Consider the following 57671-nt stretch of genomic DNA (forward strand, 5'->3'; position numbering starts at 1 on the left):
TGGATGACCCTAACCTGACCGATAAAAAATTTCCCGGCAATCCGACGAAATCCTACCGCTCCCGTGATCCGTTGCTCATCCTGGGGGAGCTCGCTGAATGGCAGGGTCATACACCGGAACAATTGAAGGCAATGCACGATGGGCTTGCTCGCCTGAGGGCGGAGGGCCGGGATATGATTGAGGATTGAGCGTCCTTGCCAGGTGATGGTCGATTCCGGCGCGGTGGACGTGATCACGCGGACTTTCGCGCTTTGCGCGTTCATGTAGCATAGGGGTCTGGGGCGCAAGGGGCAGACCCGATGGCTGGACGTGGCCGGGGCACGAAGGAAGGCGAAGGCGCCGAGGCAAGCGTCAGCGAACGCTCGCTGTTTGCCGATAGTCCCTATGCCGAGCCGCTGCCCCTCGCGCTGCCTGAGCCGCATCCCGGCGTCGCGCCTGCGCTGCCCGGTCACGCGTTGCCGGCGCAAGTCACAGCGCCCGGATCTATCGCCCGTCTGCGCAGACGGCTTCGCCTTCCGTCATGGCCCGCGCTCCGCCGCAGCCTTGCCGTGGCCGCCAACACGGAGCTCGACCGGGGCGTCGCCTTCCTGCTGGTGCCGGTTTTCCTGGCGGCCGGCGTCATCATTTATTTCTCGCTGGCCGGCGAGCCCGGCTTTGCGCAGCCAATCGCCATTGTGGTGCTGGCGACATGTTGCGCCCTCGCCACGCGATCGCGGCCGAGGACGCATCTGTTCTGCATGGCCGCGATGCTGTGCGCGCTCGGCGTCGTCGCCGCCAAAGTCGAGACTTGGCGCGCCGGAACGCAGATGCTCGGCTCCGAGATTCAGACACGGCTGACCGGCCGCGTCGTCAGTCTCGAACAGATGGAAAGCGGCCGCATCAGGCTGACGCTCGATGTGGTTTCGACCGCTTACCCCGAGCTGCGCTACGCCCCGGAGCGGGTCAGGCTCTCGGCGCGGACCGTTCCCGCCGATATGACCGCCGGCTCCCTGATCACCGGCTATGCCAGGCTGTTGCCGCCGACCGGTCCGGTGCGGCCGGAGAGCTACGATTTCTCCTTCGACAGCTATTTCACCGGTATCGGCGGCAGCGGCTTCTTTCTCGGCAATCCGAAAACCATTGCTACGCAGGGACCGCCGCCGCTGACCGCGCGGCTCTCCTCGGCAATCGAGAACGCGCGCGAAAACATTGCCGACCATATCAGGGGCAAAATCGGCGGCGCCGAAGGCGAGATTGCCGCGGCGTTGATTGTCGGGGTGCGCGCCGGCATCCCGGACGAGGTCAACGAAGCGATGCGGCGCACCGGCATCTACCACATCATCTCCATCTCCGGCCTGCACATGGCGCTGGTTGCCGGCACCATCATGGCGTTGCTGCGTGGCGCCTTTGCGCTGTTTCCCGATTTCTCTTCGCGCCGCCCAGTCAAGAAATATGCAGCAGTGGCAGCACTCGTCTCCATCGCCGCCTATCTCGTCATTTCAGGCGTCGTGGTTGCCGCCGAGCGCAGCTTCATCATGCTGGCGGTCATGCTTGTCGCCGTGCTGTTTGATCGCGCCGCACTCACCATGCGCAATCTGGCGATCTCCGCCATTGCCGTCATCCTGATGTCGCCGCACGAGGTGGTCGGTCCCAGCTTCCAGATGTCGTTTGCTGCCACCGCCGCCCTTGTCGGCGCCTATGCCGGCTGGGCCGATTACCGCGCCGACAAGGTGAGAACGCCGCCGGCAAAGCGCTCCTTCGTCGGCTTCCTGTCGCGAAAATTCGCGCTGGCCATGGGCGGCCTCGCCATGACCTCGATCATCGCCGGCAGTGCAACCTTGCTGTTCGCCATCTGGCATTTTCAGCGTGTGTCGCCGCTCAGCCTGATCGCCAATCTGGCCGTGATGCCGATTGTTTCGTTGATCGTCATGCCTTTTGCCGTGCTCAGCGCACTGGCGATGCCGTTCGGCGCCGACGGGCCGTTCCTCTATGTGATGGGCAAGGGTCTGATGGCGATGATCGCTATATCGGCCTGGATTTCCGAGCGCTCGCCGGTCGACGCCGTCGGGCTGATCTCCATCCGCTCGGTGCTGTTGGTGGCGGTCGCCCTCGTCATCGCCACCATGGCCACCACCTGGCTCAGGTTGGCGGCCGTGCCTTTCGCGCTGGCCGGCCTGTTGACGGTGCCGCAGGTGCTTACGCCCGACGTGCTCATATCCGAGGATGCGCATCTGGTGGCCATGCCGATCGGTGGCGGCGAACTCGCCCTCAACCGCGAACGCTCCAACGAATTCACCACGGACAATTGGAAACGGGCGCTGCGGGCCGAAACCATTATCCCACCTGAGATTTTCGAGTCAACAGATACGCGGTTCGATCTCGATCCGCTCGATCTGCCGCCCGGCTCGCCCTTCTATTGCACCGGCGATCTCTGTATCGCCCGGCACCCTTCCGGAGCCATTGTAGCGCTTGCGAAAGACCGCAAGACGGCGCGGCCGGCCTGTGCCTTCGCGAGCCTGATCGTCATCGATGACGCCACCGCCTACAATCCGTGCCGCGACCCGCTGGTGCTGGTCGTGACGAAGAAACAGCTGGCCCGCGACGGCAGCGCCGCCGTCTTCTTCGATCCGCAATCGGCAGCTGCAGCGCCAACCATCCGCTTCGCCGTCGACAAGCCGTATCGCCCCTGGCACGAGCAACGCCGCTTCTCCCGCGAAGCGCGCGGCCTGCCGCCTTACAACCAGCGTGAAAAGTACAAACCCAAGCCGGCTCAGTAGCGCCGGATCAATCCGACAAGCTTGCCCTGCACCTTCACCCTGTCCGGTCCAAAAATGCGGGTCTCGTAGGCCGGGTTGGCGGCTTCCAGGGCGATCGAGGCGCCCTTGCGGCGGAAGCGTTTCAGGGTCGCTTCCTCATCGTCGACCAACGCCACCACGATCTCGCCGGGGCTGGCTGTGTCGGCATTGCGGATGATGACCGTGTCGCCATCGAAAATGCCGGCCTCGATCATCGAATCGCCCTTGACCTCGAGCGCGTAGTGTTCGCCGCCCATGATCATATCGGGCGGCACCGAGATCGAATGGGTCTGATGCTGGATGGCGTCGATCGGCACGCCGGCGGCGATGCGTCCCATAACCGGGATTGAAATCGCGGAAACGGCATCGTCATTGCCGGCCGACATCGAACGCGACGGCGAGCCCGGCTTGATCTGGCGGCCGAGACCGCCTTGGCCCAACGCGCCTTGTCCTTGGCCGCCTTGCCCTTGGCCGGTTTGACCAAGACTGCCCTGAATGACGCTCGGCGAAAACTTCCTCGCCGCATTGAGGCCTGGTGCGATCGAGTCGGGCAGCCGCAGCACTTCCAGCGCGCGCGCCCGGTTCGGCAGCCGGCGAATGAAACCGCGCTCCTCAAGCGCCGTGATCAGGCGGTGGATGCCGGACTTGGAGGCGAGGTCGAGCGCTTCCTTCATCTCGTCGAAGGACGGCGGGATTCCGCTCTCCTTCAGGCGTTCATGGATGAACATCAGAAGCTCATGTTGTTTGCGCGTCAGCATCGCGGCCCCCAAGGGTTCTGAAACCAGAATCAGAAAAAACAAACCCAGAACAAACACTATCTGTTCCAGTTGTGTTCCGCAACCTTTTAAAGTTTAATGAATGTGTTGACGTTTTGTTCAGCGTAACGTTCGGCGCTGCGAGCGCCGCCTGCGCCCAGTTGCCAGCAACGGGGTGAAACGAAGACAAAGTGCCCTGCGTCGTCGGCTACGATCGCCGCTTCCTTTTCGGACGGGGCTGCGCAGCATCCGCGCGGGGTTCTCTCTGGGCATAGACCCGCAGCGTGTAGCCGATGTGAGCGGTCATCAGAGTTTTCGCACGTTCGACGTCGCGATCGAGGGCCGCTTCCATCAGGGCGGTATGGTGTTCGATCGCCACGGCGTCGCGCAGGGCCGCCACGGCCTTCCGGTGTCCGTCCGTGCGGCCGGCGGCGGCGCGCAGCGTCGGGGCCAGACCCAGAAAGCGGTGATGGCGATGCAATTGGTCGGAAATCGTTGCATTGAAGCGCAGCAGCCAGCTGGATGTCGCGGCACTGAGCAGCGCCGCATGGAAGGCATCGTGTTTTTCGTACCACGCGTCGACCGCATCATCCGATGGATCGTCGAGAACAGACCCGCACCGTGAGAGACGATAGTGGGCGGCAACGACCGCGTCTTCCCACTCACGGTCGCCCTTCTCGATCGATTCCACCAGCAGGGGCAGTTCGACCACCAGCCGCGCACGTGCCAAATCCTCGAGCTCCGCCCGAGAGACGGGAGCGACCGCAAACCCGCGGTTGCTGATGGCGGTCACAAGCCGTTCCGCCTCCAGCCGCGACAGCGCCTCGCGCAACGGCGTCCAGCCGATGCCGTAGGTGTTGCGCAGCGTGCTCAGCTTCAACGGCGCGGCAGGCGCCAGCCGGGTCGCAAGAATATCGCGCCTGAGCAGGCGATAGGCCACTTCCGTCTTCGAGGTCTGCTCGTCATCCAGCATCGTGATCCATCAGACATAAACGCTCGGGCGGATCATTATATATCAAAGCCTTTCAATGGGTGAATTATATATAATGTTTGACAGTTCAAGGGCGACCACTCAAGATCGCCGGCATGTTTGGGCGGCAGGCTCCGCCGCGCGCGTTTGTCCATGGAGGGGCGCCGGATCATGAGCACGACACCCGATCTCGCTACAATCGAAGCAATGGATGCCGCCGATCCGCTGCGCTCCATGCGTGAACGCTTTGTCTTGCCGCAAGGCGTGATTTATCTCGACGGCAATTCCCTGGGCGCCGCGTCAGCGGTCGTCTTCAGCGAACTGCAGCAGGCCGCCACGCAGGAATGGGCGCACGATCTCATTCGCGCCTGGAACACCGCCGGCTGGTTCAACATGCCGGTGGAACTCGGAGATCAGCTCGGGCGACTGATCGGCGCGGCTGATGGGCAGACGGTGGTCTGCGACACAACCTCGATCAACATCTACAAGCTGCTGCACGCAGCGCTCGGCATGCGGCCGGATCGGTCGGTCATCGTTGCCGAGGGCGACAGTTTCCCGACCGACCTCTACATGGCCGAAGGCGTCGCCTCGACCCGGCCGGGAACGCGGCTGCGGCTGGAGGGCGTCGACGCGGCCGCAATCGAGGAGCTGATCGACGACAGCGTTGCCGTCATCCTGGTCAACCACGTCAACTACAAATCCGGCCAGTTGCGCGACATGGCGGCGCTGACGCGCAAGGCACATGACGCCGGCGCGCTGATCATCTGGGATCTCTGCCACACGGCCGGCGCCTTGCCGGTCGAACTTGACCGTGCCAATGCCGATTTCGCCGTCGGCTGCACCTACAAATACCTCAATGGCGGCCCGGGCTCGCCAGCCTTCATCTACGCGGCCGAGCGCCACCATGACGATGCCCACCAGCCGCTCAGCGGCTGGTGGGGCCATGCGCGGCCCTTTGCCTTCGAGCAGGGCTTTGCCGTCGGCAGCGGCATTCGCCGCTTCCTGTGCGGAACGCAGCCGGTGCTGTCGATGCGGGCGCTCAAGGGCGCGCTCGATATCTGGAACGACGTCGATATGGCGGCGGTGCGCAGAAAAAGCATCGCGCTGACCGACCTGTTTATCCAGCTCGTCGAAGCCAGATGCGGCGCCTACGGGCTTGAACTGGAAAGTCCTCGCGACGGCAGCCAGCGCGGCAGCCAGGTGTCGTTCCTCCATCCGCATGGCTATCAGGTGATGCGCGCGCTGATCGAGCGCGGCGTGATCGGCGATTTCCGGGCGCCGTCGACCATCCGTTTCGGCTTCACGCCGCTCTATGTCGGATATGGCGATGTCTGGCAGGCGGTCGAAGTCCTGGAGGATATTCTGCGCACCGGCGCCTGGCAGGACGCCCGCTTCGCGGTGAAGACCGCGGTCACCTGAGGAACTAGAGCAATTTCAGGAAAAGTGTGAAGCGGTTTTCCGTCCGCAATTGCGTCAAATCAAAGAGCTAGAGCATTTCGCCGTTTACGTTAAACGGTGAAATGCTCTAGAGCCGGGTGCGGACCGTCCAGAGCTCCGGAAACAGCACAACCTCCAGCATCTTCTTCAGATAGGAGGCGCCTGAGGTGCCGCCCGTGCCGCGCTTCAAGCCGATGATGCGCTCGACCGTGGTGACGTGGTTGAAGCGCCAGCGGCGGAAGTAATCCTCGAAGTCGACCAGCTTCTCGGCCAGTTCGTAGAGCATCCAGTAGCGCTGCGGGTCGCGGTAGACGGTTTGCCAGGCAGCCAGCACGTCTTCGTTCTCGACGCGCGTCTCGCGCCAGTCCGTGCGCCCGGCATCGGCGCCGATGTCGAAGCCATTGCGCGCCAAAAGCAGAAGCGCCTCGTCGTACAGCGACGGCGTGGCCAGGATCGCTTCCAGCCTGTCCGTAAGATCGGGCCGGTGCTTGTGCGGCCCGAGCATGGCTAGGTTGCGGTTGCCGGCCATGAACTCGATAGCGCGGTACTGCCACGACTGGAAGCCCGAGGATTGGCCGAGCGCGTCGCGAAACTCGGTGTATTCGCTTGGCGTCATCGTGCGCAGCACGTCCCAGGCATTGTTGAGCTGCTCGAAGATGCGCGCGACGCGAGACAGCATCTTGAAGCTCGGTTCGAGGCGGTCGGCGCGGATAGAGCGGATCGCGGCGCCGATCTCGTGCAAAGCGAGCTTCATCCACAATTCCGATGTCTGATGCTGGATGATGAACAGCATCTCGTCATGGGCCGAAGACAGCGGCGCCTGCGCATCGAGCACCTTGTCCAGCTGCAGATAGTCGCTGTAGGACATCCGCTCCTTGAACGACATCTGCGCGCCATCGGACGCCGGATCGTGCGGCTTAATCAATTGCTCTTCTCCGCGCGCAACCGGAAGCGCTGGATCTTGCCGGTCTGGGTTTTGGGCAAGGCGTCGATGAACTTCACCGAACGCGGATATTTGTAGGGCGCGATCGTTGCCTTGACGTGGTCCTGCAGGCGTTTGACGGTCAATGCGTCCGGCGAAACACCTTGCACAAGCACGATATGCGCCTCGACGATCTGGCCGCGTTCACCGTCCTCGGCGCCGGTCACCGCGCATTCGGCGACGTCGGGATGCGAGAGCAGCGCCGCTTCGACCTCGGGGCCGGCGATGTTGTAGCCGGCGCTGACGATCATGTCGTCGGAACGCGCGGCGAAGTGGAAGAAGCCATCCTCGTCCTGCGTGAACGTATCGCCGGTGAGATTCCAGCCGTCGCGGACATAGTCCTTTTGCCTGGCATCGGCCATGTAGCGGCAGCCGGTCGGGCCGCGCACCGCCAGCCGGCCAGTAGAGCCGCGCGGCAACTCCCGCATCTCGTCATCGACGATGCGTGCCTGATAGCCGCCGACGGGTTTGCCGGTGGAGGCCGGCTTCATGTCGTCGAAGCGGTTGGAGATGAAGATATGCAGCATCTCGGTGGCGCCGATCCCATCGAGGATCGGCTTGCCGGTCTTCTCAGTCCATTCCTCGAAGACAGGCGCCGGCAGCGTCTCGCCCGCCGAAACCGCGACGCGCAGCGAGGACAAGTCAGCGCCTTGATCCATGGCCTTGAGCATGGCCCGATAGGCGGTTGGAGCGGTGAAGGAAATAGTCGCTTTGTAGGTCTCGATGATGTGGATCATGTTGGGTGGCGTCGCCTGTTCCAGCAGCGTCGCCGCGGCGCCGAAGCGCAGCGGGAAGATGGCGAGCCCGCCAAGACCGAAGGTAAAGGCAAGGGGCGGTGAGCCGACGAAGATGTCGTCGGGCGTCACCTCCAGGATTTCGCGGGCATAGGCGTCGGCGATGATCAGCAGGTCGCGGTGGAAATGCATCGTCGCCTTCGGCACGCCGGTGGTGCCGGAGGTGAAGCCGAGCAGGGCGACATCGTCGCGGCCGGTGTTGACGGCAGTGAAGGTGACCGGCTTGTCGAGGGCGGCGCGGTCGAGTTCCGCGTCATGGTTGGCCGTGCCGTCGAAGCCAATGACCTGCTTGAGATACGCACTGCCCTTGGCGCAGGCGGTCATCTCGTCCATCAGCCTTGTATCGCAAAGCGCAACCGTGATTTCCGCCTTGTCGACGATCTTGGTGAGTTCGCCGGCGCGCAGCATCGGCATGGTGTTGACGACCACCGCGCCAACCTTGGTGGCGGCCAGCCAGCAGGCCACCATGGCCGGGTTGTTGGCCGAGCGGATCAGCACCCGGTTGCCCGGCTTGACGCCATAATTCTCGACCAGGGCATGGGCGAGCCTGTTGGTCCAGTCGGACAGTTCCTTGTAGGTGCGGCGGCGGCCATTGCCGATCAGCGCGGTGTGGTCGCCGAACCCTTTTTCGACCAGCCTGTCGGTCAATTCGACGCCGGCATTTATGTGGTCGGGATAGTCGAAGCCGTCGAGCAAAAACTCCGGCCATTGCTCCGGCGGCGGCAGGTTGTCACGCGTGAATGTGTCGATATGCGCTGATGGCCCAAGCATTTTCGGCTGCCCCTGTCTGCCTCGCGCCCATGGCTGAACAAGGCGCAGGATCGCACCAGTCGAAATTTGTTTCAAGCCTAAAATGTTTTAGGTCGCAGCATTGACGCCGCCCTGTTCGGCGGCCATTCCTGTCGACTGAACTGAAGCCATCCGGGAGGGATGCAGATGCTCCAACATCGTGTTGCCGATTGGGACAATGCCTACGCCAACGGCGACAACATTGCCGGCAGCAATCGCTGGCCGGCCGCGTGGGACAGACCGGCACAGGCTTTTCGCGACACAATGTCGGCGTCCGGTCGGGCCAAGCTCGACATCGCCTATGGCGACAGCCCGCGCAACAGGCTCGATCTGTTCCTTCCCGATGTCATGCCCAAAGGACTCGTCGTCTTCATCCATGGCGGTTACTGGAAGGCGTTCGACAACAAGCCATGGTCGCATCTGGCCAACGGCGCGGTTGCCAATGGCTTTGCCGTGGCAATGCCGACTTACACGCTTTGTCCCGACATACGCATTTCCGGCATCGTTAGGGAAATCGCGGCGGCGATCGGCAAGGCGGCGACGATGGTCGGCGGGCCGGTGATCCTGACCGGGCATTCCGCCGGCGGCCATCTCGCCTCCAGGATGGTGACGACAACGACACCCCTGGCCGCCGATGTGGCGGGCCGCGTGCGCAATGTCGTCTCGATCTCCGGCGTCCATGACCTGCGGCCAATCATGCGGACGGGGATGAACGCGACACTGGCCATCGATGAAGCGGAAGCACTGGCCGAAAGCCCGGTTCTGCTGCGCCCCATGCAGGGCGCGCGCATCACCTGCTGGGCCGGCGGCGGCGAGCGGGCGGAGTTCCTGCGCCAGAATGCGCTGCTTGCCAACATCTGGATCGGCCTCGGCGCCACGACCAGCACAGTGGTCGAGCCGGACCGGCATCATTTCAGCATCGTCGACGGGCTTGCCGATCCGACACATCCGCTGACGCGGACATTGCTGGCGGAGTAACAACCAGTCTTATCTCTTGGAATTAACGGCTTGGATCCGCGACCTTCAGCGCAACATCAGAACGCTGCAAGCAGCGCCTGCTTCTGCCGCCGGAGCGAAGGGCTCGCGCACGATCAGGCCGTTGGCGTCGGCCAGCATTCTCAGCATCGAGGAATCCTGGATGCCGAATGGTGTCGCCACCAATGCGCCGGCTTCTTCCCGGACCACGGCGCGCACATAGTCTTGCCTTAGATCATTGGCCGGCATCGCGGCGCCAAGCTGAGCCTGGCGGATGTCCTGCCGGTGGGGACGGCCGCCGAGCTGCGCCAATAGCGGCTTCAGGAACAATTGCGAGCAGACCAGGCTCGCCACCGGATTGCCGGGCAGGCCGATGCACCTGATATCGCCCAGCCGCCCGAACATCAGCGGCTTGCCCGGGCGCATGGCGAGCTTCCAGAAGTCGAGGTTCATGCCTTCGCCGGTCAGCACGTCATGAACGAGATCATGGTCGCCGACCGAGGCGCCGCCGAGCGTGACGATGACGTCGGCTTTCGCATCGACCGCCTTTTTCACCAGCGCCGCGATCGCTTCCTTGCGATCGGCCGCTATACCGAGATCGAGCGCGCGAGCGCCGACCGACTGCGCCACAGCAGCGACGCCATAGGCGTTGGACGAGATGATCTGGGCGGGGCCAGGTTCGCTGCCCGGTGGCAGCAATTCGTCGCCGGTGGCGATGATGGCGACCAGCGGCCGTTGCACCACGTTCAACCGGGGATGATTGGCCGACGCCGCCAGCGACAATGCAGCCGGATCGAGCACGCGGCCTTTCTCCAGCAGCACGTCGCCTTGGGCAAAATCCAGTCCAAGGCGGCGGATGTTGCGGTTCTTCGCCGTCGGTTCGGTGACCTCGATCCGGCCACCGCCGAGATCGCGAACATTTTCCTGGATGACGATCGTGTCTGCGCCTTCAGGCAGCGGCGCGCCGGTGAAGACGCGCACGGCCTCGGATTTACCCACTGTGCCGTCAAAGCCTCGCCCTGCGGGCGCCATTCCGATCACCGAAAGCCGCGCCGGGGCCGACGCCACATCCTGCGCCCGTGCGGCATAGCCGTCCATGGCAGATGCATTGAAAGGCGGCTGGGTACGCAGCGCCACGACCGGCTCCGCCAGCACCCGGCCGGCCGCATCCGCCAGCGCGACCCTTTCACCGGGCAACGCCACAGCGCCGTCGAGTAGGCGTTGAAGCGCCTCGGCGACCGGAACCAGCGCCATTTACGAACCCGCCTTGTAGTCGCCGGACTTGCCGCCGGTCTTTTCCACCAGCTGTATACCGGAAATCACCATGGCGCGGTCGACCGCCTTGGCCATGTCGTAAATGGTCAGGCACGCGACAGATGCCGCGGTCAGCGCCTCCATCTCGACCCCGGTCTTGCCGGTGACGCGGGCGAGCGCGGTGACCCTAAGGCCGGGCAGCGTGGTGTCCGGTTCGATGTCGACCGACACCTTGGTCAAAAGCAGCGGATGGCAGAGCGGAATCAGCTCATGCGTCTTCTTGGCCGCCATGATGCCGGCAATGCGCGCGGTACCCAGCACATCGCCCTTCTTGGCGTCGCCGTCGAGGATCATCTTCAGGGTTTCGGCCCGCATCGAGACAAAGCCCTCGGCGACCGCCGTGCGCGTCGTCTCCGCCTTCTCGCCGACATCGACCATGTTGGCCTCGCCCTTGGCGCCGAGATGGGTGAGGGCGGCTGCCATCCTCAGATGGCCTCTGCTTTCGCCTTGCCTGTCAAAAGCAGCCGCGTTGCCGCAGCGACATCCTCTTGCCGCATCAGGCTCTCGCCGACGAGGAAGGTGCTGATGCCGGTCTTTTGCATCCTGAAGCAATCGTCGTGGGTGAAAATTCCGCTCTCGCTGACCAGCAATCGGCCGCCCGGCACCATCGATGCCAGCCGTTCCGAGGTCTCGAGGCTGGTCTCGAATGTTCTGAGATTGCGGTTGTTGATGCCGATCAGCTGCGACGAGAGTTTTACCGCGCGCTGCGTCTCGGCCTCGTCATGCACCTCGATCAGCGCGTCCATGCCGAGTTCGAACGCGGTCGCTTCCAATTCGCTCGCCAAGGCATCGTCGACGCTGGCCATGATGATCAGGATGGCATCGGCGCCCCATGCGCGAGCCTCGTAGACTTGATAAGGGTCGAACAGGAAATCCTTGCGCAGCGCGGGCAGGGACACTGCCTTCCGTGCACTGATGAGAAATTCCGGCGCGCCCTGGAAGGATGGCGCATCGGTCAGCACCGAAAGACAGGCGGCACCGCCTTTCTCATAGGCCTGCGCCAGTGCGGGCGGGTCGAAATCGGCGCGGATCAAGCCTTTGGATGGGCTTGCCTTTTTGATCTCGGCGATCAGGCCGAAGCTGCCCGATCTGCGCTTCGCCTCAAGCGCCCTCAGAAAGCCACGCGGTGCGTCGGCATCCTTGGCTCGCGCCTTGATCTCGGCCAACGGTATACGCGCCTTCGCCGCCGCGATCTCGTCCCGCTTGTAGGCCTCGATCTTGCGCAGAATGTCAGCCACGGCTCATCCGTTCGAAATCTCGACCAGCCTGTCGAGCACGCCCAGCGCCCGGCCGCTGTCAATGGCCTGTGTGGCCGCGGCCATGCCGTCGGCAAGCGTCGTCGCCTTGCCGGCCACCACCATGCCGGCGCCGCCGTTCATCAGCACCGTATCGCGATAGGCCCCGGCAGCACCTCTCAGCATGTCGCGCAACGCCGTGGCATTGTAGGCGGCGTCGCCGCCGCGCAACTCGTCCTTGGTGTGGCGCTGCAGGCCGACGGCTTCCGGGGTGAGCGTGAAATGGCGGATCTCGCCGCCGGCCAATTCCGCCACCTGCGTTTCGCCGGTGGTGGTGATTTCGTCATAGCCATCCCCATGGACCACCCAGGCATGCTCGGTGCCCAACGCCTTCAATGTCTCGGCCACCGGCACGATCCATTCCGGCAGGAACACGCCGACCATCTGCCTGCTGACGCCGGCCGGATTGGACAGCGGTCCGAGCAGGTTGAAGATGGTGCGCGTGCCGAGCTCGACGCGGGTCGGGCCGACATGCTTCATCGCCGGGTGGTGCGCCGGCGCGAACATGAAGCCGACGCCGGCCTCCTGGATGCAGCGGCCGATCACCTCTGGCGGGATATCGATCTTGACGCCGAGCGCGACCAGCACATCGGCGGCGCCCGTCAGCGACGACAGGCCGCGATTGCCGTGCTTGGCGACCGGCACGCCGCAGCCGGCAATGACGAAGGCCGAAGCGGTCGAGATGTTGACTGAATGCGAATTGTCGCCGCCCGTGCCGACAATGTCGATGGCGCCCTCAGGAGCTTCGACGCGCAGCATCTTGGCACGCATGGTAGCGACGGCGCCGGAAATCTCGCTCACGGTCTCCCCGCGCACGCGCAACGCCATCAGGAAGCCGCCGATCTGGCCCGGCGTCGCGTCGCCAGACATGATGATGTCGAAAGCTTCGCGCGCTTCCTCGAAGGTAAGCCCGGTTCCCGTGGCGACCTTGGCGATATGGGTCTTCAGGGCGCTCATTGGGCCAAGACGTTCATTGGGCTAAGGCCATTCATTGGGCGAGGGCTTGGGCAACGGCGGCCTGGTCGACGCTGACCGCGTACTGCGTCTGCAACTGCGCCACCAGCTGGTCGAGCAGATCGTCGGACATGCCTTGCGTGAAGGATTTTTGCGCATCGTCGGGTACCGAGCTGGCGTCGGCTCCGGCCGGCTCGAACACTTCGGCGACCTTGAACAGGATCTGGCCGTCGCCGGTGGGCGAGGGGATCAGCCCGGTGCCGCCTTCGCCGACGCCGAACATCGCAGCAGCACCCTCCTTGCCGAAATCGACATCGTCGGCCTCGCGCTTCACGCCGCGCTTGGTCTGCTTTTCAAGCTTCAGTTCGCCGGCGATGACGTCGAGTGTGGTGCCAGCCTTGAGGCGCTTGTCGAGTTCGTCTGCTTTCGCGGTCAGCCGCTTGGTCGTTTCCTCTGTCGTCCAGTCCGCCACCACGCGCTGGCGGACTTCGTCCAGCGTGCGGTCGCGAGCCGGCGTGATCGATGTCAGTTCATAGAACACGAAGCCGTTGTTAGGCGTGGTCAGGGCTTGATTCTCGGTGTTGGGCTCGGCTTCGAACACCGCCTTGATGAGGTCCGGCGATGCCGGCAGGTCCTTGATGATGGTGCCGTCCGGCTTGAGGCCGGTGCGGTCTATGGCCTCGACGGTGACGTCCTTGAGCTTGAGTTTGGCGGCGGCTTCGGCCAGCGTGCTGCCGGCGGCGCGGGTGTCTTCGTAATTGTCGTGCACGTCGAGCAGGATGCGGCTTGCTTCGCCAAGCGCCAGATCCTTGCGGATCTGGTCTGACACTTCCGCCAGCGGCTTCACCGTTTCCGGTTTGATCTCGGTAACGCGCAAAAGCACCGGACCGAACGCGCCCTGGACGACCGGGCTGACTTCGTTGACGGCAAGCGCGAATGCGGCATCGGCGACCGCCTTGTCGGTGATCTTATCCTTGGAGAGCGTGCCGAGCAGCGTGTCGGCCGGGGTCTTGCCCTGCGCGGTGACGATCTTGTCGAAAGTGGCGCCCGTCTTCAGCGAATCGGATGCCGCCTTGGCGGCGTCCGCGGAAGGAAACACCAGCTGTTCGATGGTGCGCATTTCCGGCGTGGTGTAGCGCCCCTTGTTCTTGTTGTAGTCGTCGCTGACCTGCTGGTCGGTCACGGCGCTGACATCCATGATGTCTTCGGGCTCGAGCCGAACATAGGAGAATTTGCGGTATTCTGGCGCCGCGTAGGTTTTCTTGTTGGCCTCGAAATAGGCCTGAAGCACGCTGTCGGATGGCGCCTCGATCGGCTCCACCAACGCCTTTGGCAAGATCAGATAGTCGATGGTGCGGTCTTCGCCGCGATAGAGCGCAACTGCCTTGAAGAAGGTGTCCGGAGCCTTGAGGCCGTCCGAAACCGCTTCGACGATCTGCTGGCGCACCGCCACCTGAGCCCGGTTCTTGAGATAATCCTCCGGCCGCATGCCCAGTTCGCGCAGCCGGGATTCGAACAGCCGGCGGTCGAACTGGCCATTCGGGCCCTGGAAGGCGGGTTCCTGCCGCGTTAGTTCGGCCAGCCTGTCCTTGGAGAAGCCAAGCCCGAGCTTGCGCGCCTGTTCGTCGAGGACGGCGCCGGACACCAACTGAGCCAGCACCTGGTTGTCGATGCCATAGGCCTTGGCCTGGTCGCGGCTGATGCGCTGGCCGATCTGCTGTTGCAGCATGGCGATCTGGCGATCGTAGGCGAGGCGGTACTCGGTGATCGACACGGTGGTGCTGCCGGCGGTGATCACCGCATGATGGCCGGCCAGGAAGCCGCCCGTCATCCGCGTGGTGACGCCCCAGGCAAGGAAACTCAACACCAGCAGCGACAGCAGGGCTTTCGCGACCCAGGTCCCTGCCGCGCTTCTCAATATACCAAGCATTGTTACTTCCGAGTTTTGCGCAGTTTTGCGTGCGCCCGAGTCTGAAACAAGCGCAATAGCGCCCTTCCGGCTCACTGTCGATTGCTTTGTGGCCTGATTTTGATAGGGAGGGCGAGACCCCAATGTCGCCCGGAGAACCAGATCCCCATGACGCCAGGAATTCGACCGCTCGTTGCCGGCAACTGGAAAATGAACGGCACCAGCGCTTCGCTGAACGAGCTCAGGATGATCGGCAACGGCTTCATGAGCGGGCTCGACGCAGAGACCGAAGCATTGGTCTGCGTGCCGGCGACCTTGCTGTCGCGCGCCGTCGAAATCCTGTCGCGCACGCCGGTGCGGGCCGGTGGCGAGGACTGCCACATCAAGGAAAGCGGCGCCTTCACCGGCTGTGTCTCAGCCGAGATGCTGAAGGATGCGGGCGCCAGCCACGTCATTGTCGGCCATTCCGAGTGCCGCGAACAGCGCAGCGAGGACGATGCCATCGTCCTCGCCAAGGCCTCGGCGGCGTGGCGGGCAGGGCTCGTCGCCATCATCTGCATCGGCGAGACCAAGGCCGAGCGCGAAGCGGGCACAGCACTCGACGTATTATCGCGGCAGGTCGCCGGCTCGGTGCCACCGAGCGCAACGCCCGCCAACACCGTTATCGCCTACGAGCCGGTATGGGCTATCGGCACCGGCCTGACGCCGACCGCCGAAGACGTGGCGGAGGCGCATGCACATATCCGCCAAAAACTGGCGGAAGCGCTCGGCGCAGCCGTGGCCGGCAAGATGCGCATCCTCTATGGCGGCTCGGTCAAGGCGTCCAACGCGGTCGAACTGCTGGGCGTCAAAAACGTCGATGGCGCGCTGGTTGGCGGCGCCAGCTTGAAGGCGTCCGACTTTCTCGCCATCGCCGAGGCATACCAGAATATCGCGTAGGCCCCGGAATCCCGTTGCCGACCAGTTCCGTCATCGACTTATGAACGCAGCAGTTCGGCGGAAATCGTTGCAAAGGGCGCATTGCTTCCCATATTCCGGCCACGGGCTTGGAAATGCCGTTAAAGCATTGTATGGAGCCGCCTCCAAATCACCGGCCCTGATCGCCAGGGAGCGGCAGGGCTTGCCAGGATAAAATATGGAAACCGTACTGATCGTCATCCACCTCATGGTCGTGCTCGCCCTTGTCGGCGTGGTGCTGCTGCAACGCTCCGAAGGCGGTGGTCTCGGCATTGGCGGCGGTTCCGGTTTCATGACCGCGCGTGGCGCCGCCAATGCGCTGACGCGGGCGACGGCGATCCTGGCCGCGGCCTTCTTCGTGACGTCGCTGACACTCTCGATCGTTGCCCGCTATGGCGAAAAACCGATCGACATTCTCGACCGCGTGCCGGCCGACAGCGGCAACGGCGTGCTCAATCAGTTGCCCGGCACGACGGCGCCGACGCCGCCTTCGGGCAACACCGCACCGGCCGCGCCCGCGGCCAACGGCGCCGCCACGACGCCGCCCGCGACGGCTCCCGCCACCACAGCCCCGGCGACGGCTCCATCTCCGGCGACGCCACCTGCAACCGACGATTCGGCTGCGCCGCCGGCTACCAATGGCGTTACCTTGCCGGTCACGCCGCAGGTTCCGAACCAGTAGTCGGTACGGTCAGATGCCGCGATCTGTTGTTGTTTCAACACAGTCGCGGCAAATGGCACACGATCACGAAGATTCGACCGCACCCCGTGCTTGAGGCCCGTACGCCACTTCCATTATAGATTGCCGGCGGCACTTTCTGCGCCCTTGGGGGGCGCCGGGCGACGCCGTGGGCAACAAGCATTGAACGATCGGATCTTCGCCATGCAGCTTCGCAGCTTCATTCTCATGGGGTTTTGTGCCGTATTCGGCATGAGCTCCACGGCCTTCGCCGGCACTCCGGCAATGACCTCACCGCAGGCGGTTGGCAAAACCGCTGTCATCAACGTCGCCGCCAAGAGCGATGCGACGCAGCTGAAGCTTCTCAAGAAGAAGAAAAACCCGAGCCCGGATGATCTGGCTCAGATCAGCAAGCTCGAAGACAAGATCGCCGCCGACAGGGATCTCGCCCGCGTCAAGGCGCTCGAGGCCCGCAAGGTGGCGATGCGCGATGCGGCGAAAGCCAGGGCCGACGCCCAGCGCCAGGCGTTCCTGGCCAGCAAGGGCAAGCCGGTGGTGATCGCTGACGCCAAGCCAGGCAAGAAGATCACCAAGATCATCGCTCCGGTTGACCCGATCGCGCCGGTCGAGCCGATCGAATCGGCCGAACCGCTTCCGGCCGAAGCGATGAATATCGCGCTGACCGGCAACAATGGCGAATTGCGCAGCGAGGCCCCGGGCCAGAAGCCGACGAGTGGCGGACTGTTCGCCGGCCTGTTCGGCGGCACGTCCTCTGCCTCGTCCATTGCCTATCTCCCCGAGACGCGCGCTCTCGACCAGGCTCTCGCCAAGCGGCAAGCCAAGAAGCAGTTCAAGGTGAAGCCGGAATTCGTGCCGCAGGACGTCGAATTCAGCGGCTATGAGCCGGGTACGATCGTCATCGATACCAGCGCGCGCCGCCTCTACCTCGTCGAATCGGCTTTCACCGCCCGCCGCTATGCGATCGCGGTCGGCCGCGAAGGCCTGCAGTTCAAGGGCAAGGTTGCCGTTGGCGACAAGCAGGAATGGCCGCGCTGGATCCCGACGCTCGACATGCAGAAGCGCGAACCCAAGCATTATGGCCAGTACAAGGACGGCATGCCCGGCGGCGGCCAGAACCCGCTCGGCGCCCGCGCCATCTATCTCTACGACGGCAAGAAGGACACGCATCTGCGCATCCACGGCACCATCGCGCCGCAGTCGATCGGAACCAGCGCTTCCAATGGCTGCTTCCGCATGATCAACGAGCACGTCATGGACCTCTACAGCCGCGTCAGGGTCGGCACCAAGGTCGTCATCATCTGACGCTTTCACAAACCTGCCGAAAGGGCCGGCTTTTGCCGGCCCTTTTGTTTTGACCAAAACACCAGTCTCGAACCTCGGGACTATCGCGCCTTCTCTGGAAAAAGCCTCAGCGGCGGTTTTTTCTCTGGCGGAATCAATTCGGCCGCGTTAAGCGATGACTCCCATGGCGCGATATGTATTCATCACAGGCGGCGTGGTTTCCTCACTTGGAAAAGGCATCGCTGCAGCGGCCCTTGGGGCTCTCTTGCAGGCGCGAGGCTATCGCGCACGCATCAAAAAGCTCGATCCCTATCTCAATGTCGATCCCGGAACGATGTCGCCTTACCAGCATGGCGAGGTTTTCGTCACCGATGACGGCGCCGAGACCGATCTCGATCTTGGCCATTACGAGCGCTTCACCGGCCGCTCGGCCAACCAGCAAGACAACATCACCACCGGCCGCATCTACAAGAACATCATCGAGCGCGAACGGCGCGGCGACTATCTCGGCGCCACCGTGCAGGTCATTCCGCATGTCACCGATGAGATCAAGAATTTCGTGCTCGACGGCAATGACGACTATGATTTCGTGCTGTGCGAGATCGGCGGTACGGTTGGCGATATCGAGGCGATGCCGTTTCTCGAGGCTATCCGCCAGCTCGGCAACGATCTGCCGCGCAACAACGCCGTCTATGTCCACCTGACCTTGATGCCTTACATCCCCACGGCCGGCGAGTTGAAGACCAAGCCGACCCAGCATTCGGTCAAGGAACTGCGCGGCATCGGCATCGCGCCCGATATCCTGCTGGTCCGCGCCGACCGCGCCATCCCCAAGGAAGAGCGCAGAAAACTGTCGCTGTTCTGCAATGTGCGCGAGAGCGCCGTCATCCAGGCGCTCGACGTGCCCCACATCTATGACGTGCCGATGGCTTACCACAAGGAAGGGCTCGATTCGGAAGTGCTGGCCGCCTTCGGTATCGATCCGGCGCCGAAGCCGCGCATGGAGCCCTGGCAGGCCGTGTCCAACCGCATCCACAATCCGGAAGGCGAGGTAACGATCGCCATTGTCGGCAAATACACCGGCCTCAAGGATGCCTACAAATCGCTGATCGAGGCTTTGTCGCATGGCGGCATGGCCAACCGCGTCAAGGTCAAGCTCGACTGGATCGAGAGCGAGATTTTCGAGAAGGAAGACCCGACGCCGTGGCTGGAAAAGGTGCATGGCATCCTGGTGCCCGGCGGCTTCGGCGAGCGCGGCTCGGAAGGCAAGATCCTGGCGGCGAAATTCGCCCGCGAGCGCAAGGTGCCGTATTTCGGCATCTGCTTCGGCATGCAGATGGCCTGCATCGAGGCAGCGCGCTCGCTGGCCGGCGTCGAACACGCCTCGTCGACCGAATTCGGTCCGACCGACGAGCCGGTCGTCGGCCTGATGACCGAATGGCTGAAAGGCAACATGCTGGAGAAGCGCCGCGAAACGGGCGATCTCGGCGGCACCATGCGGCTTGGCGCCTATCAGGCTGAACTCGCCAAGGGTTCGAAGATCGCCGACATCTATGGCGACACCCAGATTTCCGAGCGCCATCGCCACCGCTACGAGGTCAATATCGACTACAAGGAGCGGCTAGAAGATTGCGGCCTGGTGTTTGCCGGCATGTCGCCCGACGGTGTGCTGCCGGAAACCGTCGAATATCCCGACCATCCCTGGTTTATCGGCGTCCAGTACCATCCGGAGCTGAAGAGCCGGCCGCTTGAGCCGCATCCCCTGTTCGCCAGCTTCATCTCGGCCGCGGTGGACCAGTCGCGACTGGTCTAGGGCCACGGTGAGGTTTCGCAGCTGATGCAGACCTATGTTGCGCTGCTCTACAGCATTATCCTCGGCGAAGGCCGCCGGGTCGTCATGGCCGACCTCAAGGCGATGGCTGAACAGCTTGGGCTGAAGAACCCGCGCACCCTGGTGGCGACCGGCAATCTGGTCTTCGAGACACGGGCGACCGGCATCGCCAAGCTGGAACAGCGGCTGGAAACGGCCTTCGAAAAAACCTTCGGCCGCAACGTCGTCATCATCGTGCGCACTGCCGAGGATTGGCTGAAACTTGCCGCCGGCAACCCATTCCCGGCCGACTCTGCCGAGGCAGGCGATCAGGTGGCTGTGCGGGTGATGCGCAAGCCAGCGCCAGCGGATGGTGTGGCCGCGCTCCAGGCCTATGCCGCCGAGGACGAGAAGGTGGCTTCGGTCGATGGCGACATCTGGGTCGTCTTTTCGCGCGAGCGGCCAAGCTCGCGGCTGCTCGCTGCCATGAACCACAAGCGCATGGGCATCGGCACCGCACGCAACTGGAACACGGTGCGGAGATTGGCTGAGATGGTGGAGTAGGGAGTAGGGAGTAGGGAGTAGGGAGTAGGGAGTAGGGGTATTATTCCCTACTGACTACTGACTACTGACTACTGACTACTCCCTATCCCTCAATTTCACGCCTTCGCCGTCCTGGCCCCTGCGCCAAGGGCGGCGGTGCGAAGGACGTAGTAGATGACCCCTGCAATGCCGACGCCGAAAAACCAGCCATAAACGCCCCACCATGCCGGCAGCAAATTGGTGAAGTTCGGCAGGACCGAGGAGAAGATGGCGCCGATGCCGGCGGCTATGAAGGCGTTGATGTGCCAGCCGCCCTGGAAGCGGAACTCGCCATCTTCGCGGTACAGTGCCTCGACGTCGACCTCGCCCTTCCGGATCAGATAGTAGTCGACCATCATCACCCCGAAGATCGGCCCCATCGTCGCGCCGATGACGTTGACGAAAGACGCCGCACTGCCTTCCCACGGCGCGAAGGGATAGAGCACCAGCGCGATTACGGCCGCGATATAGCCGCCCTTCTTGAAGTCGATCTGCCGCGGAAAGACGTTGGAGAAGTCGAAGGCCGGCGAGACGAAGTTTGCCACCACATTGATGCCGAGCGTTGCCACGGCAAAAGTCAGGGCTGCAAGCGCTGCCAGGAACCAGCTGTCGAATTTCGCCGAGATCTGGTCGGGATGCAGAAGCACTTCGCCATAGACGTCGAAGGCAGCGATGGTGGTCACGCCGGCGACCAGCGAGAACAGGATGAGATTGATCGGCAGGCCCCAGATGTTGCCCTTGCGCAGCGATGCCTTGTCTGGGGCATAGCGGGCGAAATCGCAGAAATTGAGATAGAGCGCCGAGAAATAGGTGACCCAGATCGCGGCCACCGCAAACAGCGACGTCCAGGAGCCAGGGGTTCCGGGTACGCCGGCATCCTTTGTCTTGTCGAGCAGCACATCCATCGGGATGTCGCTGGTAAAGGCAAATCTCCCGGATTTTACACAGAGATAGATCGCCAGGATCAACATCATCACCCACACCGCCGGTCCGGCCCAATCCTGGAAGCGGCGCACCGTTTCCATGCCGTTCTGGATGATCAGCAATTGCAGTGCCCAGATGACCACAAAACAGATCACTTCCAGACCCGTATGGCCGAGGAAATGCGTGTTGGCGTTGAAATCGGCGAACCATTGCGAGCGGATCAGCAACGCCACGATCGCGCCCGATGCCGCTGCCGTCTGCGCGCCGTACCAGAAGCAGGCGACGATGGCGCGCACCAGGGCCGGAATGTTGGCGCCCCAGATGCCGAAGGACGCGCGCGCCAGCACGGGGTAGGGCACGCCGGTCTTCACGCCGGCATAGCCGACCATGTTCATCAGCGCGTAGATGATCAGCGAACCGATGCCGATGGCGATGATGAAATTGACGAAGCCGCCGCAAAACAGGAACAGGCTTGCGGCGAGATAATAGCCCCAGAGGCTGTGGACGTCCGACGTCCAGACGTTGAAGATCGAGAACGGCCCCCAGTTTCGGACTTTGGCCGGAGCCAGATCCTCATTGTATAGATCAGGTGATGCGCCTTGTATGGTCACTGCGATGTCCTCCCCTTGATGCCGCACGCGCCCTCACGCGTCGACTGCGCAGGTTATGCCTGACGCAGGGGAACCGGCAAGCAATCCATTTGCCGGCTTTGGCCTTAAAGATATTCAATGAGAACAGCGCTTATCGATCGGCTTTTGGCGAAGGTCGGCGCAATCGCGGCGATCTTGATTCGACCCGCAGACGGCAGGGATCAGGACGCTTTGCGGTTGAGGGCCGGTGATGCGTCGAAATTGGCGGCAAGCCAAGCTATCGCGCAGGTGACATCATCGAGCCTGTAGTGGGCCACGGTCGGCCCACGCGGCTTGACCCGGATCGAGATGCCGCCGGCCTCGTTGATCGCCTCGAAACCGTTTTCGTCGGCGGTGTCGTCGCCGAGAAAGACCGGCCGGCGTCCGGCAAAGGGCGGGATTGCCATGAAACGCCGCACGGCAGCGCCCTTGGCCGCTTCGAGCGGCATGAGTTCGACGCCGGCATTGCCCGGGATAACCCGATAGCCCTGGGGAAGCTCGGTCAAAGCCTGTTCGACAAGATGCGTTGCCCTGGCCAGCAGATGCGGCGCCGCACGCGTATGGATGGCGAGGATCGGACCCTTGCGCTCGATATGAACAAGGCCGTCATCCAGTTCGGCCTCGATGGCGTCGGCAAGGGCAGCTATATCGGCGGGAGCATCCGCGGTAACGACCGGGCCGTCCGGCGTCAGCCGGTGTTCCAGCCCATAGAGACCGGCAACACGCAGCTTCAACGGATGAAACAGGCGGTCGGCGCCTTCGACCGAGCGGCCGGTGATAAAGGCGACAGCGCCGTCCAGCCGTTTGTCGACGACGCCGAGGAGGTTGCGCAGTTCGTCGCTTACGGACACGGCGTCGGGGTGCGCCGCGTGCTCCAGCAACGTGCCGTCGATATCGAGGAAAAGCGCCCATTGTCCTTCCGGCAGGTCGGGTGCGGTTGGCAGGCCCGGTGCTTTTGACAGGCTATTCATGACGCCACCTTCCGCATGCGGTCGAACAGCGAGACGATGTTGGTGTCGGTGTTTGCGGGCCGCTCGGCGACACTTGTCGCTCTTTCGAGGTCGCCGCGTTTGCGCAGGCGCGCCGCATCGAGCAGCATGCTGCCGGCCCAGCGAAAGACATTGTTGTCGCGCACTATTTCGCGCATCGGGCGCATGCGCTCGCGTTGTTCGTCCGGTGACATGGTTAGCGCCTGCAGCAGCACCTGGCTCATCATCGCCGCGTCGTAAGGATTGACGATCAGTGCTTCCAGCAGTTCGCGCGACGCGCCGGCAAACGTGCTGAGCAACAGCACGCCCTGTTCGTCGTCCCGCGCGGCGACGAATTCCTTGGCTACGAGGTTCATGCCGTCATGCAGGCTGGTGACCATGCAGATGTCGGCGGCGCGATAGATCTCATAGACCTGTTGCTGCGAATGGTGCTCAGCCACCATGACCACGGGCTTGTAGCCGTCATGACCGTAGCGCTGGTTGAGCTCGTTGGCATAACGCAGGCATTCATCGTGCAATTGCTGGTACGCCGGCAGCGTGCCGCGGCTTGGGGCAGCAATCTGCAGGAACACTACCTTGCCGATCCACTCGGGGTGGCGCGTAAACAATTCGTCCAGCGCATGGAAGCGGTCGAGGATGCCCTTGGTGTAGTCCAGGCGCTCGACGCCGACGCACAGCTTGACGTCCGCCGACAGGCCGAACCGCTCACGCAGGCGGGCGCGGCTTTCCTCGACCGGTGGCAGTTTGGCCAGGAGTTCGGCCGGCCATTCGATGGAGATGGGATAGGCGTGCACCAGTGTCGTCCGCCCGCCATACGAGATCGCGGCGTCGGCGCGCTCGATGCGGCTTTCCAGGAACCGGTCTACGCTTTCAGTGAAATTATTGGCATGAAACTGGGTGTGAAAGCCGATGATCGAGCTCCCGAGCAGTCCATCAAGAACGCGTTCGCGCCATGGGCAGATGCTGAACACTTCGGAGTTCGGCCACGGGATGTGCCAGAAGGTGATGATGATCGCCTCCGGCAGGCGCTCGCGGATCATGCGCGGCAGGAGCGCGAAATGGTAATCCTGAACCAGCACGATCGGCCGCTCATTGCGCGCCTCGGCAACCACCATATCGGCGAATTTGCGGTTGACGGCCTCATAGGCCTCCCAGTCCGAGGCACGGAAGACCGGCCGGGTGAAGGCGATATGGCAGAGCGGCCAAAGTCCTTCATTGGCAAAGCCGAGATAGTAGCCCTGATATTCGTCGTCGCTCAGCCACACGCGGCGCAGCGTATAGGACGGACTGTCCGGCGGCACCTGAACCCGATCGTTGCTATCGACCGTCAGACGATCCGCCGTTCCGCCGCCATAGGCGATCCAGGTGCCGCTGCAGGCGCGGGTGATAGGCTCAAGCGCCGACACTAGGCCGCTGGCCGGCACCAGAAGCTCGACGCCGTCGTCCTTGATGTTGTGGATATAGGGTTCTCGGTTCGAGACGACGATGACCTGCGCGTCCGGCAGGTCGTCGGCAAGTATCTTGCGCAAGGTGTCGGGCGACCAGTTCACCAGCGCCGCGTCGGGAGATTGTCCATTCTTCTCGAACTCCCGCAAAACCTTGCGCGTCGCTTCCGATGCGACGTCCTCGCCGGCAGTCGGTGCAACCGTCAAGCTATGGCTACGACGTTGCCTGGAGATCGATAACAGAACGGCTAGAATCGAAAGGCCAAGGCTTGCAAGGATCAAGACCCAGAGCAGGGCCATGCCATAATCAGTCATTCCAATTCCAACTCAATTTTGGCCGTCAGGGCCTTTTTCTTCATGGTTCCATTCGAGTGTTCGCAGCCGACGATCGCCCGTGAGAACCTGTGTTTTTTGCAACGCACAAACCTTGGGATCGGTTCCCGTTGAAAGCCGTTCCGATCATGTCCGCACGATCAGCGGAACCAGTCCCTCATGGCGGTCGGCGAGAAAGGCGACGACGCGGTCGCCGACGCGCTGGAAGGTAAGATCGACCCTCTTTTCGCCGACACCCAGATGCCTGAGCGTCAGCGTATCGATGCCGATCGGCAAACGGGGTCGGGTCACATGGATTTCGCCGTTCCAGCCGTCGATTTCCAGACCGAGGCACGCCTGCATCAGCATGAAGGCCGAGCCTGCCGACCAGGCTTGCGGCAGGCAGGCGACGGGGTAGGCGATCGGTGCTTCACCCGGCGAGCGGGTAAAGCCGCAGAACAGTTCCGGCAGCCGCATGTTGAAATGCACGGCGGATTCGAACGTGCCGCTCATCAGCCGCACCACGCTGTCACGCTCGCCGAACCGCGCCAGGCCGGCGCCGCACATCGCCGTGTCATGCGGCCAGATGGAACCATTGTGGTACGACATCGGGTTGAACAGCACAGCATCGTCGGAAAGCGTTCGCACCCCCCAGCCGGAGTGGAAGGAAGCCGAAAGCAACTGGTCGGCGACCATCTTAGCCCGCGCCGGTTCGGGCAGGCCGACATAGAGCAGGTGTCCGGCATTCGACGTGCGCACCTTGCACGGCTCGCCGGCGCCGTCGATCGCCAGCGCATAGAAGCCGAGATCATCCAGCCAGAAATCACGCTCGACGGCGATCCGCATCTCTTCGGCGCGATTTTCCCAGTGCTCGGCCTGCGCGAACTCGCCCCGGCGGCGGGCGAGAGCGGCAAGGCCCCTGAAGGCGGCGAAGACATAACCCTGCACTTCGACCAGCGCGATCGGCCCCTTGGGAATGCGGCCGTCGGCGTGGAAGACCGAGTCGAAGCTGTCCTTCCAGCCCTGGTTCGCAAGGCCGGATTCGGCGGCGCGCTGATAGGTGACGAAGCCGGTTGCGCGGCTCGCCTCTTCCGTCCACTTGGCGGCGGCGCAGAGAGACGGCCACAGGCTGGCGATGAAGTCCATGTCGCCGGTGCGCTCGGCATAGGCGCAAGCGAGGTGGATGTAGAGCGGCGTGGTATCGACGCCGCCATAGTAGCGGCCGAAGGGTAGCTCCTGCAGCGCCACCATCTCGCCCTTGCGCGTTTCGTGCATGATCTTGCCGGGCTGCGAGTCGCTGAAAGGCGATGTCTCGGTCGCCTGGTGCTGGGCGAGGAAGGCAAGCACGCCGCGCGCCAGGCCGGGGTTGAGCCATAGCATCTGCAGCGCCGAGATGACGCCGTCACGGCCGAAGGCCGTCGAAAACCAGGGGATGCCGGCATAGGGGTAGGGGCCGGTCGACAGCTCGGTGGTCAGCAAGGCGACATCGGCGCGAGCGCGTTCGACCCAATCGTTGAAGACGCGGCCCGAACTGTGCACCGTCGCTCCATGGCGGCGCTTGGCCCGCATGCCGAAACGGGCGCGCGCCGCGGCCGCCCGGAAGCGGTCGCGGTCGGGCGTTTCGGTCAGTTCCGCGCCGACCTCGACGTAAAGCATCTTGCTGCTGCGCTTGGTCACTGCGATGAGGAAATCCGCGCGCTCGGCGCTCAGCTGGTCCGGCGGCTGCGAGAACGAGATCGCAGACACCCGCGCCAGCCCGTCCAGTCCGTCATAGCGCAGCAGCACCGAGGCAGGCTCGATCTCCGCTGCATGCGCCATTCCGCGCTTCGGCCGGGTCGAACCGCGGACCTCGAACATGTCCCGGAAATCGGCGGCAAAATGCAGCGAGACGCGGATTGCCGAATGCTCCTGGCTGTAGTTGGAAAGGGTGATGCGCTCGAACAGCCGGTCCTGCCACAACAGCCTGACGCGCTCGATATGGATGGCGCCCTGCGGGATGTCGCGGCCACCGACGCTTTGCATCGGCAAATTGGTCATATTGCTGGTGAACAGCACATTGTCCTGGCTGAGCGAGGCGCCGAGCAGCGATGTCTGCCGGCCGCCGACGGTGAGCCTGAACTCCGACAGCACCCGGGTGTCGTCACGGAAGAAACCGTCGCCCGCACCCCTGATATCGCCGTAGGCATCGGCCACGGCAAAACAGTCGCCTTGCTTCAGGGCAAACAGCCGGTGCGGCTCGCGCGGCGCGGTTTCGTCCAGGGAGGCAAGGGCCACGGCAGGGTCGAGCTTGCGCTCGTCAAGTTCGGTCATCAGTCACAAATCTCTGTTTCGGGCTCGGAACGTCCGCCGTCGTTCACGACGCTTTCGATTCAGCCGGGGCGCCGATGAGACGCGCATAGGCAGTGAGATAGTCGCGCGCCATCCTGTTGGCGGAGAACCGACTTTCGAAGACGGCGCGCACCTTTCGCCGGTCGAGTTGCAGCAAGGCCGGCACCGCGGCGACCGCGGCGTCGAGAGAATCGACGACAAATCCGGTAACGCCATGGTCGATGACTTCCGGCAACGCACCGCAGTTCCAGCCGATGGTTGGCGTACCGCACGCCATCGCCTCGATCGCGGCAAGGCCGAACGGCTCGGGCCAGTCTATCGGAAACAGCAGACCAGCGGCATTGCCGAGGAATTCAGTCTTCTCACTCTCGGCGATCTCGCCGACATAGTCGATGCGGTCGCCATCGATCAACGGCTCGATCGTCTCATGGAAATAGGCGCGATCATCGTCGCCGATCTTGGCCGCCAGCTTGAGCTTCATGCCCGAGCGCAAGGCGATGTCGATGGCCCGGTCCGGCCGCTTGTCGCGCGAAAGCCGGCCGAGAAAGGCAAGGTATGGTTCGCCCGCCGCCGTCTCGAAGGTCGGCTGATAGAGACCCGTCGGCAGCCCGTGATGGATGGTGGCCAGCCAATTGGCATTCGCAAGCCCGGTCTTCTGGCTATGCGAGATCGAGATCAGCGGAAAGCGCGGAAAACGCTCATAGGTTGGCGCCAGATCGACATAATCGAGCCGGCCATGAGGCGTCGTCACCGTCTTGTCCGGCATGGTCTCGAAGAACGAGAAATGGAGGAAATGGCTGAGATGAAAATGAATGATATCAAAGTCGTGGGCTCGGTTCCTCACATCGGCAAGCATCGCAAGATGCGCCGCCGTGTCCGATTTCAGCGGGCGCGGATCGAGGCGTAGCGCGCGTTCGCGACCTGGTATCAGTCTGGCCGACGTCCGGCTGTCGCCGCTGGCGAACAGCGTCACCTCATGGCCGAGTTCGACCAGCCCTTCGGTCAGATAGGAAACGATGCGCTCGGTGCCGCCATAGAGAAGGGGTGGCACCGATTCGTGCAAAGGGGCGACATGGGCTATGCGCATGGTTTGAACGTGTCCCTCAAGGCAATCACGAGAGCGAAATGCATCAGCCGGCCTAACGTTCCGGACAAAAGCGGGCGTCGGCAACCCAAGCCCACCAGCGCAGATTTTTTTGCAATAAGCGGAACAAACGCGCCGTCCGCGAATTTAGTAGGGTTGGTTCGCGCTGCGGCCGACCAGGGAGAGAACAAAATGGACCGCTTGCATTTCTTTACGCCCGTGCGCATTGCGCGCGGGCAGGGACACCCCGTCGAGGAAGTCGATAGCGTTGCCGAAGCGATGGTCTTTTTGCAGAAATGGCCATTGGGACGGCGTGGGCCTGTGTATCAGTGCGCCGTGAATTGCTGCTCCGCGGCCCTGTCGGGCAGAATGTCGGCCGAAGCAGCCAGGAAGGCGTTTACGGGCTTTGCCCGCATCACCCGGCTGCTCGATGATGACATGGCCCTGCCGATGGGCGGCGAAAGCATGGCGGAAGTCCACGCGCTGAGGCGCTAGGCGCGGGTCCAGCCATTTGGCTATTGAACACCCGGGCTTTGGCGGCGCGGGCATCATCTTTTTCGCACCGGAGTATTCCGGCGCGGCCCTTCACCTCATGGGCTACACTGTGCTTTCATGCGGCGTTTCGCATCACCGGTGGGTGACGACCATTGACGGGCGGTCCGAACGTGGAGGGGTAGACAATGCCGAAACTGATCCTGGGAACACTCGGCGCTATCGTCATCGCCCTCATCTGGGCGGTCTTTGCCAGTTTGATGGGCGCGCCATCGATCGTGATCACGGTCGGCGCGGTCGCCATTGGGGCCGGCGTCTACACCTACGTCGACCGACGCTCGATTTGACGCGTCCCCGGTCTGCCGCGCGCTCGACCAATTGCACGCCGGTGTTTGACGCGCGCGGCAGCCGCGGCGGGCATTCTTCAAAGATGAGCTTGCTGGCCGAATAGAGAGCCAAGGCGCAGACAGGGCGCCACACGTCGGACGGGGCTCCGCGAGAACTTGGGAGAGATCGTCAAAGATCTTTCAATCCGGCCAATGTAGATCGAAACGGCGAATCTGTGGATTTCCGGTGGAACATCGTCGCCTTGAAACACTTCGGGCGTTGCACTGCCCCATCAGTGCACGTTCCCTTGTTCTGTTGGAACTGGCCGGCTGCCGAAAGGTGGCCGGCTTTTTTGTATATTAGCGGAACCTGAAATTACGGGGCTTGTTCTGGATGCGGCAGCGAGCCCCTCGCTGCTGGTCGAGGGCCGTAACCCTTGGCCGGGCCCGCATCGCTCCGCCAGTGGTGCGGGCCCACGGCCTCCGGTTTTTCCGGGCGTCTGGACTCGCCGATCCTTACCCTGGTCCGGCTAATGCATGTCACTCAAAAAATGGCTCGGTTGTGGACAACGACATGCACACGCGGCGCGCTTTAGCACAATCATTCACAAAGCCGTGGGTTCAACTGTTGCTACCCTTCTTGGCTGGATTGTGCGAATGATGACTGTCCTTTTCACCACCACCCCCTGAAACTCGGCTTTTGGATCGACGGTCTTCATCCGCCGGGGGTTTGTTGACCTGCAGGGGTTTTCTGGCGTTCTCGTGCGATGCGCCTGGCCCGCCCTGCCGGATCGTGTTCGGGTGTTTCTTCGATGTGGACATGATCACCGATCCTGCTGACGGCCCTGATGAGTGGTGTTGACCTTGGTGTTGGCTTGCTGCCCTTGGCGCTCCGGATCCGGCGCTCCGTGAGTGCCGTGCTGGGCATCATCGTGGCTAATCTGTCGCCCTTCTCCTCGACCCTTCTGGCTCTGGTTCTCAGGCGGCACGGGCGGCATTTTGCTCGACATCTGCATCTCCTTGGGTTGGTCTCGTGACTCCAAACCGTGATCGTGGGGGGAAGTTCCGTCTGCTTCATCAGCACCTGTGCTTTTCGGTGCCGACGGTGACTCCCAACAGCGGCCCGCGTTGCTGGTCGAGGACAGGCAATCTCTCGGCGGGCCGCGTCGCCCGCCAGTGGTGCGGGCCTGCAATATAAATCCTAAGCTAGTTTATTGCGAGCTTCCGGCGACTTGCGTAGCGGGCCACAGTGGCTTTCAGGAGAGCAGCGTGTTGTATCCGGTCGATTTGGAGCGACCGAAATACAGTGCTTGACCACGTTGCTGACATGATCGGTGACGAGCGCGGTGTCGCGCCTGGATCGCGGCAGCAGCCTCTGGTCCGATCTGCCCGCAGCTGGTGGCAGCTAAAACGACGTCAAAAGACCTAAGTCTCTTTGATCGCCCTCGCTGCTCGCACGAGCGATGACCAGTCAGCTCCCATGGCTGCGACAAGGTCTCGAGCATCTTCGTCTGATATTCCGGTACGGTCTACGAGCTTCCGTGCCGGCAATTCGAATGCCAATTCTATGATCGTCATAGCTCAGCCCTTACGAGAGTGCCCGTGATGATAGCTTGCAAATGGGTCTTCCGCATTTGCACATGTTAAGCGACCATCACGAATGTCTCATGTACCGCAGAATGTCTGCAGGACGCGCTCATCCGGGCGTGGCGGCTCAGCAAAGCGTTCCATTCCCGGCTGCTCATCGAAGGGACGGCTGACGACCGCCAGGATCTCCTCGAACGGTCTGAAGTCGCCGCCCAACGCCGCCTGGATCATCGCCTCGATGCGATGATTGCGGGGGATGAATTTGGGATTGACCGATTGCATGGCAGAACGGCGCGTGGCCGTGTCGGCTGCTTCGCTTGCAATGCGCTGGCGCCACCGCGCCGACCAGGCATCGAATGAGCCTGGATCCTTAAACAACTGCCGCGCCGTGCCTTGGCCGTCCGCAGCGTCGAGGTCATCGCCCAGGCGCCGAAAGCCGAGCGTAAAGTCCGCTTCGCCGTGAGCCAGCACGTCCAGAAAGTCGGCAGCGAGCTGCAAGTCGCCTTCCGCTTCGGTCAGCAGTCCGAGTTTTGTGCGGAAGCCGCGCTGCAACACAGCCTCATAGGAGGCCTGGAACGACCTCAGCACCTCTTCCGCTTCAGACACTGCTTCATTCTCGTCCGTGCTCATGAGCGGCAGCAGGGTCTCTGCAAAGCGCGCAAGGTTCCACGTGGCGACACGAGGCTGGTTGGCATAGGCATAGCGGCCGGCGCGGTCTATCGAACTGAACACCGCGCTGGGGTCATAGGCGTCCATAAAGGCGCATGGGCCATAGTCGATCGTCTCGCCCGAGATCGACATATTGTCGGTGTTCATGACGCCATGGATGAAGCCGACCAGCATCCAGCGCGCCACCAGGTCCGCCTGTGCGGCGACAACGGCCTCCAGCAAAGCCCGGTACGGCCGTGCTTCCCCCGCCAGCTGTGGGAAGTGACGCTGAATGGCATAGTCGGCCAGTATCTTGAGCGCCTCGGTGTCGTGGCGCGCGGCGAAATATTGGAACGTGCCGATCCTGATATGGCTTGCCGCCACCCGTGTCAGGACGGCGCCGGGCAGCCGGACCTCGCGATAGACCGGGTCGCCGGTGAGCACCGCCGCAAGGCTTCGCGTCGTCGGAATGCCGAGCGCCGCCATCGCTTCGCTGACGACATATTCGCGCAGGACAGGGCCGAGGGCGGCGCGGCCGTCGCCGTTGCGCGAGAACCGCGTGGGTCCCGATCCCTTCAGCTGGATGTCACGGCGAATGCCGTTGACGTCCACCACTTCGCCAAGCAGCAGGGCGCGCCCGTCGCCAAGCTGAGGCACGAAGTTTCCGAACTGGTGGCCCGCATAGGCCAGGGCGATTGCTTGCAAGCCTTCCGGAAATCTGTTGCCGGCAAGCATCGCCACTCCATCCGGGCTGGTAAGCTGGTCGGCATCGAGCCCGAGTTCCTCCGCGAGGTGCCGGTTGAACCGGATCAGCCGCGGTTCGGACACCGGCTTCGGATGTGTTTGCGCGAAGAAGCGCTCCGGCAATTGCGCATAGCTGTTGCTCAGGGCGGGAAGCCCCGTCTGAATGACCGGGGGTTGTTCAGCAGTCGCAGGTGACGTCATGACGAGCTGTCTCTGAAGAGGAGGGGTTCAACAGATCCCGTTTCGAGGAGCCTGTGTTCATTTGTTCATATAGGGACGCAACGTCGTTGGTGCCATCCGGATCCATCAGGCCGGCACCGGATACAAGCTGGGAACCACCCGCCTCAACTATCGAGGTTCGGGCTGCCGTGGGACGACGGGCCGTGGCGGAATCCAGAGCTGACGCCCGCATCGCCACTGTCTCCGAACTGAGCACCCGGCAATCTAGTCAGTGCGGGCGGGCAATGCCGGGGCAGGGTCTGCCTTGGGTGGCAGCGGCTCTCTCGGGACCGCTCCCGGCGACGATGTCGAACCCGGTTCGACTCGTTCCTCGGCGATAAGCCGGGCGCCACGCTCATAGGTCAGGTAGCGCCAGAGCCACTGGATCGAGACCTGAACGCGGTGCTGAAAACCGACGAGCAGGTAGACATGGATGAGCGCCCAGGCAGACCAGGCGATCCAGCCTTTCAGTTTCAGCCTGCCCGATTCGAACACGGCAGCGTGGCGGCCGACAATGGCCGTGTTGCCTCGATTGCTGAAGGCAAAAGCCGGCAGCGTGTCGCCAGTATCTATCCGGCGTGCCAGTGCCATGCCGAGGTGCTCGCCCTGCTGCTTGGCGACCTGGGCAAGACCTGGCAATGGCTGGCCGTTCCCATCGAGGACCAGTGCGACGTCGCCAAGCGCGAAGACATCGGGGTGGCCGACGACCTGCAGGTCGGATTCGACCTTCACCCGACCGCCGCGGTCGAGCCCGACACCGAGCTGGGCGACCAGCGGAGAAGCCGCCACCCCAGCGGCCCAGAGCGTCAAGGCCACCGGGATCACCTGGCCGCCGACGGTGATCTGATGCGCTTCGATCGCCTCGACCCGGTTGCCGAGCGCGACCTCGACGCCCAGGCTTTCAAGGCGCATACGTGCATATCTGGAAAGCTCCGGGGCGAATCCGGCAAGCAGACGCTCGCCGGCTTCTACCAGTATGATCCTTGTCTTCTCGGGCCGGATGTTGCGGAAGTCGCGCGCCAGTGTGTGCCGGCTGAGTTCGGCGATCGAGCCCGCCAGTTCGACACCCGTCGGGCCGCCGCCGATAATGGCGATCGTCATCAGCCGGGATTGCTCGACTGGATTGGTGGTCCGTTCCGCGTGCTCGAACGATAGCAGCAGCCGTGACCGGATCGTGCGCGCGTCCTCGATGGTCTTCAAGCCGGGACAAACCCGAGCCCAGCTCTCCTGGCCGAAATAGAATGGCTGCGAACCGGTGGCCAAGACCAGGATGTCGTAGGGGACCGTGGTCCCATCGGCCAGCACCAGTATCCTGGCCTCGGTGCCGATCTCGGTGACATCGCCGAAGAGGACCTGAACCGAGGGATAGCGGCCCAGGATCTTGCGGATGGGCTCGGCGATATCAGGCGCCGACAAGGCGGCGGTTGCAACCTGATAGAGCAAGGGCTGGAACAGGTGGTGATTGTGGCGGTCGATGATCGTCACCCCGATTTCCGCCTTGCCGAGCGCCTTGGCAACCTCCAGACCGGCAAAGCCTCCGCCGACCACGACGATGCGCGGTGTCAGGCTCCGGCCGTGGCTGCTCTCGGTGGCGAATTGCATGCTTGATACTCCCCTATCCCTGTCCGGAAGTCATAGCCTGGCAGGAGTGCCACGCTGCTGGCTGGAGCTACTGCTCACTCCGGCGGCATCGGTCCAGGCAAGGCATCCGGCAATGACAGGCGTCGTGCTGACCACCAAGGCGCCGCGCGCGTGAAGGGCTACCAACCCGCGCCATGAGACGCGGTCGACCGCCCAGATGGTGCCGCTGGCGTCGACCCATTTGAGATGGGCGTCGGCGACTTCAACGGCCCGCATCATCGCCGCCGGTTCCATCCCGACACGAAAGACGATGATGGAATTGGCGGCGCCGTTGAAGAACGGGCCGGCGCCGGCTGCCAATCCCGCGAGCAGGACGATGCTGGTAAGCGCTGCCGAAGCACCGCGTGCCGGTCCGCCGCGGTTGGGCAGCACCAGCACCAACACAAGCGGCACGATGCCGAAGATGACCAGCCACGCAATATCCCAGGCGAGCGGCAAGTCGCTGTTCATCTTGATCCGGTGCAGACCCAGCAGCCAGTGAAACACGACGGCATCAACGACATGCCAGACGCCGAACCCGGCGAAGGCGAGCCGCAGGATCTCCGTGGTGGTCCCGGGCCGCGCGCCGGCCGCCCTCGCGGCCACCAGCAGCACCGTGCCGGCGACGGCGAGCACATACATGAAAAGATGGAAGAGGCCGTCGGCCATGATCTGGAAGCGCAGGTCGGAACCCGCCGGATCGGCGACGCCCGAGAGAAGATGATGCCATTGCAGGATCTGATGCAGGACGATGCCGTCGAAGAAACCGCCGAGCGCGAAGCCGAGCAGCAGCCAGCCGGCTCGCGTCCTCGGGTCGAGTGTCGCGGTGATCGCGTCCATGTCAGGACCACCGGCTCCAGGCCGGGGCGTTCAGTTGCCTGGGCACCGACATGTCCGGCGGCGTGGGGTCATGGAGACCATGACGCGCCTCGAGCCAGAAGGCGGATATCAGCCCACCAACCACCGTCGTCAGAACCAGGGTCGCAGCAATTATCGCCAGCATGGACGTCGATCCTCAGCCGCGCAGGGTCGGCCGCGCGGAACCTAACAGCGACTTCCGTGGAATGTTCCTACCGCCGGTTCGGTGGAGGGAACAATCAAGTTCCAGCACGGTTCGATGCTGGCGACGGACGGCTCAAGCGGAGAAGGTCATGAACGAATATACGGCGGCAGATCCGGACGGTCTCGACAGCCACCAGCCGACCGGCATCACCCGATGGCTGTTTTCGACCAACCACAAGGACATCGGCTCACTCTATCTGGTCTTCGCTTTCATCGCGGGGGTGATCGGCATGCTCTTGTCGGTGAGCATGCGAATCGAGCTGCAGCAACCCGGGATCCAGTTTTTCCCCGGACTGGCGTCGATGATCTACGGTTACCAGGGCGACGCGGCGATCGACGCCGGCAAGCAGCTTTACAACGTCTTCACCACGGCCCACGCGCTGATCATGATCTTCTACACTGTGATGCCCGCCCTGATCGGCGGCTTCGCCAACTGGATGGTTCCGATCATGATCGGCGCCCCCGACATGGCCTTCCCGCGCATGAACAACATCTCGTTCTGGCTGCTGCCGCCGGCATTGATGCTGCTTTTATTGTCGATCTTCATGCCCAGCGTCCCCGGCGGCTATGGCCCTGGGACCGGCTGGTTCCTGTACCCGCCGCTGTCGACCTCCGGCCATCCCGGTCCCGCCGTGGATCTGGTCATCCTGTCTCTGCACATTGCGGGCGCCTCTTCGATCCTGGGAGCCATCAATTTCATCACCACCATCTTCAACATGCGCGCGCCGGGGATGACCCTGCACAAGATGCCCCTGTTTGTGTGGTCGATCCTCATCACCGCCTTCCTGCTGCTGCTGGCTCTGCCGGTGCTGGCCGGCGCCATCACCATGCTCCTGACCGACCGCAATTTCGGAACCACGTTCTTCGCGCCGGACGGCGGAGGCGACCCGCTGCTGTACCAGCATCTCTTCTGGTTCTTCGGCCACCCGGAAGTCTACATCATGATCCTGCCGGCGTTCGGCATCGTCAGCCAGGTGATCTCGACCTTCTCGCGAAAGCCGATCTTCGGGTATCTCGGGATGGTCTACGCAATCGTGGCGATCGGGGTGATCGGCTTCGTCGTCTGGGCCCACCATATGTACACCAGCGGGATAGGCCTCGACACGCAGCGCTACTTCACCTTCGCCACGATGGTGATCGCAGTGCCGACCGGGATAAAAGTGTTCTCCTGGATTGCAACCATGTGGGGCGGTTCGGTCAGCCTGCGGACGCCGATGCTCTGGGCCCTCGGCTTCATATTCCTGTTCACCGTAGGCGGGGTGACGGGCGTTCAACTCGCAAATGCCGGCCTCGACCGTGAACTGCACGACACATACTTCGTCGTCGCGCATTTCCACTACATACTTTCACTGGGAGCGATCTTCGGCATCTTCGCGGGCTGGTATTACTGGTTTCCGAAAATGACGGGATATCTCTACAACCCGCTTCTGGCTGGGGTCCATTTCTGGACGACCTTCGTCGGCGTGAACCTCGTCTTCTTCCCCCATCACTTCCTTGGATTGGCTGGCATGCCGCGTCGTTATGTCGACTATCCCGACGCATTCGCCGGCTGGAACATGGTGTCCTCGTATGGATCGTACCTGTCGGCCGCGAGTGTCGTGATTTTCCTCTTCGGCATCTTGGAAGCTTTCTACCGGCAAAGAGCCGCCGGCATGAACCCATGGGGGCCAGGAGCTACCACATTGGAGTGGGAGCTGACCTCTCCACCCCCTTTCCATCAATGGGACAGGCTGCCGCAAATCAGATGAGGCCGGGTTGTCGAACTCCTTTGCGCAAGCCAGCCCGGTTCGCCGCTGAGGCGAACTTCAGCCTGCTGGTGGCAGACGTTGGCTGCAGCTGAGAACCGGATCGCTATCTGAAGCTGATTAACAGCACAGCGAACAAGCTTGCGAGCGCGACTGCCCAGCAGAATAACCAATTGGCGATCAGAAGAAGCGATTTGAGCACGGTGGCATGGCAGTAATCTTCGATGATCGATTGCATTCCAAGCCGCATGTGAACGCAGCTTACGAGAATGAAGCCAATAAGGGCTGGCGCGACATAGATCGATCCTACGACGCTGAGGACGGCGTCTCGAGGCTCACCGACCAGCATTATAACGACCGCGACGATGTAAATGACAAGGATCAACAGGGCAGCAGATGTCAGCCGCTCCAGCATGAACGTTTCGGTTCCGTGTTTCGCCGATCCAAGGCCCCGCACTCGAGCTAGCGGAGTTCTGATTGAGGGTCTGTCAGCCATGGCGTTTCCCCAAAACTACTTGGTTGCCTTGCGCGCAACTCAAGCTGTTGCTGTTTCGATGCCCGGGCCGTCGGTGCCGACGGATAGTGGGCAAGCACGGTCTCCAGTCGAACAAGGCGGGCTTTGTGGGCGTTCAGTTCGTATCCTGAACGCCATCCAATTTGCCTGGGTCTGCCATCTCTGCATAGCTCGCTTTCAAGCAGCGAGATACGAAGGCGGACCGCGTCGATCTCCTTGACGAGCGCGGCCTTCACCGATTTTCGACTCTGCATGGCTGTAGTTCCGGTGCAAGGATGGTTCCAAACCTGACGCGTCTGGAAATGTTCCCGGGTGCCGAAGGCGTGCTGAAGATTAATGCCTCAGTGCTGGACCCGCACAATGGGTCGCCATGAGCTAAAGCCGGGCACTAGCTCAACGGGCGCGATGTGCCCGGCGAATGCTTGTGAAAACGAGCGAATGCCTGGCCCGCCTCGTCCCGAGAGATAAGTAGCCCTCAGAACAGCGACCGCACGTGGCCGAGATGACCAGAGGGTGTTCTTGGGCCAACATATGTTAACGGCCACTTTTGTTTCTCTCTCCTGCAAAAATATTTGGGCTGAAAGAGCCGGGAACTAACCGATCCTCCGGATGTTGCGGAGTTAGTCAGGAGAAACGGACTATGTCGGACAAAGAAATTCATCGGGGCGCCTCGCGTTTTCGCCCTATCCGCGTCGTGGACGCCCGCGTGTTTCGCGGGCCGCACCTCTATAGTATGACGCCAATGGTCCAGATTCGGATCGACCTCGGAGCCCTTGAGGCGTTCCCGACAGACAAACTGCCCGGGTTTTCCGAACAAATCGTCCGACTGTTGCCCGGCCTTGCGGGCCATGGCTGCAGCTATGGCGCCGCCGGCGGCTTCGTCCGCCGCATGCAGGAAGGAACCTGGCTCGGCCACGTCGTCGAGCATGTCGCCCTGGAACTGCAGAGCATGCTCGGTCACCGGGTGACACGAGGAAAGACACGGTCGGTCAAAGGCAGTCCCGGCACTTATAACGTCATGTTCGCCTACAAGGATGAGCTTGTCGGGCTGCTCGCCGGACGCGTCGCGCTCGAACTGGTGGACAGCCTGCTGCCGGCCAATCTGCATGGTGTCGAGGGGCTCGGCGACATTGCGGAAACGCAGGGGCCATTCGAGTTCGCAGCCAGGCTGCAGCAGCTCAAGCGTCTGGCCGCCGAGCGTGCCTTGGGGCCTACGACTGCTTCCTTGGTGCGCGAGGCCGAGAGGCGGGGCATACCCGCCGCGCGGATCGACGACAGCAGCCTCGTGCTGTTTGGTCACGGAAAGCATCAGAAGCGGATCCGCGCCAGTTGCAGCGACCTCACTTCCGAGATTGCGACCGAGATCGCCTCGGACAAGGACCTGACCAAATTCCTGCTGCAACAGGCCGGCCTGCCGGTGCCACGCGGGGAGCTGGTGCGATCGGCGCAGGACGCAGTCGCGGCGGCAGCACGGCTGGGCTACCCCGTGGTCACCAAACCACTCGATGGCAATCATGGAAGCGGCGTCAACATCGGTCTGGCAACAGAAGACGAGGTCCGCTGGGGCTTCGAACAGGCGCGAGAACACAGCCGTAGCGTTATAGTCGAGCAGCATTTCGTCGGCTCGGACCACAGGATCCTGGTGATCGGCGGAAAGGTGGTGGCGCTCGCCGAGAGGGTTCCGGCCCATGTGGTCGGCGATGGCCGGAGTTCTGTCGCCGAGCTCGTCGAGGAGACGAACCGCGACCCACGAAGGGGAGAGGGCCATTCCTCGGTATTGACCCGCATCGAGATCGACGAATGTGTCGAGCATTTCCTGTCAAAATCGCAGCTCACCCTGGCGAGCGTTCCAGCGCCGGGTCAAATGGTGCTCTTGCGGCCCACCGCCAATCTCTCCACCGGTGGGACCGCGATCGACCGAACGGAAGAAATCCATCCCGAAAACGCGCTGATCGCCAGGCGGGCGGCACAGATCGTCGGCCTCGACATTGCCGGGATCGACTTCGTCTGTCCCGACATCTCACGGCCGGTGAGCGAAACCGGCGGCGGCATCATAGAGGTGAATGCCGGTCCTGGCTTTCGCATGCATCTCGAACCCTCGTCGGGGCGCGCCCGCAACGTCGCACGGCCCGTGCTCGATCTTCTCTTCAAAGGCGGCAAGGACGGCCGGATTCCGATCTTCGCGATCACCGGGACCAACGGCAAGTCGACCACTGCCAGAATGCTGGCGCACATCCTGCAGGCGAATGGCGCAACCGTCGGGCTCACCTCGACCACCGGCGTGTACCTGAACGGCGAACGAATCATCACAGGCGATTGCTCAGGCCCGCAGAGCGCCAGGATCGTGCTGCGCGAGCCGGGTGTCGATGTCGCGGTGCTGGAATGTGCACGCGGCGGCATCCTGCGCGAAGGGCTTGCCTTCGATGCATGCGATGTTGGCGCGGTGCTGAACGTCCACGGCGATCATCTCGGGCTGAGGGGCATCGACACAATCGAGGACCTGGCGGAGGTGAAATCGGTCGTGGTCGAGTCCGTCCGCCGCGGCGGATGGAGCATTCTCAATGCCGACGACGTCCATACGTCCGCAATGTCGCGCGATGCCGGCGGCAGGATCTGCTACTTCTCGCTGGCGAGCAGGAGCGAGTGGCCCGGTTTCTTGCGCAGCCACCTGGCGGAAGGCGGCCGCGCCGTGACGCGGGAGCCCAGCAGCGACGGCTGGGACATTTTCATCCACGAGGATGGGGAATCGATGTTCTTGATGAGCGTCGACGAAATTCCCGCGACCTTCGAGGGTTCGGCCGAATTCAACGTTGCCAACAGCCTGGCAGCCGTCGCCATGGCGCATTGCCACGACGTTCCGGCGGCAACGATCCGGGCGGCGCTGGCCGAGTTTGGCACCTCGTTCGAGCAATCTCCCGGTCGCCTCAACGTCTTCGACGGACATGGTTTCCGCACCATCGTCGACTATGCGCACAATCCGGAGGGGCTGAAGGCGCTCGGAAAGCTCGTTTCCCACATGAGGCGCGGCTATCAGCGCACGATCGGCCTGGTCGCCATACCGGGCGACCGCCGCGATTGCGACATACGCGAGATGGGCGCGATCGCTTCGCGGATATTCGACGTCATCGTCTTCAAGGAGGATGAGCAGGAGCTGCGCGGCCGAGCCCCCGGAGCGATCGCCGGCTTGCTGCGGGAAGGTGCCTTGAACGCCGGCTGCGCCCCAGGCCGCATTCACGCCGTCTGTCCCGAGAAGGAGGCCGTCGACGTGTGTCTCAGGCTTGCACGGGAAAACGACCTTGTCGTGCTGACCGTCGACGACGTTGAAGCCGTGTGGCGGCAGGTAACCGGCTTCGGAGGCGCGACGCCTTCGAGGGGAGGGCCCGATCAGACCCATATTCGCCATCTGAGGGCTGGCTGATGTGGTCGCTGATCCTGCACGGCGGCGCCAAGGAGATCGATCCGCAAGAGGAGGAGGCGCATCGCAACGGATGCATCGAGGCACTCGAGGCAGGTCGGGCCGTCCTGGCCGGCGGCGGAACGGCGGTCGATGCCGTGGAAGCGGCCGGTCGCATCCTCGAGGCGGACCCGACGTTCAATGCGGGATATGGAAGTGCCCTCAATTCGGACGGCGAGGTCGAGATGTGCGCTGGCCTGATGGAGGGCAGGGACTTCAATGTGGGTGCCGTCGCAGTGATCAAGGGCGTGCGCCATCCAATCAGTGTCGCGAAGGCAATGCTGCATGAGGAGCCGATCCTGCTGGCGTCGGAGGGGGCCCGGCGTTTCGCCGCCGACAAGCAGCTGGAGCTTTGCGATCCGGCGGATTTGATCACGCCGCAGCAGCGCGACGCCTCCAGCAAGTCGGAGGCGAAGGATACGATCGGTGTGGTTGCCCTGGATCAGTACGGGGACATCGCCGTGGGCACTTCGACCGGCGGACTGGACGGCAGTGCTCCGGGTCGTGTGGGGGATTCTCCGCAACCCGGTTGCGGCTACTATGCCGACAACCGGTTGGGAGCCGTCGCCTTCTCGGGAGACGGTGAGCATATTGCGCGAAAGGCTCTCGCGGCCCGTGTCATGCAGTCACTCTCGGCGCGGCAGGCATTGTCCTCGGGACAGGCTGAAGGCGGCCTGGAGCAGGTGCTGAATCCCGCGCTCAAGGAAGTCGAGGCGATCGGCGGCGAAGCCGGAGCCATCGTGCTTACCGCGACCGGCGTGTCTGGATGGGCGCATAACAGCAGGGAGTTCGCAGTCGCTTTCATGACCAGCGAGGACAACCACCCGCACGTTTTCCTGCGCAAGAAAGACGTGGGCAAATGACCGACAAGAAGAAAAAACGATCCTCGAACGGTAAAGCTGGAACGCTCGTCATCATCGGCGGCCACGAGGACCATGATGGCGATCGTGTCATCTTGAAGGAGGTAGCGAGCCTGGTTCCGAACGGCCGCCTGGTGCTTGCCACCATCGCGTCTCATGAGCCGGATGGCTATCTCGAGAAGTATCAGAGGTCCTTCGGTGAGCTGGGCATCAAGGATGTCATCGAACTCTACGTCAACGACCGCCTCGAGGCAGCTCATGAAAAGAAAATAAGTGCGCTCGCAAACGTGAGCGCGGTGTTCTTCTCCGGCGGCGACCAACTCCGGATCACCAGCCAGATCGGCGACACGCCCATCGACGAGCGGGTGCACGAAATCTATGAAGCCGGCGGCGTCATTGCCGGCACCTCCGCGGGCGCGTCGGTCATGAGCGACACGATGATGGTGAAGGGGCCGAACGCAGCCTCCTTTCGGATCGGCCACATTCGGATGGCGCCGGGACTGGGCCTGCTGCCGAATGTAATTATCGACCAGCACTTTGCGGAACGGGGCCGCATTGGGCGGCTCATCGGGGCGGTGTCGCAGAACCCGCGCGTCCTCGGCATCGGCATCGATGAAGACACCGCGATCGTGGTGAAGGGCGAGATGTTCAAGGTCATCGGCAGCGGCGCTGTCTATCTGGTCGATGCAGCCGGCGTGACGCATTCCAACATCGCGGAAGGTGAGCCTGATGCCGCCCTTTCCATCCATGATCTTAGGGTTCACGTGCTGAGCTCAGGCGACGGGTTCGATCTCGCGCTGCGACGGCCGGTAGGGCTTCCGTAAGACTTCGCCACACTCAAGCTGATGGTGCGGCGCGGTCCGCGTACCGCGAAAACCGCATATATGAAGCAGTTCTCCTATTTGAAGTCGCCCAACCAGAATTGTCGCATTGTTGCGGGTCCGGCAGGATTACAGACGGCCTCTCGTCGGCTCCAATCCCGCTAAGCTGAAGACCTTCGCTCGCCCGGCGTTCTGTCGGGCTAACCCCGCCGGCGACTGGCCTGAATGGCAGCAAAGGTTACCGGACGAAACCCCCATGCGTCGACGCCGACATCATGCTGGCGCGTCATCGGCTTCAGACGACCGTGCGAATGACCGTGCAGGTTTACCGACCTCTTGCCGATCTGGTTCCAGGTGCGAAAAGGATAGTGGCACAGAACCAGCAAGCTGCCCTCGACAAGAAGCTCCATGTAGTGGTGCACGCTCGCCCAGGCCGGGTCGCCAATGGTGGCGGCGCCATCATTGTTGCCAATTATCAGGTGCTTGGACCCGTTAAGAGACGACAGCAGTGAAGACACGGTCTCGGCTGGACCCTTGGCGAAATCGCCGAGGTGCCAGACCTCGTCGTTCGGGCCAACCGTTTCGTTCCAAAACGCAACCAGCGCCTGGTCATGATCGACCAACGAGGCGAAGGGACGCCGGTCGAGGCGCAGAATGCGCGGATCGTTGAAATGCGTATCGGAAGTGAAGAAGATCATGCGCCGCGGCCGGCTGCGACGCGCGACCGGCGATCGCGTCTAACTGCCGGAGCGCTCTTCGGCTTCATCATCGATCCCGATCGGGGCTTCCCTAAGCATCTTGAGTGCCTCTTCCTTCGTAAGGCCGCACTTGCGCGCGAAGTAGAGCGCCTCGATCGCCTTTTCGCGATCCGCCGTGGATTTTGCGTGCTGTTTGGGCTTTTTGCCCATCGTTCTCTGCCACCTTCCGAGGCCACCAAACCATCACAGTGCCGCGTTGTTCCCGTGCATCGGCTGACCTGCCGGACTGCGCGAATGCCGATGTCGCCGGCATCCCGCGAGCCCCGGACAGCGCGTATATCAGCCGGCTCGCGACAACGGCGGAGCGACTCCAACCCCGACAGCGTGAATTCAAACGAAAGCCCGCGCCGTGGGAGGGGCCGGCGCGGGCGATCGGGCTACCGATCTTGCAGCGCGGGCGTCGACCGCTGCATGGCTCGAACTGTGCAAGCGAGCATTTGTTCCGGGCCGCATGCAAAGCATCGGCGTTTCATTGCAATTCTGGGGGACACAACCAGCATTTCGCTTCAGTCCGCCGCCGATGTGGGAGGATGAATACCGCCTTGCGCTAATTCGTCCGCCCTGGACACGAAACCAACCGCGCATTGAGCGCGTAGCTTCGGCGATTTAAAAACACCTGCACTGGAATATTTCCGGGCGCATGGAACATCTCCGGCCGCTGATGTTTAGGCCGGAATGACGATGATCTCTGTTCTTACAATGATTTACTCTCTCGCCATCTTTATCGGCGCGAAGCGGCGCAACCTCTTGGTGAATGCGAAACTCGATAGAGTTTTGCGCAATATGGCTGGCGCAGAACTGAATCAACGTGGCCAGTAAACCGCAACACCGCCGGTTCCAGTTCACAGCCAGTGTCCTCGCGGCCGCTACCTCGGTTCGGGTGGCAAGCGGCTCGGCAGGACTGCAAGGGCCGCCCCCTCTGGGCTGGCTGGTGCGTGGTCGATCCGATTTCGTCGATGAGGGCGGAGCACGATGCTCCCGCAGTGCGCCGTGCTGGCTCGAATTGCGGGGCCGCGTCCACGATCCGCTCACGGGGCACGCACCTTTAGGTCCGGCCCACGCGAGTGGCTTCGGAGGACCTATCCATGAACGATGATGATCCTATAAATTCGCTCGCCAATGCAATTCGTCATCGCAGCGCAATTTTGTTTGTGGGGGCGGGGGTATCGATCAGCGTCGGACTTCCGTCTTGGGAGAAGCTCATCGAGCGAATGGCAAAGGAGCTCGGCGTCGACGATGAATTTTCCACGCGACGCGATCGTTTTCAGACCTTGGCCGAATACTATCGGATCAAGCATGGCAGCATCGGACCACTTCGCAGTTGGATGGACAGAAACTGGTCTGTCGCCAAGGAACGGATCGAGAAATCGGAATTGCACCGTCTCATCGTGACGCTCGATTTTCCCGTCATCTATACGACGAACTATGACCGGAACCTGGAACTCGCTTTTGAAATCCACGGTCGAGAGTACGTGAAAGTGGCCAACGCACGGCACGTTGCGCAGGCCCGTCGAGGCATAACGCACATCGTGAAATTTCACGGCGACTTTGACGAGGACTCTTCCCTTGTCCTCACCGAAACCGACTATCTTGACCGCCTGTCCTTCAATTCTCCCCTTGATGTCCGCTTTCGCTCCGACGCTCTCGGCAGCACGATCCTGTTCATTGGCTATAGCCTCTCCGATCCAAACATCCGGCTGCTGTTGCACCGGCTTTGGCAAACCTGGCACCGGTCTGGATATGAGAAAGATCGTCCCCCTTCGTTCATCTTCATGCCCAGCCGCAACCCTGTGGAGGAGGCCGTGCTTGGGCGCTGGGGTATTTCGGTGCTCGTTGGCGCAGGTGATGATCCTGAAGCCGCTCTGACGGATTTCCTCAGGCGTTTGGTGGAAGCGGTCGCGGTGACCTGAGGCGCGCTCCCCAGTGGACCGTGGTTGGGTTTTCGCAGGTGCGCGGTGACCGACGAACCGGGCGGTGGCCGACAGGCGCCAGATCGGCGACTGTTGGAGCCACGACTTCCACAATCAATCCCGCAGCGATCATCTTGGCGTGAAGTCGATCTCCGGCGTCAATTGCCGGCAATATGCACAAACCAAGTCAATCGTCGTTTGCACATCATCCAAGCAAACAACTTCGGACGGGGTATGCATGTAACGCAAAGGCACGGAGAGCACCCCACTTGCGACGCCGCCGCGGTTCTGCTGCATGACACGCGCGTCGGTAGGGCTTGAGCTGCCCACCGCCTGAAACTGATAAGGCAGGCCCTCTTTCTCGGCCACCGACTTCAGCAGATTGAACACCACCGGGTTGGTGTTCGCGCCTTGAGTGATTGCCGGCCCTTTCCCAAGGTCCAGTTTGCCCTGATCCTCGGCGCGAGCGCGCGGATAGTCCATCGCCACGCCCATATCGATTGCGAGGCCGGTTCGAGGCGCGATATTGAACGCCGAGGTCATCGCGCCTCGGGAACCGATTTCCTCTTGAACCGTACCCAGGATATAGAGCCCCACGCCGGGGTGAACGCCTCCCTCCTCAGAGAGGCAGCGCAGCACCTCGGCGCCGATGAGGAGGCCGACCTTGTTGTCGAACGCTCGTCCGACAGCAAGGTTGCCCTGGAGCGCTGCAAACTCGCCATGGATAGTCACCGCGCTGCCGACCTCTACGACCTTCAACGCTTCCTCTCGCGAACTCGCGCCGATATCGATCCACAGTTCCATCAGCGAGGGTGTTTGAGACGTGTCAGAGGCTTTGAAGGTCTGGATTGCTTTGCGACCCACGACCCCCAGGATCGGCTCTTTGCCGTGCACCCAGACACGCTGGCCGATTTCAGTGGCAACGTCCGTTCCACCTATGGTGCTGAAGAACAGAAAACCGTCATCGTCGATGTAGTGGACGATGAAGCCGACCTCATCCATGTGCCCGGCATACATGAAGCGCATAGACGCCTCAGGATTGATGATCGCTGTGACATTGCCCATGACGTCCGTCGTCAACCTGTGGGCATACGGACGAACATACTCGCGGAAAAGCTCCGCTACAGGTTGCTCAAAGCCGCTCGGCGACGGGGTCGCCACAATTTTCTTCAAGAACTTGAGTGATTCATCGCGCATGAAGCTGACTTTCACAGTTCATGGGTGGAGGGCCATTCGAGCATGGTCATACTCGTCGGGCTTCGCGCCAATTTTGGCCTTCTTCGGTGCGATCGCCCGCGAATTGGTCAGCCCAAGGCAGGTTGTGGAGCCAGGCTTCGCGCCGGGGGGTCCAAAGCTCGTATGCCGGGAGAAGGTCGTTTGGCGCATCATCGAGAGTGCCGATCATGATCTCGGCTTCGTCGTCGCGGAGGTTCACCACGCGCGACCCGCATGCCGGACAAAAACCTCTGCCGTTGAATGCAACAAGCTCGCCCTTGCACTGGTAAGCCGACCGCGGCCACACGGCAAAGGCACTGTAGGTGCTGCCGCTGGTTCTCTTGCAATCCTGGCAATGACACAAGCCAACGCGCAACGGCGCGCCGGTGACAACATACCTCACAGACCCGCAAAGACAGCCGCCGGTCCGCTCTATCTTTTCAACCTTGCCGTTCATGGTCGCCGGAGCCATGAGTGAGGGAAGCGTGTTGGACTCGGCTCTGCCGTTTGCATCCGAGGCGTCAAGTTAATCGGCAATGTCTTCAACAAGGCCCAACTCCAAAGCTCTGGCTGCCATCAGGTAGCAGTTGGTCAAGGCATGGTCGCGCAGCTCTTCCAGCGATGTTCGAGAACCTTGGACGAGATCGGCGAACCCTTCATTCTCGAGTCGCTCTGCCGTTTCCAACAGCGCAAGTTGTTCGCGAACGATCTGAAGACAGCTTCGAATTGGTCCATTCAGAACCAAGTCTTTCTCAAGCCTTCTTTCATGAATCAGCAGGACTGCTTGCGGGCAAAGGAACCTGCAGGCTTTCGGGAAAGCGGCAAGGACCGTTACCCCGGCAGAGTAAACCGTATTCTTGCCAATGATGTAGCCGTTGCGGCCCGAGTGTTTCAGAAAAAGCTTGAACTCTAGAGCTAGACGTCGCGCGCCGTCGGCGTCGCCTCCGGGCGTGTCGATTTCAACGTAGAGATCGTCTTCCCCGGAACGCACGGCTTTCAAATCGTCCAAGGCTTTGGTGACGACAGTGTCATCAATCAAGCCGTGTATACGCAAGTTTGGATCGAACAAAAGCCGGTGAAGGTCTGGAGCGGGCGGCGGGGAGACGGTGTGTTCGGCTGACTGGGGCAACAGATCCATATAGACATCCTCACTATGGGGGCCGAACTTAGTTGGTACCCTTTTGTTCCCTTGAGGGAGTTCGAGCGGCGGTGATCACGACCGCGTCTCTCTGCGGCTGTTGAGCTCCCTCTTGCATTGCAGATCGTTTTCGCACCAGGCCCGGTAGAGGCACCTCAGCCGCTGGGTTGGCTCCATGGGCATATCGGGCATTTGCCGGAGCTGACGCAGTCGCTTTGCTGACTTCTGCCACGTCCGGGACCAGTCCTGTGGACGGTTGAACTCGACGGCCTCAATGGTTCCCGGCTGCTGCCTTCCGGACCCCCGCGGTCGGGCTGTTTTTCCTGGCCGTGCCATTTTTCCGGGGGGCTGAAACAAACAGCTTTGTTGGCAGTTCTAGCGTCCGGAGCACCGGCTCCGCGCGGCGCGGCCGAGCGGCCGGGGCTGTCCGGCAGGAGGTCCAGCAATGTCTCACGATATGCAAAGACGATTTGCAACGCGCTTGATCGCGGTTGCGCTGATGCTCTCGGCCAGTGGCGTGGCGCCTGTCCTGGCCCAGGATACCCCGACCGACTTCACGGCGATCATTCAGCAGAAATTGCCGGCCGTGGTCGCGATCACGACCCGGGAGGTTGTCCAGGAACAGACGACGGCGGGCGACTTTACAAGTCCGTTCGACGGCCAGGGCCTCGGACCCGTTCAGCCACAGGTGAGGGAGGCGCTTGGCTCCGGATTTGTGATCAGTCCCGACGGCTACATCGTCACCAACAACCATGTCGTTGCCGATGCGACAGAGATCCATGTCGTATTTTCCGACAAGGAAACGGCGCCGGCGCAATTGGTCGGCCGTGACCCCGCCACCGATATAGCGGTGCTGAAGGTCGACCCGCGGCCCAACATGACCACGACCAAATGGGGTGACTCGGATGCAATGCAGCCGGGCGCATGGACAATCGCGATCGGCAGTCCCTTCGGACTCGGAGGGACAGTCACTGTCGGCGTTCTGTCGGCCCGCTCGCGAGACATTCAAGCCGGGCCGTACGACGATTTTCTCCAGACGGACGCGTCGATCAATCGAGGCAACTCGGGCGGTCCGCTGTTCAACGCACGTGGCGAGGTGATCGGCGTCAACACCGCCATTGTCTCGCCGTCGGGCGGCAGCATCGGGATCGGATTTGCGGTGCCATCGCGCACCGCCCAGAGCATCGCCGACCAGTTGATTAGAACCGGCCGGATCGAGCGTGGCTTCATCGGGGTCCGCCTGCAGGACATCACGCCGTCGCTGGCTGAGGCCCTCGGGATGAAGGATGACAAGGGCGCGCTGGTTGCTTCGGTCGAGCCCGGCAGCCCGGCGGAGAAAGCCGGCTTGAAGCCGGGTGACGTGATCACCCGGTTCAACGGCAAGGGCATTGAGGGTGTCCATGACCTCACGCTTGCGACGGCTAGCCAGAAGCCTGGCAGCAAGGCCACTCTGACACGGAGTAACGGCGGCAAGGACCAGGAGATCGCGCTTGTCATCGGTGAGCGCAAGGATGCGGAGGTGAAGACCGGCGCTGTTCCCGACAAGAGGTCGGCGGCCGAAGGCCTCGGCCTATCGCTCAGCCAGATTCCGGATCAGGCGCGTCAGCAGCTCGGCATCAAATCAGGAACGACCGGCGTCTTCGTCGTGGAAGTGGTTCCCGATGGCCTTGCCGCCCGGAGCGGATTGCAGCCGGGCGATGTCATCATATCGGCCAACAATCGCCGCGTGACGGAGCCTTCGGACATCGTCGAGGAGTGGGCGAACTCTCGCCGGCAGAGCAAGCCCATCCTGTTTCGGCTGGAAAGGCAGGGGCAGTCCGTGTTCGTGGCGGTCGCCGGGAAATGACCGTCTCCAGGACGACCATGTGACTGCACCACGATCCGCTTGCGGATCCCGCTCCAAGGGTGTCGGACCCCAGGTGCACCGGGGAAGCATCGCCGCAGAAAGTCTGCGGGATGCGCTCATTGGGCCGGGTGCGCAACGCGCACTGATTCTGCAGCGCCAGAGCTCTTTTGAGCTCATCGTGCTCGAAGGCGCTCGCCATCCTCAGGCAGTTTCGCGCCTTGCCGTAAGCCGTGCCTGGAGAAGGACGACGACGAGCAAAAACAGCCCGCGGATCACCGACTGCCAGTAGGCTGACAGCGAAATCCAACCCATGCCGTTTTCGAAGTTCAGGACGTTGAAAAGGATCCCGAGCAACAGCACGCCGGCCAGCGTGGTCAACACCGAGCCCGAGCCGCCGGTCAGCAGCGTCCCGCCCACGACCACGGCTGCGATGGCAAACAGCTCCCAGCCGACGCCCTCGATCGGCTGGCCTGCGCCGAACTGAGAAGCGAGGACGACGCCGGCGAGCCCGGCCAGGCACCCGCTTGCGACATAGACGAGAAATTTGACGCGGTCAGTGCGCAGCCCCATCAGCCGCGAGGCATCCTCGCCACCGCCGATGGCCAGCACCGTCCGTCCCGTGCTGGTGTAGTTCAGGACCACTGAGCCGACGGCATAGGCAACCAGGGCGATGACTGCCGGAATCGGGAAAATCCAGAAATTCCCTTGGCCGATGGCGGTGAAACCCGAATCGTAAGACACCGAAACCGTCTGGTTGCCGGCCAGAAGCAGCGCCGAGCCGCTTGCGGCCAGCATGGTGGCAAGCGTGGCGATGAATGGCATCAGGTTGCCGCGTGTAACCAGGAGCGCGTTGATCAGCCCGGCTGCCAGGCCGGCGCCAACGCCCGCTGCAAGGCCTGCCACGATGCCGTGCGGGCTCGCCAGGGCTGACGCGACGCTGCCCAAGGCTGCGACGGAGCCGACGGACAGGTCTATGCCGCCGGTCATGATCACGAAGCACATGCCGAGCGCGACGAGCGCGAACATCGAGTTGTAGCGCAGAACGCTCATCACGTTGAAGAGGCCGAGGAAGCGGTCGTAGCGCAGGAATCCGAACAGGACGAGGGCTGCAAGCGCGATGACGACACCGTAAGTGCCGATGATGCGAACCAGTCTGGCGCTGTTCATGGATTACACCCGGTGTTGCTGCTGCAGCCAGACGGCGAATGCGATGATGCCGGCCTTGACGACGAGCGCAGCGGCGTCGGGTACGCCATTGGCGAGCAGCGTGTAGCGCACCAACTGGATGGTCAGTGCGCCCAGCAGGGTGCCGATGATTGTGGCCTTTCCGCCACTCAACAGCGTGCCGCCCACCGCGACCGCCGCGATGGCGTCGAGTTCCATGCCCAGCCCCACGAGATTGGCGTCGCTGGAGGAGTTGATCGCAATGACGACGAGACCGGCTAGCCCCGCGCACAGGCCGCTGATCGCATAGACAGCGAGCTTGATCCTCGATACGGCGATGCCGGCGAGTTCAGAGGCCTTTTCATTGCCGCCGACCGCCAGGATGCTTCGCCCGAACACCGTGCGGTGAAGGGCCCAAGCGGCCACCGCAACCAGCACGGCCATGATGATGACCTGCGCGGGAATGCCGAGCGGGCGGGCAAGTCCGATCCACTGGAATTGCGGCACGCGGAAGGTCTGCAGATTGCCGTTGGTCATGACCTGCGCGATCCCGCGCCCGGCGATGAACAGCACGAGCGTTGCGACGATCGGTTGGATGCGGAAACGCGAGACCAACCAGCCGTTGAACAGCCCGAACAGGCCGGCGACGAGGATCGAGGCAATCATCGCGACGGCTACCGCCAGATAGATGTTTCCGACCGGGAAGATCGTGCCCATGAAGATCATCGGCGCCAATGCGCCGGAGATCGCCATCAGCGAACCAACCGACAGGTCGATGCCGCCGGTGGCGATCACCAGGGTCATCCCCACCGCGACGATCACAATCGTGCAGACCTGGGTCAGGTTGACGTTGAGTGTCTGCAGAGTCGCGAAATTGCGCGTATAGGCAAGGTTGAAGACCACCAGCAGCACAAGCGCGATCACCGTGCCGTAGCGCGCCAGGAAACCGAACACATCAAAGCGGCGGTTTCCAGCGTCGTTGGCTGCGGATGGTGTGGCCAGATCGCTCACGCTGCCTCCTTCGCCGCGCCGCCATGCGCCATCGCCGCGAGCACGTCCTCCTCGTCGGCTGCCTGGCCTTCCAGTTCGGCCACCCTCACTCCTTCGCGCAGCACGAATATGCGGTCGGCTCCTTCCATCACTTCCTCGAGTTCCGAGGAGATCATCAGCACGCCGAGCCCGTCATCGGCAAGCTTGCGGATGAGGCGCTGGATCTCGGCCTTGGCCCCGACATCGATGCCGCGCGTCGGCTCATCGAGAATGAGCAGCTTCGGGTTCATTGCCAGCCAGCGGGCAAGCAGCACCTTTTGCTGGTTGCCGCCCGACAACTCGCGGACCTTCTGGTTAGGCCCCGAGCATTTGATGTCGAGTTCACGAATGAAGCGCTCGACGATCTCCTTCTGCCGGGCCTCGTTCAGGATGCCATTGCGGCTGATTTTCGGCAGCAGTGCCAGTGTTATGTTCTCCGCGACGGTCATTTCCGGCACGATGCCCTCGGCCTTGCGGTCCTCAGTGCAGAAGCCCATCCCTGCGGCGATGGCATCAGCGGCACGTGCGGGATGGTAGGACGCGCCCTCCATCGTCATCTCGCCTGCGCTCCGGCGGTCGGCGCCGAATACGAGGCGGGCTGTTTCGGTGCGGCCGGCGCCGAGCAAGCCGGCAAAGCCGGCGATCTCGCCGCGGCGCAGGTCGAAGCTCACGTCACGGACCAACTGGCCGGCTGCCAGCCTTTGCGCGGTAAACAGCACATCACCGATCCTCGACCGATCGCGTTCGCCGAACGCGGTCGCGTGGCCTTCGACGGCTGCGACGTCGCGGCCGAGCATGGCCGCGACCAGCTCCAGCTTGCCGATGTCGCTCATCGCCGCGCTTCGCACCGTGCGGCCGTCACGCATGATCGTGACCCGGTCGCAGACCTCGTACAACTCGTCGAGCTTGTGGCTGACGAACAGAACGGAGACGCCGTCGGCCTTGAGCTGACGGATAACGCTGAACAAGACCGAGACTTCACGCTCGTCCAGCGAGGAGGTCGGCTCATCCATGATCACGAGGCGGGCGGAAAAGCCGATGGCGCGGGCGATCGCCACCATCTGCTGCGTGGCGGTGTTGAAATCGCTGAGCGGGCGGCGCACGTCGATGCCCATCGAGAAGCGGCTGAGCAGGCGCTCGGCTTCCGCATGCATCGCGCTCCAGTCGAGCAGGCCGCGGCGGCGCTTCTCGCGTCCAAGGCAGATGTTCTCGGTCACCGAGCGCAGCGGTACGAGATTGATCTCCTGGTAGATGGTGCTGATGCCGCTGACCTGCGCCTGATGAGGAGACCCAACTTCGAACGGCTTCCGTTCGAACAGCACCTGCCCCGCATCCCGGCGGTAATAGCCGGTGAGCACCTTGATAAGTGTCGATTTGCCCGCACCGTTCTGGCCGATGAGTGCGTGGATCTCGCCCGGAAGAACCTGGAGCGAGGCATCGGCCAGGGCAGGGATGCCGGCAAAACGCTTCTGGATGTCACGCATGTCCAGGAGCAGCGCGGCTTGGTCCGGCTGAGCGGTCATCGTCAAACTCCCAAACCCTACCCGCCGAAGCGGGTAGGGCAACTGGAAAGAAAGTGGATATCAGAACGCAATATCGAAGTCTTTCTTCGCGTTCGTGGCGTCGAAGAAGGCATCCTCGTTCTTGATGAACGGCGGGATCTTCTTGCCGGCCGCATAGTCGGCCATCGTTGCGAAGGCCTTCGGCCCGAACAGCGGGCTGCAAGCGCAGATAGCGCCGATCTTGCCGTCAATGATCGCCTGGACGCCTTCCTTCTCGCCGTCGATCGACAAGATCAGCACATCCTTGCCCGGGGTCTTGCCGGCTGCTTCCAAAGCGGCGATGGCGCCTAGCGCCATCTCATCATTATGCGCGTAGATGATATCCGCATCAGGGTGCGCCTGAAGCAGCGTCTCGGCGACCTGCCGGCCCTTGTCACGGGCGAAGTCGCCGGACTGCGACGCCAGGATGGTGAACTGCGAGTGCTTGGCGATGAAATCGTCGAAGCCTTTCTTGCGGTCGGTAGCGGCCGAGGCTCCGGTCGTGCCTTCCAGCTCGATGATCTTCGACTTGCCATTGGCGTTCTTGATCAGCCATTCCCCGACGCGGGTCGCCTCCTCGATGAAATCCGAACCGATGAAGCAGACATAATCCTCGCCCGGCTTGGCCATGGTGTGATCAACGTCGCGGTCGACCAGAAACACCGGTATGCCGGCATCGCGCGCGGCAAGAATGACCGGCACCAGGGGCTTGTCTTCGCGGGGCGGCAGGAAGATTGCGTCGACGCCCTGCGCGATCATCGAGTTCACGTCGGAGGCCTGCTTGGCCGACGAGCCGGCGGCATCCGTGTAGACCAGCTGATGGCCAAGCTTGGCGGCTTCGTCCTGCATGCTCTTGGTCTCGGCAAGACGCCACGGATTGTTGCTTTCCGTCTGCGCGAAACCGACCTTGTACTTGTCCTTCTTGGCGAGCGGCGGGAGCGCCGCGAAGGCGCGTGAGCCGAGTGTCAGCGCGACCGCGCCGGCGGCGGAGCCAACCAATAGTTTTCGACGGGTAATGATCATGCTCTTTCCTCCTTTATTGTCGCTTTCAGCGACTGTGTAATTTCCTCACGATATCGGCCTTGACGGCTTTGGCGATGACGCCGTCGGCAAGCTGGATCAGGCTCTATGCCGCCTCCAAAATGAAGTCGGCGCAGCGGTCGCCCAGCATCATGGCGGGCGCCGCCGTATTGCCGGCATTGATGTTGGGGCAGGCCGACATGTCGGCAACCCGCAGATTGTCTATTCCGCGCACGCGCAGCGCCGCGTCCAGCACCGCCATCCGGTCGCTGTCCGAGCCCATCCGGCATGTCCCGGCCGGGTGGTAGTTGGTCTTCACAAAGCGCTTGCAATGCTTTGTCATGGCTTCGTCGCTGAGATCATCCTGGCTTGGCACGGCAATGGTCTTGACCCGATCGGCGAGCGGCTTGGTCTGAAAAGCCTGCAGGAAATAACGCTGGCCGGAGATCATTTCCCGCATGTCGTCGGGATGTTTAAGGAGGTTCGGCGAAACGATCGGCATGTCCTTCGGATCCGCCGAACGCAGCCTTACGAAACCGCGCGACTTTGGCTTCACCACCACTGTCGTCACGGTAAGCCCATAGGTGTTCTCGACCAAGGTCAGGATATCGCGGTCCAGATAGACGTGCGGCACGCAGAAGGCCTGGATCGTCGGTTCGCCCTCGGGATCGGCCGGATTGACGAAGGCTCCGGCCTCCACCCCCGCTGACAGGATCGTGCCGGTGCCGAAGAGCTTGAAATGCAGGCCGTTCCTGATCATCCTCCAGCCTTGGCCCTGCCTGAAATAGCCGTATGGGCCGTTTGCGGTGGCGATGATCGGCACCTCCGGATGGTCGATCAGGTTTTCGCCGACCCCGGGCAGGTCGGCGACGCAGGAAATGCCGTGCCCGGCAAGCGCCTCGGCGGGGCCGATGCCGGACAGCATGAGCAGTTTCGGCGAGACGAGGGCACCGGACGAGACGATCACGTCGGCATCTGCATGGACGGTATGCTCGGCGCCCGACGCATCCGAATAGACGACGCCGGTGACCCGACCGTTTTCGATCAGCAGCCGGCTGACTGTGCAATTGAGTTTCAGCGTCAGCTTGGGATCATTCGTCAGCGGCTCGATGAAGGCATAGGCGGCGCTGCTGCGCTTTCCCCGCCGGTTCATGAACTGGTAGAAGCCGACCCCGCGCTGCGACGGTCCGTTGAAGTCATGGTTGTACGGCAATCCAAGGCCTTGGACGGCCTGGACGAACCAACGGGAAACATCATCGATGTGGCCTGGATCCGAGACCAGCAGCGGACCTTCGCTGCCATGCAGTTCGCCGCCGAGGCGGTTGTTTCCCTCCATGCCGGTGAAATGCGGCAGCACCGCCTGCCAGTTCCAGCGCACGCCGGCATTGTTGCCGCGCAGCAGTTCGTCCCACTCCTCATAGTCGGCCGAGCGGCCTCGCATGTAGACCTGGGCGTTGACCGAGGTGCCGCCGCCCAGCACGTTGCCTTGCGAGATTTCATGGACGCGGCCGTCGAGATGGGCCTGCGGCTCGGTGCGGTGATAGCGCATGAATTTCGAGCCGTTGATCATCTTGAAGATGCCGGGCGGCATGTCGAGCAAGGGGTGATGATGGGAATGGCCGGCCTCCAGCAGCAGGGTTCGCCGTCCCGCTTTGACAAGCCTTGCCGCCGCGACGCAGCCGGCTGCTCCGCCGCCCACCACGATATGGTCGTAGGACTGCGTCATGCTTCCGGCGCCTCACGGCTTTCGAATGTACCGCGGACATACTCCCAGGCCGCCGAGAGGTGGTTGAGCAGCGCCCGCTCGGCGCCGTCAGGATCTCGCTCAATGATGGCCGTGCAGATTTCACGATGGCTGAGGAAATTCACGCGGTTGCGCTCGGGCGACCGTGGCATGCGCATCCAATGCGGCGACAGCCAGGCGGTAAATGCCTTGTGCACGACAGGCAGCACCGGGTTGCGCGCGATGTCATAGAGCGCTGCGTGGAACGCCACGTCCGTCGCATAGAATTTCTCAGAATCCGGGATGGCTGCCTCGTTCATCGCCAGCGCCGCCCTCAGGGCTGTGACGTCATCCTTGCGGGCATGGATGGCGGCGTTGCGCGCCAGCGACGCCTCGAGGAAGACGCGCATGTCGTAGAGGTTCTTCACGCCCGCCTGGTCGCTCAGCAGATGTCCTACGATGCCGTCGAGGGCGCCGAGCGCGGCATCCAGGCCAGGCCGGCGCGCCACGGGCCGGAACCGCGGACGCGCTTCCACCAGGCCGCGGCTGGCCAGGCGCGCAATCGCCTCACGCACAACGCCCCGGCCTACACCATACTCGATCATCAGTTCGCGCTCGGCCGGCAGGTAGCTGCCGTCGCCAAGCCTTCCGGATGTGATGTCGGCCTCTATGCCGGCCACCATCGCGTCGGCCGCGCGGGCGGCGAGAATAGCCGCGGGCATCTCAGGACGCTCTTCCGTATCCAGCAAGCCTTTTTCCTCCCAGATGGTCCTGTTATTAGAAGGTAAATCGGACCAAAGCACAAGCGGATTGATGCTTTTGTAGGACCAAAAATGACTGATTGGCTTCAGAATCGCTGAAAGATCAGCCACATTGTTGCCAGTCAGCGCTGCCGGTGCAATTATGGTCCGATGAAAAAACCTGAATGGAGCGCAGCATGAGCCGCACCGAAATCAAGGAAGTCGAGACCCGGCTGTTTCGGGTCCCACTGCGTGAGGTGATGACCGATGCGAAGCACGGCGCGCACACGCATTTCGAGCTGGTCACCGTCACGCTGAGGCTTGCCGACGGCACCGAGGGCACAGGCTACACCTACACCGGCGGCAGGGGCGGCTTTGCGATCAAGGCAATGATCGATCACGACCTCGCGCCGTTCCTCAAGGCACGCGACGCAACGCAAATCGACACGATCTACGACGGCATGCTCTGGCACATCCACTATGTCGGGCGCGGCGGCATCGCTTCTTTCGCGATCTCGGCGATCGACATCGCATTATGGGACCTCAAGGGCCGGCGTAGCGGCCTGCCGCTTTGGCAGATGGCGGGCGGGGCCGGGAAGAGCGCCAAGGCCTATCGCGGCGGCATCGACCTAAACTTCACCCTCGATCAGCTTTTGGCCAGCATCGATTCCTATCTCAATGCCGGCTTCACCGGGGTGAAGATCAAGGTCGGCAAGGACGACCTTGCCGAGGATGTGGCCCGGGTGAAGGCAGTTCGCGAGCGCATCGGCCCTCATGTCACCTTTATGGTTGACGCCAACTACGCGCTGGACGTCCCGCGAGCGATCGAGGCAGCGAGAGCATTCGCCGCCTACGATCTGCTGTGGTTCGAGGAGCCCATCATACCCGACGACTATGAGGGTTACGCCAGCATTGCCAAGGCTACCGGAATGCCCCTGGCAATGGGAGAAAACCTGCATGTCATCGAGGAGTTCGAGCATGCCTTCGCTTGGTCGAATCTCGCCTACATCCAACCCGACGCCTCCAACTGCGGCGGGGTCACCGGCTGGCTGCGCGTGGCAGCGCTCTCACGCAAGGCTGGCATTCCGGTCTGCAGTCACGGGATGCAGGAACTTCATGTCAGCCTCGTTGCAGGTCAGACAAATGCCGGCTGGGTGGAGGCGCATAGTTTTGATATTGACCATTATACCACTGAGCCGCTGAGGCTTCAGGATGGTTTGGCGATAGCACCCGACGAGCCTGGAGTGGGCGTTGTCTTCGACTGGCGGAAATTGGCGGATTTTCGCCAATAGCGCCTTGCATGGAACATGGTGCCTGTCGCTGCCGTTTGGAAATCTTGGAGGCGGCCGCATGCATTTTGTCCAGATCCTGCTTCCTCGTTCCGGCAACGCGGAGAGCGCTTCGCCGAGGAAGACTTCGACCGTCTGAAGAACGAACTCGCCGCCGCCGCAGCCAGCGGGCATACCACTTATCGGATGCCACACTTACATTTGTAATTGCAGCGAC

At 62.7% G+C, this 57671-nt stretch carries 49 protein-coding genes (1 of these 49 only partly in view); 18 read left to right on the forward strand and 31 right to left on the reverse strand.

What is annotated here, in order from left to right; genetic code table 11:
* Both arr and ACYG9Z_RS27635 read left to right on the forward strand, forming a co-directional pair.
* Positions 1–188, forward strand: the final stretch of a protein-coding gene (gene arr, locus ACYG9Z_RS27630; protein WP_023752234.1) for an NAD(+)--rifampin ADP-ribosyltransferase. The gene continues 229 nt to the left of window position 1, outside the view; 188 of the gene's 417 nt are visible here — the last part of the coding sequence; its start codon lies off the left edge, out of view; the stop codon is at positions 186–188.
* Between the two features lie 111 nt (positions 189–299).
* Positions 300–2756 (forward strand): ComEC/Rec2 family competence protein, encoded by a 2457-nt coding sequence (locus ACYG9Z_RS27635; RefSeq protein WP_023752235.1) that lies wholly within the window; start codon positions 300–302, stop codon positions 2754–2756.
* Here ACYG9Z_RS27635 and lexA read toward each other — a convergent pair.
* Positions 2750–3532, reverse strand: coding sequence for a transcriptional repressor LexA (gene lexA, locus ACYG9Z_RS27640; protein ID WP_023684703.1), 783 nt, complete (start codon positions 3530–3532; stop codon positions 2750–2752). The two genes, ACYG9Z_RS27635 and lexA, sit on opposite strands and share 7 nt — an antisense overlap.
* A 205-nt stretch (positions 3533–3737) precedes the next feature.
* The gene (locus tag ACYG9Z_RS27645; protein WP_023684704.1) at positions 3738–4502 is read right to left on the reverse strand and encodes a GntR family transcriptional regulator; all 765 of its coding nucleotides are present in this window, start codon (positions 4500–4502) and stop codon (positions 3738–3740) included.
* A gap of 168 nt (positions 4503–4670) precedes the next feature.
* On the opposite strand from ACYG9Z_RS27645, the gene kynU reads away from it, so the two are divergent.
* Positions 4671–5918 (forward strand): kynureninase, encoded by a 1248-nt coding sequence (gene kynU, locus ACYG9Z_RS27650; protein ID WP_023696564.1) that lies wholly within the window; start codon positions 4671–4673, stop codon positions 5916–5918.
* A gap of 106 nt (positions 5919–6024) precedes the next feature.
* On the opposite strand, the gene kynA is transcribed toward kynU, so the two are convergent.
* Both kynA and ACYG9Z_RS27660 read right to left on the reverse strand, forming a co-directional pair.
* On the reverse strand, positions 6025–6861 hold the full coding sequence (kynA, locus tag ACYG9Z_RS27655; RefSeq protein WP_023748414.1) for a tryptophan 2,3-dioxygenase: 837 nt from the start codon (positions 6859–6861) through the stop codon (positions 6025–6027).
* Positions 6858–8483 (reverse strand): AMP-binding protein, encoded by a 1626-nt coding sequence (locus tag ACYG9Z_RS27660; protein ID WP_023752236.1) that lies wholly within the window; start codon positions 8481–8483, stop codon positions 6858–6860. Before ACYG9Z_RS27660 ends, kynA begins: the two co-directional genes overlap by 4 nt.
* 165 nt (positions 8484–8648) lie before the next feature.
* Between ACYG9Z_RS27660 and ACYG9Z_RS27665 the strand changes: the two genes are divergently transcribed.
* A complete protein-coding gene (locus tag ACYG9Z_RS27665) occupies positions 8649–9479 on the forward strand; it encodes an alpha/beta hydrolase (RefSeq protein ID WP_023752237.1) in 831 nt (276 codons plus the stop codon).
* 45 nt (positions 9480–9524) lie between these two features.
* Here the strand turns inward: ACYG9Z_RS27665 and ACYG9Z_RS27670 are convergent, their stop codons facing one another.
* The 5 genes from ACYG9Z_RS27670 to ACYG9Z_RS27690 are packed head-to-tail and all read right to left on the reverse strand — an operon-like array spanning position 9525 to position 14969.
* A complete protein-coding gene (locus ACYG9Z_RS27670) occupies positions 9525–10730 on the reverse strand; it encodes a molybdopterin molybdotransferase MoeA (protein WP_023671047.1) in 1206 nt (401 codons plus the stop codon).
* Positions 10731–11213: a cyclic pyranopterin monophosphate synthase MoaC gene (gene moaC / locus ACYG9Z_RS27675; protein WP_023671048.1), complete on the reverse strand. Its 483-nt coding sequence runs from the start codon at positions 11211–11213 to the stop codon at positions 10731–10733.
* Positions 11214–11215: 2 nt separating this feature from the next.
* Positions 11216–12028, reverse strand: a complete 813-nt coding sequence (gene trpC, locus ACYG9Z_RS27680; protein WP_023671049.1) for an indole-3-glycerol phosphate synthase TrpC — start codon at positions 12026–12028, stop codon at positions 11216–11218.
* A 3-nt stretch (positions 12029–12031) separates the two neighbouring features.
* Positions 12032–13042: an anthranilate phosphoribosyltransferase gene (trpD, locus tag ACYG9Z_RS27685; RefSeq protein ID WP_023742433.1), complete on the reverse strand. Its 1011-nt coding sequence runs from the start codon at positions 13040–13042 to the stop codon at positions 12032–12034.
* Between the two features lie 31 nt (positions 13043–13073).
* Positions 13074–14969, reverse strand: a complete 1896-nt coding sequence (locus tag ACYG9Z_RS27690) for a peptidylprolyl isomerase (RefSeq protein ID WP_023738725.1) — start codon at positions 14967–14969, stop codon at positions 13074–13076.
* Positions 14970–15116: 147 nt separating this feature from the next.
* Here ACYG9Z_RS27690 and tpiA point away from each other — a divergent pair, with 147 nt between their 5' ends.
* The 5 genes from tpiA (at position 15117) to ACYG9Z_RS27715 (ending at position 20260) form a co-directional block, all read left to right on the forward strand.
* Positions 15117–15887, forward strand: coding sequence for a triose-phosphate isomerase (gene tpiA / locus ACYG9Z_RS27695; RefSeq protein ID WP_023671052.1), 771 nt, complete (start codon positions 15117–15119; stop codon positions 15885–15887).
* Positions 15888–16083: 196 nt separating this feature from the next.
* Positions 16084–16587: a preprotein translocase subunit SecG gene (gene secG, locus ACYG9Z_RS27700; RefSeq protein WP_023715810.1), complete on the forward strand. Its 504-nt coding sequence runs from the start codon at positions 16084–16086 to the stop codon at positions 16585–16587.
* A 201-nt stretch (positions 16588–16788) separates the two neighbouring features.
* Positions 16789–17907: a L,D-transpeptidase gene (locus tag ACYG9Z_RS27705; RefSeq protein WP_023752239.1), complete on the forward strand. Its 1119-nt coding sequence runs from the start codon at positions 16789–16791 to the stop codon at positions 17905–17907.
* A gap of 154 nt (positions 17908–18061) precedes the next feature.
* Positions 18062–19699, forward strand: coding sequence for a CTP synthase (locus ACYG9Z_RS27710; protein WP_081725397.1), 1638 nt, complete (start codon positions 18062–18064; stop codon positions 19697–19699).
* A gap of 24 nt (positions 19700–19723) precedes the next feature.
* The gene (locus ACYG9Z_RS27715) at positions 19724–20260 is read left to right on the forward strand and encodes a DUF1697 domain-containing protein (RefSeq protein WP_023702848.1); all 537 of its coding nucleotides are present in this window, start codon (positions 19724–19726) and stop codon (positions 20258–20260) included.
* Between the two features lie 95 nt (positions 20261–20355).
* On the opposite strand, the gene ACYG9Z_RS27720 is transcribed toward ACYG9Z_RS27715, so the two are convergent.
* The 5 genes from ACYG9Z_RS27720 to ACYG9Z_RS27740 all read right to left on the reverse strand — a co-directional run bounded on the left by ACYG9Z_RS27720 (position 20356) and on the right by ACYG9Z_RS27740 (position 27992).
* Entirely contained in the window at positions 20356–21813 is a 1458-nt protein-coding gene (locus ACYG9Z_RS27720; RefSeq protein ID WP_023693457.1) for an NCS1 family nucleobase:cation symporter-1, read from the reverse strand.
* 200 nt (positions 21814–22013) lie between these two features.
* Entirely contained in the window at positions 22014–22802 is a 789-nt protein-coding gene (otsB, locus tag ACYG9Z_RS27725; RefSeq protein WP_031244133.1) for a trehalose-phosphatase, read from the reverse strand.
* Positions 22799–24580 carry an alpha,alpha-trehalose-phosphate synthase (UDP-forming) gene (locus ACYG9Z_RS27730; protein ID WP_023752241.1) on the reverse strand — a complete coding sequence of 594 codons (1782 nt, stop codon included), beginning with the start codon at positions 24578–24580 and terminating at the stop codon, positions 22799–22801. Before ACYG9Z_RS27730 ends, otsB begins: the two co-directional genes overlap by 4 nt.
* 144 nt (positions 24581–24724) lie before the next feature.
* Positions 24725–26887 (reverse strand): amylo-alpha-1,6-glucosidase, encoded by a 2163-nt coding sequence (locus tag ACYG9Z_RS27735; RefSeq protein WP_023688553.1) that lies wholly within the window; start codon positions 26885–26887, stop codon positions 24725–24727.
* Between the two features lie 43 nt (positions 26888–26930).
* A complete protein-coding gene (locus ACYG9Z_RS27740; RefSeq protein ID WP_023752242.1) occupies positions 26931–27992 on the reverse strand; it encodes a glycosyltransferase family 4 protein in 1062 nt (353 codons plus the stop codon).
* A 189-nt stretch (positions 27993–28181) separates the two neighbouring features.
* On the opposite strand from ACYG9Z_RS27740, the gene ACYG9Z_RS27745 reads away from it, so the two are divergent.
* Both ACYG9Z_RS27745 and ACYG9Z_RS27750 read left to right on the forward strand, forming a co-directional pair.
* Positions 28182–28484 carry a DUF982 domain-containing protein gene (locus ACYG9Z_RS27745; protein WP_023688551.1) on the forward strand — a complete coding sequence of 101 codons (303 nt, stop codon included), beginning with the start codon at positions 28182–28184 and terminating at the stop codon, positions 28482–28484.
* Between the two features lie 185 nt (positions 28485–28669).
* Entirely contained in the window at positions 28670–28828 is a 159-nt protein-coding gene (locus ACYG9Z_RS27750; RefSeq protein WP_023752243.1) for a hypothetical protein, read from the forward strand.
* Between the two features lie 600 nt (positions 28829–29428).
* Here the strand turns inward: ACYG9Z_RS27750 and ACYG9Z_RS27755 are convergent.
* The 5 genes from ACYG9Z_RS27755 to ACYG9Z_RS27775 form a co-directional block, all read right to left on the reverse strand.
* Positions 29429–29629 (reverse strand): hypothetical protein, encoded by a 201-nt coding sequence (locus tag ACYG9Z_RS27755; RefSeq protein WP_081725396.1) that lies wholly within the window; start codon positions 29627–29629, stop codon positions 29429–29431.
* 2 nt (positions 29630–29631) lie between these two features.
* Positions 29632–29817 (reverse strand): hypothetical protein, encoded by a 186-nt coding sequence (locus tag ACYG9Z_RS27760; RefSeq protein ID WP_023682450.1) that lies wholly within the window; start codon positions 29815–29817, stop codon positions 29632–29634.
* A gap of 655 nt (positions 29818–30472) precedes the next feature.
* Complete coding sequence (locus ACYG9Z_RS27765; protein WP_023752244.1) at positions 30473–31987, reverse strand: protein adenylyltransferase SelO; 1515 nt, start codon at positions 31985–31987, stop codon at positions 30473–30475.
* Positions 31988–32230: 243 nt separating this feature from the next.
* Positions 32231–33607: an NAD(P)/FAD-dependent oxidoreductase gene (locus ACYG9Z_RS27770; protein WP_023752245.1), complete on the reverse strand. Its 1377-nt coding sequence runs from the start codon at positions 33605–33607 to the stop codon at positions 32231–32233.
* 30 nt (positions 33608–33637) lie between these two features.
* On the reverse strand, positions 33638–34465 hold the full coding sequence (locus tag ACYG9Z_RS27775) for a DUF2243 domain-containing protein (RefSeq protein WP_023734367.1): 828 nt from the start codon (positions 34463–34465) through the stop codon (positions 33638–33640).
* Positions 34466–34776: 311 nt separating this feature from the next.
* Here ACYG9Z_RS27775 and ctaD point away from each other — a divergent pair, with 311 nt between their 5' ends.
* Positions 34777–36435, forward strand: coding sequence for a cytochrome c oxidase subunit I (gene ctaD, locus ACYG9Z_RS27780; protein WP_023734368.1), 1659 nt, complete (start codon positions 34777–34779; stop codon positions 36433–36435).
* Between the two features lie 103 nt (positions 36436–36538).
* Here ctaD and sdhD read toward each other — a convergent pair whose 3' ends face one another.
* Positions 36539–36928, reverse strand: a complete 390-nt coding sequence (gene sdhD, locus ACYG9Z_RS27785; RefSeq protein ID WP_027050929.1) for a succinate dehydrogenase, hydrophobic membrane anchor protein — start codon at positions 36926–36928, stop codon at positions 36539–36541.
* Positions 36929–37493: 565 nt separating this feature from the next.
* Between sdhD and cphA the strand changes: the two genes are divergently transcribed.
* Genes cphA through ACYG9Z_RS27800 form a run of 3 tightly spaced genes read left to right on the forward strand, consistent with a single transcriptional unit; the run spans position 37494 to position 42084 of the window.
* Entirely contained in the window at positions 37494–40364 is a 2871-nt protein-coding gene (gene cphA, locus ACYG9Z_RS27790) for a cyanophycin synthetase (protein ID WP_245260860.1), read from the forward strand.
* On the forward strand, positions 40364–41263 hold the full coding sequence (locus ACYG9Z_RS27795) for an isoaspartyl peptidase/L-asparaginase family protein (protein ID WP_023682456.1): 900 nt from the start codon (positions 40364–40366) through the stop codon (positions 41261–41263). Before cphA ends, ACYG9Z_RS27795 begins: the two co-directional genes overlap by 1 nt.
* A complete protein-coding gene (locus ACYG9Z_RS27800) occupies positions 41260–42084 on the forward strand; it encodes a cyanophycinase (protein WP_023682457.1) in 825 nt (274 codons plus the stop codon). Before ACYG9Z_RS27795 ends, ACYG9Z_RS27800 begins: the two co-directional genes overlap by 4 nt.
* 197 nt (positions 42085–42281) lie before the next feature.
* Here ACYG9Z_RS27800 and ACYG9Z_RS27805 read toward each other — a convergent pair whose 3' ends face one another.
* Together ACYG9Z_RS27805 and ACYG9Z_RS27810 are read right to left on the reverse strand one after the other, a co-directional pair.
* Entirely contained in the window at positions 42282–42779 is a 498-nt protein-coding gene (locus tag ACYG9Z_RS27805; protein ID WP_023682458.1) for a hydrolase, read from the reverse strand.
* Between the two features lie 39 nt (positions 42780–42818).
* The gene (locus tag ACYG9Z_RS27810) at positions 42819–42989 is read right to left on the reverse strand and encodes a hypothetical protein (RefSeq protein WP_023672674.1); all 171 of its coding nucleotides are present in this window, start codon (positions 42987–42989) and stop codon (positions 42819–42821) included.
* A gap of 935 nt (positions 42990–43924) precedes the next feature.
* Here ACYG9Z_RS27810 and ACYG9Z_RS27815 point away from each other — a divergent pair.
* Positions 43925–44749 carry an SIR2 family NAD-dependent protein deacylase gene (locus ACYG9Z_RS27815; RefSeq protein ID WP_023752246.1) on the forward strand — a complete coding sequence of 275 codons (825 nt, stop codon included), beginning with the start codon at positions 43925–43927 and terminating at the stop codon, positions 44747–44749.
* A 129-nt stretch (positions 44750–44878) separates the two neighbouring features.
* On the opposite strand, the gene ACYG9Z_RS27820 is transcribed toward ACYG9Z_RS27815, so the two are convergent.
* From ACYG9Z_RS27820 to ACYG9Z_RS27830, 3 genes are all read right to left on the reverse strand, one after another.
* The gene (locus ACYG9Z_RS27820; protein ID WP_023682460.1) at positions 44879–45946 is read right to left on the reverse strand and encodes a M42 family metallopeptidase; all 1068 of its coding nucleotides are present in this window, start codon (positions 45944–45946) and stop codon (positions 44879–44881) included.
* A 46-nt stretch (positions 45947–45992) separates the two neighbouring features.
* Positions 45993–46421 carry a GFA family protein gene (locus ACYG9Z_RS27825; RefSeq protein ID WP_050485925.1) on the reverse strand — a complete coding sequence of 143 codons (429 nt, stop codon included), beginning with the start codon at positions 46419–46421 and terminating at the stop codon, positions 45993–45995.
* Between the two features lie 69 nt (positions 46422–46490).
* On the reverse strand, positions 46491–47102 hold the full coding sequence (locus tag ACYG9Z_RS27830; protein ID WP_023682462.1) for an ATP-dependent Clp protease proteolytic subunit: 612 nt from the start codon (positions 47100–47102) through the stop codon (positions 46491–46493).
* Between the two features lie 481 nt (positions 47103–47583).
* Between ACYG9Z_RS27830 and ACYG9Z_RS27835 the strand changes: the two genes are divergently transcribed.
* Positions 47584–48948: a Do family serine endopeptidase gene (locus tag ACYG9Z_RS27835; RefSeq protein ID WP_352862417.1), complete on the forward strand. Its 1365-nt coding sequence runs from the start codon at positions 47584–47586 to the stop codon at positions 48946–48948.
* 201 nt (positions 48949–49149) lie between these two features.
* Here the strand turns inward: ACYG9Z_RS27835 and ACYG9Z_RS27840 are convergent, their stop codons facing one another.
* From ACYG9Z_RS27840 to ACYG9Z_RS27865, 6 genes are all read right to left on the reverse strand, one after another.
* On the reverse strand, positions 49150–50115 hold the full coding sequence (locus tag ACYG9Z_RS27840; protein WP_023672667.1) for an ABC transporter permease: 966 nt from the start codon (positions 50113–50115) through the stop codon (positions 49150–49152).
* 3 nt (positions 50116–50118) lie between these two features.
* Positions 50119–51123: an ABC transporter permease gene (locus ACYG9Z_RS27845; protein WP_023693472.1), complete on the reverse strand. Its 1005-nt coding sequence runs from the start codon at positions 51121–51123 to the stop codon at positions 50119–50121.
* Positions 51120–52664: a sugar ABC transporter ATP-binding protein gene (locus ACYG9Z_RS27850; protein WP_023736594.1), complete on the reverse strand. Its 1545-nt coding sequence runs from the start codon at positions 52662–52664 to the stop codon at positions 51120–51122. The genes ACYG9Z_RS27845 and ACYG9Z_RS27850 overlap by 4 nt, the downstream gene beginning before the upstream one ends.
* A gap of 60 nt (positions 52665–52724) precedes the next feature.
* On the reverse strand, positions 52725–53705 hold the full coding sequence (locus ACYG9Z_RS27855) for an ABC transporter substrate-binding protein (protein WP_023682467.1): 981 nt from the start codon (positions 53703–53705) through the stop codon (positions 52725–52727).
* Positions 53706–53808: 103 nt separating this feature from the next.
* A complete protein-coding gene (locus ACYG9Z_RS27860) occupies positions 53809–55428 on the reverse strand; it encodes a GMC family oxidoreductase (protein WP_023752247.1) in 1620 nt (539 codons plus the stop codon).
* Positions 55425–56174 (reverse strand): FCD domain-containing protein, encoded by a 750-nt coding sequence (locus tag ACYG9Z_RS27865; protein ID WP_023682469.1) that lies wholly within the window; start codon positions 56172–56174, stop codon positions 55425–55427. The genes ACYG9Z_RS27860 and ACYG9Z_RS27865 overlap by 4 nt, the downstream gene beginning before the upstream one ends.
* A 188-nt stretch (positions 56175–56362) precedes the next feature.
* Between ACYG9Z_RS27865 and ACYG9Z_RS27870 the strand changes: the two genes are divergently transcribed.
* Positions 56363–57457 carry a mandelate racemase/muconate lactonizing enzyme family protein gene (locus ACYG9Z_RS27870; protein ID WP_023752248.1) on the forward strand — a complete coding sequence of 365 codons (1095 nt, stop codon included), beginning with the start codon at positions 56363–56365 and terminating at the stop codon, positions 57455–57457.
* Positions 57458–57671: the final 214 nt, after the last annotated feature.

This window comes from Mesorhizobium sp. RSR380A, from assembly GCF_054719385.1.

Bases quoted from the DNA above. Each gene is read 5' to 3' on its own strand.
- ACYG9Z_RS27635 (WP_023752235.1), top strand. From the start codon at position 300: ATGGCTGGACGTGGCCGGGGCACGAAGGAAGGCGAAGGCGCCGAGGCA.
- lexA (WP_023684703.1), bottom strand. From the start codon at position 3,532: ATGCTGACGCGCAAACAACATGAGCTTCTGATGTTCATCCATGAACGC.
- ACYG9Z_RS27645 (WP_023684704.1), bottom strand. From the start codon at position 4,502: ATGCTGGATGACGAGCAGACCTCGAAGACGGAAGTGGCCTATCGCCTG.
- kynU (WP_023696564.1), top strand. From the start codon at position 4,671: ATGAGCACGACACCCGATCTCGCTACAATCGAAGCAATGGATGCCGCC.
- ACYG9Z_RS27660 (WP_023752236.1), bottom strand. From the start codon at position 8,483: ATGCTTGGGCCATCAGCGCATATCGACACATTCACGCGTGACAACCTG.
- ACYG9Z_RS27665 (WP_023752237.1), top strand. From the start codon at position 8,649: ATGCTCCAACATCGTGTTGCCGATTGGGACAATGCCTACGCCAACGGC.
- ACYG9Z_RS27670 (WP_023671047.1), bottom strand. From the start codon at position 10,730: ATGGCGCTGGTTCCGGTCGCCGAGGCGCTTCAACGCCTACTCGACGGC.
- moaC (WP_023671048.1), bottom strand. From the start codon at position 11,213: ATGGCAGCCGCCCTCACCCATCTCGGCGCCAAGGGCGAGGCCAACATG.
- trpD (WP_023742433.1), bottom strand. From the start codon at position 13,042: ATGAGCGCCCTGAAGACCCATATCGCCAAGGTCGCCACGGGAACCGGG.
- ACYG9Z_RS27690 (WP_023738725.1), bottom strand. From the start codon at position 14,969: ATGCTTGGTATATTGAGAAGCGCGGCAGGGACCTGGGTCGCGAAAGCC.
- tpiA (WP_023671052.1), top strand. From the start codon at position 15,117: ATGACGCCAGGAATTCGACCGCTCGTTGCCGGCAACTGGAAAATGAAC.
- secG (WP_023715810.1), top strand. From the start codon at position 16,084: ATGGAAACCGTACTGATCGTCATCCACCTCATGGTCGTGCTCGCCCTT.
- ACYG9Z_RS27705 (WP_023752239.1), top strand. From the start codon at position 16,789: ATGCAGCTTCGCAGCTTCATTCTCATGGGGTTTTGTGCCGTATTCGGC.
- ACYG9Z_RS27710 (WP_081725397.1), top strand. From the start codon at position 18,062: ATGACTCCCATGGCGCGATATGTATTCATCACAGGCGGCGTGGTTTCC.
- ACYG9Z_RS27715 (WP_023702848.1), top strand. From the start codon at position 19,724: ATGCAGACCTATGTTGCGCTGCTCTACAGCATTATCCTCGGCGAAGGC.
- otsB (WP_031244133.1), bottom strand. From the start codon at position 22,802: ATGAATAGCCTGTCAAAAGCACCGGGCCTGCCAACCGCACCCGACCTG.
- ACYG9Z_RS27730 (WP_023752241.1), bottom strand. From the start codon at position 24,580: ATGACTGATTATGGCATGGCCCTGCTCTGGGTCTTGATCCTTGCAAGC.
- ACYG9Z_RS27735 (WP_023688553.1), bottom strand. From the start codon at position 26,887: ATGACCGAACTTGACGAGCGCAAGCTCGACCCTGCCGTGGCCCTTGCC.
- ACYG9Z_RS27740 (WP_023752242.1), bottom strand. From the start codon at position 27,992: ATGCGCATAGCCCATGTCGCCCCTTTGCACGAATCGGTGCCACCCCTT.
- ACYG9Z_RS27745 (WP_023688551.1), top strand. From the start codon at position 28,182: ATGGACCGCTTGCATTTCTTTACGCCCGTGCGCATTGCGCGCGGGCAG.
- ACYG9Z_RS27750 (WP_023752243.1), top strand. From the start codon at position 28,670: ATGCCGAAACTGATCCTGGGAACACTCGGCGCTATCGTCATCGCCCTC.
- ACYG9Z_RS27755 (WP_081725396.1), bottom strand. From the start codon at position 29,629: ATGTCCACATCGAAGAAACACCCGAACACGATCCGGCAGGGCGGGCCA.
- ACYG9Z_RS27760 (WP_023682450.1), bottom strand. From the start codon at position 29,817: ATGTCGAGCAAAATGCCGCCCGTGCCGCCTGAGAACCAGAGCCAGAAG.
- ACYG9Z_RS27765 (WP_023752244.1), bottom strand. From the start codon at position 31,987: ATGACGTCACCTGCGACTGCTGAACAACCCCCGGTCATTCAGACGGGG.
- ACYG9Z_RS27770 (WP_023752245.1), bottom strand. From the start codon at position 33,607: ATGCAATTCGCCACCGAGAGCAGCCACGGCCGGAGCCTGACACCGCGC.
- ACYG9Z_RS27775 (WP_023734367.1), bottom strand. From the start codon at position 34,465: ATGGACGCGATCACCGCGACACTCGACCCGAGGACGCGAGCCGGCTGG.
- ctaD (WP_023734368.1), top strand. From the start codon at position 34,777: ATGAACGAATATACGGCGGCAGATCCGGACGGTCTCGACAGCCACCAG.
- sdhD (WP_027050929.1), bottom strand. From the start codon at position 36,928: ATGGCTGACAGACCCTCAATCAGAACTCCGCTAGCTCGAGTGCGGGGC.
- ACYG9Z_RS27795 (WP_023682456.1), top strand. From the start codon at position 40,364: ATGTGGTCGCTGATCCTGCACGGCGGCGCCAAGGAGATCGATCCGCAA.
- ACYG9Z_RS27800 (WP_023682457.1), top strand. From the start codon at position 41,260: ATGACCGACAAGAAGAAAAAACGATCCTCGAACGGTAAAGCTGGAACG.
- ACYG9Z_RS27805 (WP_023682458.1), bottom strand. From the start codon at position 42,779: ATGATCTTCTTCACTTCCGATACGCATTTCAACGATCCGCGCATTCTG.
- ACYG9Z_RS27810 (WP_023672674.1), bottom strand. From the start codon at position 42,989: ATGGGCAAAAAGCCCAAACAGCACGCAAAATCCACGGCGGATCGCGAA.
- ACYG9Z_RS27815 (WP_023752246.1), top strand. From the start codon at position 43,925: ATGAACGATGATGATCCTATAAATTCGCTCGCCAATGCAATTCGTCAT.
- ACYG9Z_RS27820 (WP_023682460.1), bottom strand. From the start codon at position 45,946: ATGCGCGATGAATCACTCAAGTTCTTGAAGAAAATTGTGGCGACCCCG.
- ACYG9Z_RS27825 (WP_050485925.1), bottom strand. From the start codon at position 46,421: ATGAACGGCAAGGTTGAAAAGATAGAGCGGACCGGCGGCTGTCTTTGC.
- ACYG9Z_RS27830 (WP_023682462.1), bottom strand. From the start codon at position 47,102: ATGGATCTGTTGCCCCAGTCAGCCGAACACACCGTCTCCCCGCCGCCC.
- ACYG9Z_RS27840 (WP_023672667.1), bottom strand. From the start codon at position 50,115: ATGAACAGCGCCAGACTGGTTCGCATCATCGGCACTTACGGTGTCGTC.
- ACYG9Z_RS27850 (WP_023736594.1), bottom strand. From the start codon at position 52,664: ATGACCGCTCAGCCGGACCAAGCCGCGCTGCTCCTGGACATGCGTGAC.
- ACYG9Z_RS27855 (WP_023682467.1), bottom strand. From the start codon at position 53,705: ATGATCATTACCCGTCGAAAACTATTGGTTGGCTCCGCCGCCGGCGCG.
- ACYG9Z_RS27860 (WP_023752247.1), bottom strand. From the start codon at position 55,428: ATGACGCAGTCCTACGACCATATCGTGGTGGGCGGCGGAGCAGCCGGC.
- ACYG9Z_RS27870 (WP_023752248.1), top strand. From the start codon at position 56,363: ATGAGCCGCACCGAAATCAAGGAAGTCGAGACCCGGCTGTTTCGGGTC.